At 63.2% G+C, this 57671-nt stretch carries 45 protein-coding genes, 1 tRNA gene and 1 pseudogene (1 of these 47 running past the window's edge); 24 read left to right on the top strand and 23 right to left on the bottom strand.

What is annotated here, in order from left to right; translation table 11 throughout:
• Positions 1-501: 501 nt before the first annotated feature.
• Both Q1M07_RS10820 and Q1M07_RS10815 read right to left on the bottom strand, forming a co-directional pair.
• The gene (locus Q1M07_RS10820; RefSeq protein ID WP_300453822.1) at positions 502-1686 is read right to left on the bottom strand and encodes an SAM-dependent methyltransferase; all 1185 of its coding nucleotides are present in this window, start codon (positions 1684-1686) and stop codon (positions 502-504) included.
• A gap of 34 nt (positions 1687-1720) precedes the next feature.
• The gene (locus tag Q1M07_RS10815) at positions 1721-2575 is read right to left on the bottom strand and encodes a hypothetical protein (protein WP_300453820.1); all 855 of its coding nucleotides are present in this window, start codon (positions 2573-2575) and stop codon (positions 1721-1723) included.
• Between the two features lie 114 nt (positions 2576-2689).
• Here Q1M07_RS10815 and Q1M07_RS10810 point away from each other — a divergent pair, with 114 nt between their 5' ends.
• The 3 genes from Q1M07_RS10810 (at position 2690) to Q1M07_RS10800 (ending at position 5306) form a co-directional block, all read left to right on the top strand.
• The gene (locus Q1M07_RS10810) at positions 2690-3427 is read left to right on the top strand and encodes a pteridine reductase (RefSeq protein WP_300453818.1); all 738 of its coding nucleotides are present in this window, start codon (positions 2690-2692) and stop codon (positions 3425-3427) included.
• 27 nt (positions 3428-3454) lie between these two features.
• Positions 3455-4336, top strand: a complete 882-nt coding sequence (ttcA, locus tag Q1M07_RS10805; RefSeq protein WP_300453816.1) for a tRNA 2-thiocytidine(32) synthetase TtcA — start codon at positions 3455-3457, stop codon at positions 4334-4336.
• Positions 4337-4415: 79 nt separating this feature from the next.
• On the top strand, positions 4416-5306 hold the full coding sequence (locus Q1M07_RS10800) for an adenylate/guanylate cyclase domain-containing protein (RefSeq protein ID WP_300453814.1): 891 nt from the start codon (positions 4416-4418) through the stop codon (positions 5304-5306).
• 64 nt (positions 5307-5370) lie between these two features.
• On the opposite strand, the gene Q1M07_RS10795 is transcribed toward Q1M07_RS10800, so the two are convergent.
• Both Q1M07_RS10795 and Q1M07_RS10790 read right to left on the bottom strand, forming a co-directional pair.
• Positions 5371-5847, bottom strand: a complete 477-nt coding sequence (locus Q1M07_RS10795) for a ComF family protein (protein WP_300453857.1) — start codon at positions 5845-5847, stop codon at positions 5371-5373.
• A 39-nt stretch (positions 5848-5886) separates the two neighbouring features.
• Positions 5887-6078 (bottom strand): annotated as a pseudogene (locus Q1M07_RS10790) (double zinc ribbon domain-containing protein); the annotation flags it as partial.
• A gap of 69 nt (positions 6079-6147) precedes the next feature.
• Between Q1M07_RS10790 and bioB the strand changes: the two are divergent.
• Both bioB and bioC read left to right on the top strand, forming a co-directional pair.
• Positions 6148-7137, top strand: coding sequence for a biotin synthase BioB (gene bioB / locus Q1M07_RS10785; RefSeq protein WP_300453812.1), 990 nt, complete (start codon positions 6148-6150; stop codon positions 7135-7137).
• Between the two features lie 6 nt (positions 7138-7143).
• On the top strand, positions 7144-8031 hold the full coding sequence (gene bioC, locus Q1M07_RS10780; RefSeq protein ID WP_300453811.1) for a malonyl-ACP O-methyltransferase BioC: 888 nt from the start codon (positions 7144-7146) through the stop codon (positions 8029-8031).
• A 20-nt stretch (positions 8032-8051) separates the two neighbouring features.
• On the opposite strand, the gene ilvN is transcribed toward bioC, so the two are convergent.
• Both ilvN and ilvB read right to left on the bottom strand, forming a co-directional pair.
• A complete protein-coding gene (gene ilvN / locus Q1M07_RS10775; RefSeq protein ID WP_300453809.1) occupies positions 8052-8360 on the bottom strand; it encodes an acetolactate synthase small subunit in 309 nt (102 codons plus the stop codon).
• Positions 8361-8363: 3 nt separating this feature from the next.
• A complete protein-coding gene (gene ilvB, locus Q1M07_RS10770) occupies positions 8364-10043 on the bottom strand; it encodes an acetolactate synthase large subunit (protein ID WP_300453807.1) in 1680 nt (559 codons plus the stop codon).
• A gap of 672 nt (positions 10044-10715) precedes the next feature.
• On the opposite strand from ilvB, the gene Q1M07_RS10765 reads away from it, so the two are divergent.
• Complete coding sequence (locus tag Q1M07_RS10765; protein WP_300453805.1) at positions 10716-11927, top strand: MFS transporter; 1212 nt, start codon at positions 10716-10718, stop codon at positions 11925-11927.
• 12 nt (positions 11928-11939) lie between these two features.
• Positions 11940-12677: a GNAT family protein gene (locus Q1M07_RS10760; protein ID WP_300453803.1), complete on the top strand. Its 738-nt coding sequence runs from the start codon at positions 11940-11942 to the stop codon at positions 12675-12677.
• On the opposite strand, the gene Q1M07_RS10755 is transcribed toward Q1M07_RS10760, so the two are convergent.
• Positions 12639-13370, bottom strand: a complete 732-nt coding sequence (locus Q1M07_RS10755; protein WP_300453801.1) for a lipopolysaccharide kinase InaA family protein — start codon at positions 13368-13370, stop codon at positions 12639-12641. The genes Q1M07_RS10760 and Q1M07_RS10755 overlap by 39 nt on opposite strands.
• 35 nt (positions 13371-13405) lie before the next feature.
• Entirely contained in the window at positions 13406-14089 is a 684-nt protein-coding gene (locus Q1M07_RS10750; RefSeq protein WP_300453799.1) for a class I SAM-dependent methyltransferase, read from the bottom strand.
• Between the two features lie 373 nt (positions 14090-14462).
• Between Q1M07_RS10750 and Q1M07_RS10745 the strand changes: the two genes are divergently transcribed.
• Complete coding sequence (locus Q1M07_RS10745) at positions 14463-15200, top strand: flagellar brake protein (RefSeq protein WP_300453797.1); 738 nt, start codon at positions 14463-14465, stop codon at positions 15198-15200.
• Between the two features lie 100 nt (positions 15201-15300).
• Here Q1M07_RS10745 and proB read toward each other — a convergent pair whose 3' ends face one another.
• From proB to rplU, 4 genes are all read right to left on the bottom strand, one after another.
• Positions 15301-16419: a glutamate 5-kinase gene (gene proB, locus Q1M07_RS10740; protein ID WP_300453855.1), complete on the bottom strand. Its 1119-nt coding sequence runs from the start codon at positions 16417-16419 to the stop codon at positions 15301-15303.
• Positions 16420-16424: 5 nt separating this feature from the next.
• A complete protein-coding gene (gene cgtA / locus Q1M07_RS10735) occupies positions 16425-17528 on the bottom strand; it encodes an Obg family GTPase CgtA (RefSeq protein WP_300453794.1) in 1104 nt (367 codons plus the stop codon).
• Positions 17529-17630: 102 nt separating this feature from the next.
• Positions 17631-17894 (bottom strand): 50S ribosomal protein L27, encoded by a 264-nt coding sequence (gene rpmA, locus Q1M07_RS10730; RefSeq protein ID WP_300453792.1) that lies wholly within the window; start codon positions 17892-17894, stop codon positions 17631-17633.
• 19 nt (positions 17895-17913) lie between these two features.
• Positions 17914-18249, bottom strand: coding sequence for a 50S ribosomal protein L21 (rplU, locus tag Q1M07_RS10725; protein ID WP_300453790.1), 336 nt, complete (start codon positions 18247-18249; stop codon positions 17914-17916).
• Positions 18250-18411: 162 nt separating this feature from the next.
• Here rplU and Q1M07_RS10720 point away from each other — a divergent pair, with 162 nt between their 5' ends.
• From Q1M07_RS10720 to ampD, 6 genes are all read left to right on the top strand, one after another.
• Complete coding sequence (locus Q1M07_RS10720) at positions 18412-19380, top strand: polyprenyl synthetase family protein (protein ID WP_300453787.1); 969 nt, start codon at positions 18412-18414, stop codon at positions 19378-19380.
• A gap of 18 nt (positions 19381-19398) precedes the next feature.
• Positions 19399-19475 (top strand) — tRNA-Pro (locus tag Q1M07_RS10715).
• A gap of 134 nt (positions 19476-19609) precedes the next feature.
• Complete coding sequence (locus Q1M07_RS10710) at positions 19610-19846, top strand: PP0621 family protein (RefSeq protein ID WP_300453785.1); 237 nt, start codon at positions 19610-19612, stop codon at positions 19844-19846.
• A 30-nt stretch (positions 19847-19876) separates the two neighbouring features.
• Positions 19877-21448, top strand: coding sequence for an ATP-binding protein (locus Q1M07_RS10705; protein ID WP_300453783.1), 1572 nt, complete (start codon positions 19877-19879; stop codon positions 21446-21448).
• Positions 21439-22809 carry a sigma-54 dependent transcriptional regulator gene (locus Q1M07_RS10700; RefSeq protein WP_300453781.1) on the top strand — a complete coding sequence of 457 codons (1371 nt, stop codon included), beginning with the start codon at positions 21439-21441 and terminating at the stop codon, positions 22807-22809. The genes Q1M07_RS10705 and Q1M07_RS10700 overlap by 10 nt, the downstream gene beginning before the upstream one ends.
• 23 nt (positions 22810-22832) lie before the next feature.
• Positions 22833-23390 (top strand): 1,6-anhydro-N-acetylmuramyl-L-alanine amidase AmpD, encoded by a 558-nt coding sequence (ampD, locus tag Q1M07_RS10695; protein ID WP_300453853.1) that lies wholly within the window; start codon positions 22833-22835, stop codon positions 23388-23390.
• Positions 23391-23472: 82 nt separating this feature from the next.
• On the opposite strand, the gene Q1M07_RS10690 is transcribed toward ampD, so the two are convergent.
• Together Q1M07_RS10690 and Q1M07_RS10685 are read right to left on the bottom strand one after the other, a co-directional pair.
• The gene (locus Q1M07_RS10690) at positions 23473-24633 is read right to left on the bottom strand and encodes a pyridoxal phosphate-dependent aminotransferase (protein WP_300453778.1); all 1161 of its coding nucleotides are present in this window, start codon (positions 24631-24633) and stop codon (positions 23473-23475) included.
• Positions 24634-24741: 108 nt separating this feature from the next.
• On the bottom strand, positions 24742-26580 hold the full coding sequence (locus Q1M07_RS10685; RefSeq protein WP_300453776.1) for a phosphoenolpyruvate carboxykinase (GTP): 1839 nt from the start codon (positions 26578-26580) through the stop codon (positions 24742-24744).
• A gap of 369 nt (positions 26581-26949) precedes the next feature.
• On the opposite strand from Q1M07_RS10685, the gene Q1M07_RS10680 reads away from it, so the two are divergent.
• The 10 genes from Q1M07_RS10680 to Q1M07_RS10635 all read left to right on the top strand — a co-directional run bounded on the left by Q1M07_RS10680 (position 26950) and on the right by Q1M07_RS10635 (position 40676).
• The gene (locus tag Q1M07_RS10680; RefSeq protein ID WP_300453774.1) at positions 26950-29250 is read left to right on the top strand and encodes an NADP-dependent malic enzyme; all 2301 of its coding nucleotides are present in this window, start codon (positions 26950-26952) and stop codon (positions 29248-29250) included.
• A 116-nt stretch (positions 29251-29366) separates the two neighbouring features.
• Positions 29367-30485, top strand: a complete 1119-nt coding sequence (locus Q1M07_RS10675; protein WP_300453772.1) for a patatin-like phospholipase family protein — start codon at positions 29367-29369, stop codon at positions 30483-30485.
• Between the two features lie 120 nt (positions 30486-30605).
• Entirely contained in the window at positions 30606-31841 is a 1236-nt protein-coding gene (gene pbpG, locus Q1M07_RS10670) for a D-alanyl-D-alanine endopeptidase (RefSeq protein ID WP_300453770.1), read from the top strand.
• Positions 31842-32062: 221 nt separating this feature from the next.
• Positions 32063-33067, top strand: coding sequence for a sulfate ABC transporter substrate-binding protein (locus Q1M07_RS10665; RefSeq protein WP_300453768.1), 1005 nt, complete (start codon positions 32063-32065; stop codon positions 33065-33067).
• Between the two features lie 65 nt (positions 33068-33132).
• Complete coding sequence (cysT, locus tag Q1M07_RS10660; RefSeq protein ID WP_300453766.1) at positions 33133-33993, top strand: sulfate ABC transporter permease subunit CysT; 861 nt, start codon at positions 33133-33135, stop codon at positions 33991-33993.
• Positions 33990-34865 (top strand): sulfate ABC transporter permease subunit CysW, encoded by an 876-nt coding sequence (gene cysW / locus Q1M07_RS10655; RefSeq protein WP_300453764.1) that lies wholly within the window; start codon positions 33990-33992, stop codon positions 34863-34865. The genes cysT and cysW overlap by 4 nt, the downstream gene beginning before the upstream one ends.
• Positions 34866-34950: 85 nt before the next feature.
• A complete protein-coding gene (locus Q1M07_RS10650) occupies positions 34951-36021 on the top strand; it encodes a sulfate ABC transporter ATP-binding protein (RefSeq protein ID WP_300453762.1) in 1071 nt (356 codons plus the stop codon).
• 106 nt (positions 36022-36127) lie between these two features.
• A complete protein-coding gene (locus Q1M07_RS10645; RefSeq protein ID WP_300453760.1) occupies positions 36128-36598 on the top strand; it encodes a hypothetical protein in 471 nt (156 codons plus the stop codon).
• A complete protein-coding gene (locus tag Q1M07_RS10640) occupies positions 36573-37784 on the top strand; it encodes a hypothetical protein (protein ID WP_300453758.1) in 1212 nt (403 codons plus the stop codon). The genes Q1M07_RS10645 and Q1M07_RS10640 overlap by 26 nt, the downstream gene beginning before the upstream one ends.
• A gap of 9 nt (positions 37785-37793) precedes the next feature.
• Positions 37794-40676, top strand: a complete 2883-nt coding sequence (locus Q1M07_RS10635; RefSeq protein ID WP_300453756.1) for an EAL domain-containing protein — start codon at positions 37794-37796, stop codon at positions 40674-40676.
• Between the two features lie 142 nt (positions 40677-40818).
• Here Q1M07_RS10635 and Q1M07_RS10630 read toward each other — a convergent pair whose 3' ends face one another.
• The 9 genes from Q1M07_RS10630 to Q1M07_RS10590 form a co-directional block, all read right to left on the bottom strand.
• Positions 40819-42273, bottom strand: a complete 1455-nt coding sequence (locus Q1M07_RS10630) for a potassium transporter TrkG (protein WP_300453754.1) — start codon at positions 42271-42273, stop codon at positions 40819-40821.
• Positions 42274-42282: 9 nt separating this feature from the next.
• Positions 42283-43713 carry a Trk system potassium transporter TrkA gene (trkA, locus tag Q1M07_RS10625; protein WP_300453752.1) on the bottom strand — a complete coding sequence of 477 codons (1431 nt, stop codon included), beginning with the start codon at positions 43711-43713 and terminating at the stop codon, positions 42283-42285.
• Positions 43714-43755: 42 nt separating this feature from the next.
• Entirely contained in the window at positions 43756-45012 is a 1257-nt protein-coding gene (locus tag Q1M07_RS10620) for a response regulator (protein ID WP_300453750.1), read from the bottom strand.
• 2 nt (positions 45013-45014) lie between these two features.
• Complete coding sequence (locus Q1M07_RS10615; RefSeq protein ID WP_300453748.1) at positions 45015-47168, bottom strand: ATP-binding protein; 2154 nt, start codon at positions 47166-47168, stop codon at positions 45015-45017.
• On the bottom strand, positions 47165-47725 hold the full coding sequence (locus Q1M07_RS10610) for a DUF4390 domain-containing protein (RefSeq protein WP_300453746.1): 561 nt from the start codon (positions 47723-47725) through the stop codon (positions 47165-47167). The genes Q1M07_RS10615 and Q1M07_RS10610 overlap by 4 nt, the downstream gene beginning before the upstream one ends.
• A gap of 25 nt (positions 47726-47750) precedes the next feature.
• Entirely contained in the window at positions 47751-48989 is a 1239-nt protein-coding gene (gene rsmB, locus Q1M07_RS10605; protein ID WP_300453744.1) for a 16S rRNA (cytosine(967)-C(5))-methyltransferase RsmB, read from the bottom strand.
• Positions 48990-49375: 386 nt separating this feature from the next.
• On the bottom strand, positions 49376-51673 hold the full coding sequence (gene pbpC / locus Q1M07_RS10600) for a penicillin-binding protein 1C (RefSeq protein ID WP_300453743.1): 2298 nt from the start codon (positions 51671-51673) through the stop codon (positions 49376-49378).
• Positions 51670-56820, bottom strand: a complete 5151-nt coding sequence (locus Q1M07_RS10595; RefSeq protein WP_300453740.1) for an alpha-2-macroglobulin — start codon at positions 56818-56820, stop codon at positions 51670-51672. Before Q1M07_RS10595 ends, pbpC begins: the two co-directional genes overlap by 4 nt.
• Before the next feature lie 101 nt (positions 56821-56921).
• On the bottom strand, positions 56922-57671 hold the 3' portion of the coding sequence (locus Q1M07_RS10590; protein WP_300453851.1) for a symmetrical bis(5'-nucleosyl)-tetraphosphatase. The gene runs 69 nt beyond the window's last position; the window shows 750 of its 819 coding nt (coding positions 70-819); its start codon lies off the right edge, out of view; the stop codon is at positions 56922-56924.

Below are 57671 nucleotides of genomic sequence, written 5' to 3'. Positions count from 1 at the left end.
CCGGGGTAAGAGCCGTTGCTACAATAAGGTTGTCGCCTTCGGGCGATGGACCGAACCCGGCCCGAGAGGCTTGCCTGTCGGGCCTTTTCACGTGGGATGCTGGCGGATCTCTGCCAACATCGCCAAGCGGCCCTTCCCGTTCGCGCGGCCATCCCCTGGAAAGACAGGCTGGCCAGCTCGTCGATCTGGCTCCTCTTGAAGCCGGCGGCGAAGGCGTAATCGAATTCCTCCAGCGTCTTGAATCGTCGGGAATTCCGCCAGACGCGTCAGCAGGTATGGCTTGTGCACTTGGTGCCCTACGACTTCCGCTTTCCGTAGCGCCTCGAGAAAGTCGCTGTAGGCGCTTTTGCGCGGCGCCGACGTGGTTCTGCGCCACCGAACGGCAGGCTCAGGTTGTCGCACAAGGCGAGCATTCGTTCGTACTGGAGGTTCATGGCATCATCTCCACGGCCACCTGCCGTTGCGTCAGCAGTTACGCGTAGCCGGCGCGCGACCGACTGCTCATAGTGTCACGCTGCGGTCGCCGGCCAGGAAACCGAGCGGCGCTTCCTTGATGCCTTTGCCGAAAGCGATGACCTTGAAAATGTCTCCCATTTCCGCCGGGGAGACGAGTTTCTGCGCGGTGTTGGCCAGTGGCAGGTAGCGCCCGGGGTCGCTGATCGGGGTACGTGCCAACACTTCCGTCAACCCACAGTTGAAAAGAAAGTTCGCCTGCGTGGTGTAGCCGAGCAGATCGAGACCCGCCTCACAGCCGGCTTCGGCGATCGCCGTGAAATCCACGTGTACGGTGATGTCCTGCAATCCCGGCAGGAAGAAGGGCTCGCCATGGGCGTGATGGCGGTAATGGCACATCAGCGTTCCGGAATCGCGCTGCGGGTGGTAGTACTCGTGGCGCGGGAAACCGTAGTCGATCAGCAGTAGCGCGCCCTGTTCGAGCACGCTTGCCCACTCGGTCACCCAGGCCGGTGCGACGAGCGAGATTTCACTCAGGTAGCCGGGGGGTATCGCGCATTCGGCGGCGAGTTCGCGCGCACGTTCCAGAAGCCTGCCACCTGCCGGGCGGTCGAGCCACACGAAGCGCCCGCCGTCGAGACCGACCCCGCGCTCGGCAATGCTTCCCTCGTTCCAGCACACCAGATGGGCCGGCATCGCATCGAGGACCTCGTTGGCCAGCAGCAACCCGGCGAAGCGTTCCGGCAAGGCATCGAGCCAGTGCACGCGCGACAGCAGGTGAGGCGCATCGCGGCCGAGGATGGCTTGCTGGCGCGCGCGCAGTTCACCCGACAGTTCGAGGATGCCGTAGGTCTCGGGAAGCACAGCGCGCCGCTCGAGTTCGCGCAGCAGGTCGACCGCGAGTTGGCCGCTTCCGGCTCCCGCCTCGATGATATGGGGCGCGCCCAGAGCGAGAAGCTGCACCACTTGCGCCGCGATAGTCTGACCGAAAAGCGGGCCCAGTTCCGGCGCCGTGACGAAGTCGCCGGGCGCGCCGAATTTTCGCGCGCCGCCGGAGTAATAGCCTAGGCCTGGCGTATAGAGCGCGAGCTGCATGAAGCGATCAAAACCGATCCAGCCGTCAGCGTCGGCGATCCGGGCCGCAATGTGCCCGCTGAGCGCCTGGCTATGTTCGAGCGCATCGGCTGTCGGCGCGGGCAACGACGCGGCCGGGTGCGGGCCGCGGCTCAACATGAGGCCACGGCTCGCCGTCGGCGCCGATCATTCGTCAGTCGTCGCACTTTTCGAAACGGATCTGACCGTACATCTCCGGATGGGTGTTGGCCAGCCAGTGCTCGGCTTCGGATTCCGCCCGTTCCCAGGTGGCGGCGCGCAAGGTCACGCACCGCGTCTGGCCGTCGCCTTCCGGCCATTCGAGCGTATAGCGGTGGAATCCACTGTGGCCTTCCAGGTGGATCTTGCGTGTCGACGCCGGTGGCTCGCGACGCAGTTGGGCCGCGCCATCTTTGGCCAGGTGCAGTCGGTAGGTCGGTCCCTTCCCCTGATGTTGAACGACATATTCCTGATCTTCGGTTGTTTGGCGAATGACGTTCCACTCCGGGCAACCTTCGATGATGGCTCCCAGTGGCGTCTCGCTCTCGTCGCCAATGATTTCTGCGGCGACCGCGTGAGTCTGCTCGCCGCTGTCGAGCAGCGCATGCCAGGGTACGCCGTGGCGGGTTGGCGGCGGGAACGGGAGAACATGCTTGCCGCAGCGAATCCGGGCGAACAAGGAGGATCGCCTGATGTCTTCCAGATCGACGCTGGGGAAGGCAGAGCGCGGTTCCGAGCGAAAGCTGCCGGCGCCCATGTAGCCGACTTCCCACAGCGTGCGCAGCCACTCGGCGGTGTCGAAGGCCACCTGAAGCAGGCGATCGTCGAGGTCGTCGTCCGTTGTCGCCGCCGCGTCCGGTTCCGCCACCCGCGCGGCCTGCCGCAGCAACTCGGCCTCGTGCGAACGTGCGCGCAACACTTCCTGGAACAGACGGCCGACCCACTCGGCGTCGGCCGCCGGGAGCTGCGCGGCGCGTTCGGCCAGCGCCAAAAGCTCGTCGGCGTCGAGTGCTTGATCCGGTTGTCCCATGCGCTTTCTCCCGCGATTGAGTGGTTCGCCAGTTTACCGCGGCGATACCCGATTTTCCGGGAGCGGCGAGCGGAATCCGTTAAAATCCGCGCTGGTGCCGACCTGGAACTCGAGATGGAAGGGAAAGCGATATTGGTGACCGGCGCGGCGCGGCGATTGGGCTCGGCGATTGCGCGCGAGATGCACGCCGCGGGCGCTCGGGTCATGCTGCATTACCGGCGGGCATCGGACGCCGCCGAGGCGCTGGCCGCCGAATTGAATTCGGCGCGACCTTGTTCGGCGGCTTGCGCGCAAGCCGATCTGCTGTCCATCGAAGCTTTGTCCGAGTTGGTGACTGCCACTGTCGCTCGTTTCGGCCGCCTCGACGCGCTGGTCAACAACGCCTCGAGTTTTTTCCCTACCCGCCTCGGCGCGATCGATTCGGCGGCCTGGGACGATCTCGTTGGCACCAACCTCAAAGCACCTTTGTTTCTGACACAGGCTGCCGCCCCCCATCTGCTGGCGGTACACGGATCCGTCGTCAACATCACCGACATTCATGCCGAACGACCGCTTGCCGGTTATCCGCTGTATTGCGCCGCCAAGGCGGGGCTGCTCGGATTGACCCGCGCTTTGGCGATCGATCTGGCGCCACGGGTAAGGGTCAATGCGGTCGCGCCAGGTCCAATTTTCTGGCCGGAAAGCGACGTTTTCGATCAGGCCGCGCGCCAGGCGATCGTCGGCCATACCTTGTTGCAGCGAGCCGGCGAACCCCGCGATGTTGCCCGTGCGGTGCGCTATCTGCTGGTTGATGCGGCTTATGTGACTGGCCAGGTAATCAACGTCGATGGCGGCCGTACCGCTCATCTCTAGACCGTCATGCCTTTGGAGAGGATTCCGGTGCCCTTGTCGAACACCCTGCTTCGCTTGAGAAAACGCCTCGAGTGCCAAGTCGGCAAAGCCATCGCCGATTACCGCATGATCGAGGACGGCGATACGGTTCTTGTCTGTATCTCTGGTGGCAAGGACTCCCATACCCTGCTGTCGCTGCTGCTCGCATTGCGTCAGCGCGCGCCAGTGGATTTCCGCTTGATCGCGATGAATCTCGACCAGAAGCAACCCGGTTTTCCGGCCGAGGTGTTGCCGAGCTATTTGGCGCAGATCGGCGTCGAGTACCATATCGTCGAGCAGAATACCTACTCGGTGGTCAAAGACAAGATACCCGACGGCAAGACGAGTTGTTCGCTTTGTTCGCGCTTGCGCCGGGGCGCCATCTATCGCACTGCCAAGCGGCTCGGCGCCAACAAGATCGCACTCGGGCACCATCGCGACGACATCGTTCACACGCTGTTTCTCAACCTCTTCTTTACTGGCCAGCTCAAGGCGATGCCTCCCAAGCTGGCGACCGACGACGGCAGCCATGTCGTGATCCGGCCGCTGGCCTATTGCAGCGAGAGCGATATCGCCCGCTTCGCGCGTGGCATGGCGTTTCCGATCATTCCGTGTAATCTCTGCGGCTCACAGGACAACCTGCAGCGCCAGAAGGTCCGAGAAATGATGGCCGACTGGGACCGCCGCTACCCGGGCCGCAGCGAAGTCGTTTTCTCCGCGTTGCAGAAGGTCGTGCCCTCGCATCTTGCCGACCAATCCCTGTTCGATTTCCAGGGCCTGCGTGCCGGCGACGAACTGGCGCTGGAAGGCAGGCCGCTGTTCGGCGTCCGAGCGCCCGACCCGAATTGGCAAGTAGCGAGGACGCTGCCGTTTTCCGTGGTGAAGGCATGAACCGCATGAAGCGCATGAAGCGGCAAACTCGCCATGGCTGGCGGAGAGAAAGAGCAATAGGGGTGGGGGAATTAGTGCCATGAGTCGCGATGGGGAAATGCTGTCGGCCCTGTTTGTCAGCGTGTCGGGAAGCTCCCGCCTGTTCGAAAAACTTGGCGGCACGGAGGCGCTGCACGCCATCGAGCGCTGCATGAAGCGCATCCTGCGGGGTGTCGACGGCTTTCGCGGGCGTATCGTGAGAACGACCCGTGATGACCTTGCCGCGCTCTTCGACAACGCAGACGATGCCTGCCAGGCGGCTATCGCCATGCAGCGGCGGGTTGCCGACCTGCCTCCCGTTTCCGGCATCAAGCTCGCCATCCGTGCCGGTTTTCACCATGGACAGGTGGTTGGCGAAGGCGTTGGAAGTTGCGTCAATGCCGCTGAGTGTTTGGCGGGAATGGCCGGGCCGGGACAGATATTGACCACGGCGGAAACACAGGCCTTGTTGTCGCCCCTTTGGCGCTCGTCGACCCGCTGCCTGGAGGGCTTGTCGATCAAGGGCCAGACGACGGACCAGCGGGTTTTCGAAGTCTCGTGGCCGAAATCCGGTAGCCAAGGGGCAAAGGAAGCCGTCGCTTCGCCGCCGCTGCCGCGCAGCGAGCGAGAGGTGCGGCTTTGCGTCCGCTACGCCGGGCATGTCAAGCTGCTCGACCGCCTCCGGCCAAAACTGCTGTTGGGCCGCGACTCCGGCTGCGACCTCACCGTCCGCGATCGCCGTGCTTCCCGCCACCATGCTCAGATCGAACGGCGAGGCGAGACCTTCGTCCTGCGCGACCTGAGCACCAACGGCACTTTCGTGACCGTCACCGGCGGCCCGGAGTTGCTCGTTCGCCGCGAGGAGATCGTCCTTCGCGACAGTGGGATTATTGCTTTCGCCGCCTCGGCCAGCAGCCCGGGCGCCGATCTGGCCGAATTCGAGGTCCTTTGATCGACTGACCGAGCAGGCACAGGCGAGCTCAACACCCAGGTTTTGTCAGTCTGGCCCGGCGCTCTTAGGGCGGCAAGGCGCGAGCGAGGACCAGCAGCGTCACCTGCGCCGCCCCATGCAGCTTCACCGTCCGGGCCAATTCGTCGAGCGACGCGCCGGTGGTCATGACGTCGTCGACCAGGAGCAGCCGCTGGCCGGTGAGGTCCGCCGCGCAGTGAAAAGCGCCGCGAACATTGCTGGCGCGTTCGCGCCAAGGCAGATCGGCCTGCGCCGTCGTGTGACGGATTCGGCTACAGGCGCGCGTCGCGATCGGTATTCCGCTGTATCGACTGAGCGGGCGTGCCAGTTCGAGCGCTTGATTGAAACCACGCTCGCGCAGGCGCAAGGGGTGCAAGGGCATGGGAACGATCAGGCTGGCGTCGATCCGGGCTGAAATCTCCGCAAGCGATGCGCCGAAATGGTGTCCGAGTGCCAAGCGGTGTCCGTACTTGAACGCCTGGATCAGCTTGTCGATCGGAAAGTCGTAGCGGTAGACGGCCAAAGCCGCATCGTAGTGGGGTGGTTTTCCCAGGCATCGGCCGCATACGTCGCCATTCGGTGTCGGTAATGCGCAGCGTGGGCAGCCGGCGGCTGGAAGTCGCGGCAGATCTGCCGTGCAGGCAACACAGAGCAGGCTTGGCCCACTGTTCCCGCCGCATAGCAGACAGTCCTGCACGAACAGTCGCTCATACGATCTGCGGAACAGCCTGGCGCTTTGAGTTAAGATTGACATCCTCGAAACGCTCGCCAAAGAATTCCCTATTGCCGGGCTCCTGACTTTTCCCTACCCATAGGTTGACTCATGAACGCAACACCGCAAGCCGCCACGCTCACTCCCGACCGGCCCGCGACGGCGCGCCTCGCCGGGTGGACAGTCGCTGAGGTCGAAGCACTTTACGAACTGCCACTGATGGATCTGCTCTTCCGCGCGCAGCAGGTGCACCGGGATAACTTCGACGCCAACGAGATTCAACGCTCGACACTGCTTTCCGTCAAGACTGGCGGTTGTTCCGAAGACTGTGGCTACTGCTCGCAAGCCGCACGCTACAGTACCGGCACTGAGCGTGAGGCTCTGCTGCCGCTCGAAGAAGTCCTCGCCGCGGCGCAGGCGGCGAAGGACAAGGGCGCCTCGCGCTTCTGCATGGGTGCCGCCTGGCGGGGGCCGAAGGATAAGGATCTGACGAAAGTCACCGAAATGATCCGCGCTGTCAAAGGCCTCGGTCTGCAGACCTGCGTCACCCTGGGCATGCTCAAGGAGGGGCAGGCCGACGAACTGAAGGAGGCCGGCCTCGACTACTACAATCACAACCTCGATACCGACGCCTCGTTCTATGGGCAGGTGATCACGACCCATAAGCACGCCGACCGCCTCGATACACTCGGCCAGGTGCGCGAAGCCGGTCTCAAGGTGTGCTCCGGCGGAATTATCGGGATGGGCGAAACACGGCGCAATCGGGCCGCGCTGATCGTGCAACTGGCGAACCTGAATCCGCCACCGGAATCGGTACCGATCAACAATCTGGTGCCGATTCCCGGTACGCCGATGGCCGAGGTCGCGCCGATCGACAACTTCGAGTTCGTGCGTACCATCGCGGCGGCACGCATCACCATGCCGGCGAGCTTCGTGCGCCTGTCCGCCGGCCGTCAGGCGATGGCAGAAGAATTGCAGGCCCTGTGTTTTCTGGCCGGGGCCAATTCGATTTTCTACGGTGACAAGCTGCTGACCACCGGCAATCCGGAAGCCGACCGTGACCAAGCCCTCTTCGAGAAGCTCGGGCTGCGGCCGATCTAGCGGCTGATGGAAGTGCCCGTGCGCTTGGTCGATCAACGCCAAGTGCAGCGAAACTTCGCGCGGGCGGCGCCAAGTTACGATGAGGCGGCGATCTTGCCGCGCGAAATCGGCAAACGCATGCTGGAGCGGCTCGATTACGTACGCCTCGAGCCACGGCGAGTGCTCGACCTGGGTTGCGGGACCGGCGCCAGCCTGACGGCCCTGCACGAACGTTACCCTGACGCCCTCCTGGTCGGCGCCGATCTCAGCGAGCGCATGCTGCGTGCAGGCCAACGCCAGCACGCACGTTGGCGTTGGTGGCTGCCGTTTCTGAGAGCCCATCGACCCTTGTTGCTGGCCGCTGAGGCAACGGCCCTGCCTTTGCCGGCGCAGTCATTCGGCCTGTTGTGGTCGAACCTGATGCTGCACTGGCTGGACGACCCGCTATCGGTGTTCCGCGAGGCCAATCGCCTGCTCGAAGTGGGCGGCCTCCTGATGTTCTCGACGTTCGGGCCGGATACGCTGAAGGAGCTGCGCGCGAGTTTTGCCGATGGTTACGTTCATACGCAGCATTTCACCGACCTGCACGACTACGGGGACATGCTGGTCGAATGCGGTTTCGCCGATCCGGTGATGGATGCGGAGACATTGACGATGACCTATGGGGACTTTGGCGACTTGCTCGCCGACTTGCGCCGGAGTGGCTCGGCATGCGCGATGCAGGCGCGTCGCCGGGGCCTCGCCGGGCGCTCGACTTGGGCGGCGGCGCGCGCCGCCTATGCGCAACTGGCGCGCGAAGGCCGCTTGCCGGCGACCTTCGAAGTGGTTTACGGACATGCCTGGCGAGCACGTCCGAAACAGACGACCGACGGGCGATCGATCATCCATTTTGAGCCGCGCCAGCGAGCTCGCTGACGCGGCAGGCGCTTCTTTGGCTAGACGAAAAACTCCTCGAGCCGGACAAAGACCTCATGCTCGGCGCCGTGCCGGCGCACGGCCAGGACGTCCTCGAGCTTCTCGACCTGTTTGACCATCTGCTCGAGGCGCTCGTCTTCATTGACCAGCAGCCAGATGCGGCTCATCGCGCCACTGCCCACCGGCATGACCAGAATGGCTTCGACGTTGTACGCGCGCCGTGAAAAGAGGCCGACGACGTGTGACATGACGCCCGCGTGGTTGTTGACGTCGAGTTCCAGCACCGCGCGCGCCAGTGCCTGGTTTTCCGTTGTTGTAAGCGAGTTCATTGTTCAACCTCCGATCATTTCCTTGTTCGCGGCACCGGGCGGTACCATCGGCAGCACCTGTTCGTGCATGGCGATGCTGGCGTGGATCAGCATCGGGCCGCGCGACGACAAGGCGGCGGACAGCGCTGCCAGGGGGTCGCTCTCCTTGTCCAGATCGATGGCGGGTACCCCGAAACCCTCGGCGACCCGGATGAAGTCTGGCATGCCCTTGAATTTCGACGCATAGATGCGCTCGCCGTAGAACAGGGTCTGTTGCTGAAAAACCAGCCCCAGCGACGAGTTGTTCATCAGTACGATCTTGACGTTGACGTTCTCCTCGGCCGCGGTAACCAGTTCCTGAACATTCATCAGGATGCTTCCGTCGCCGGAGAAGCAGACGACCGTCCGTTGCGGTTCGGCGAGCGCCGCGCCGATTGCTGCCGGCATGCCGAAGCCCATCGTGCCAAGTCCCCCCGAAGTCAGCCACTGTCTTGGCCGCCGTAAAGGATAGGCTTGCGCGACCCACATCTGGTGCTGACCGACATCGGTCGTGATCGTCGCCTCGTCGTCGAGGCAACTCGCGACGGCACGGATCAGGCCATAGGGCGTACGCGGGTCGTCGATACCGGGCATGCGCAGAGGATGTTCCGTCTTCAGGTGGGCCACTCGTTCCAGCCAAGGCTGGCGCTGCGGCGACGCGATGGCGGGCTGCAGCAGTTCCAGAACCGTCCGTACGTCACCGGCGATGCCGACATGGGCGGTTTTGATCTTATCGAGTTCCGACGGATCGATATCGATGTGAATGATCTTCGCCTGTGGGCAAAAGCCAGCCACTTTGCCGGTGGCGCGGTCGTCAAAGCGAGCCCCGACGGCAACCAGCAAATCGCACTCGTCGAGCGCCAGGTTGGTGCAGCGTGCGCCGTGCATGCCGAGCATGCCGAGCGACAGGGCGTGATCGACCGGCATCGCACCGAGCGCCATCAAGGTCATCACGGTCGGCAGACCCGCTTTTTCGGCCAGTGCGACGGCGGCCTCCGCCGCACCCGAATGCACGACACCGCCGCCGAGGTAGAGTATCGGCCTGGAGGCGGAATTGATCATCGCCGCCGCGCTGGCGATCAGGTCGGCATCCGGCGCCGCGATCTGGTCGGCCACGCCCGGCGCCGGCCACTCGCTGACCTCGACCAGTTGATTCTGCACGTCTTTCGGTATGTCGACCAACACCGGCCCGGGACGACCCGAAGCGGCAATGCGGAAGGCGCGTGGGATGACCGCCAGCAATTCGTCCGCCGAACCGACGAGAAAGTTGTGCTTGGTAATCGGGATGCTCAGCCCATAGGTATCAACTTCCTGAAACGCGTCGGTTCCAATCATCGGTTTGGGTACCTGGCCAGTAATCGCTACCAGCGGGATCGAATCGAGCTTGGCATCGGCGATCGCTGTCAACAGATTGGTTGCCCCGGGTCCCGAAGAAGCCATACATACCGCCGGTACACCGGTGGCTCGCGCCATCCCTTGCGCCATGAAGCCGCCGCCCTGTTCGTGTCGGGCCAGGACGTGGTGAATGGTCGATTTCGACAGCGCGTCGTACACTGGCAAAATCGCTCCGCCAGGAATGCCGGCTACCGTCCGAACGCCTTGTCGTTCGAGCAGGCGAACAAGGATTTGCGCACCGGTGATGGTTTCGGGTCTTTGCGTGGACAAGGGACTCTCCTAGGAAAAAACTGCGGATTTCGGTGTCGCCGGGCGTCGGGCAGAAAAAGCAAAACCCCCGACCGGCACTCACCGGCGGGGGTTCTGGAATCTGTTGTGCTTTATTGCGCTTCGACTTAGCTTCCTGCCCTCGACGGTGCGTTCGTCGGTACTCGTACCGACGCGACGCCTACCGAAACGCCAAGCACGCCGCCAACTGCGGTGTCAGTTGCGGCGAGTCGGGCACGGCGAATGTCGTCGGAGCAAAACATCGTTTCCGGATCAAAGTCACCAAAGCGAAGGTTCGATTAGAACCGAGAGTCGCCAGAAATGCAAGCCTCTTGTAGGTATCTGTGGATGGAACAATTGGTCCGTACAGTGCGGCCAGTTCTTCCTCGCCGCCGTGCCTCGACTGGTATCCCTGATCGCCGGTCTCCATCCCCATCGCCTGGCTACGGCGAGGAGAAAGGCGTGTTTGGAACGACAGGCGGCAGCTAGGGTAGACACGGGTCAACTCGTTCGCTACGCTACGCGGCGAGGTGCTGGTGGACTTCGCAATGCAACGTCGTCCTTTGCTGATTGGATGGCGCCAGCAAGTCCACGGCCCGAGGGCTTAGCCACTGGCTCATCGGCACGCGATCCGCGTTGGCACAAACCTGCTCATTCCTTACGAAACCCTCTGCGATGTTCCGAACGCTCGATCGACCCTCCCTGTGGGCAATAACCCTGGCCGCGGCAGGAATACTGATGGTTACCATGGGAGCCCGGCAATCGCTCGGACTTTTCGTTTCGCCGCTCAATACCAGCACGGGTTTGGGTATCGCGTCGATCAGCCTGGCACTGGCTATCGGTCAGTTTACCTGGGGCGCGGTACAGCCGCTGGCGGGCGCGGCGGCCGACCGCTTCGGACCGGGCCGCGTGTTGCTCGGCGGGCTGTTGCTGCTCGCGCTCGGCAGTGCGATCACGCCGTGGATGAACAGTTCCTGGGGCCTGATCGTTTCGCTGGGCTTACTCTCGGCAATTGGTTCGGGAGCCGGCAGCTTCTCGGTCTTGATCGGCGCTTCCAGCCAGCGGCTGCCGCTCGAAGCACGCGGTGCCGCGTCCGGAGTGATCAACGCTGGCGGCTCGTTCGGTCAGTTCGTCTTCGCTCCTCTGCTGCAGGCGCTTATTCAAACGATCGGCTGGATGGGCGCGATGTGGTCGCTAGCACTGATGACGCTGGCGGCCATACCCCTTGTTCCAGTCGTTTCGAAGCCGCTCGATACTCCGCTTCCGCGGACCAGTGGTGAGGCCGGCCTGTGGCCTAGCGTTCAGCACGCGATGGCCGATCGTAGCTACCAGTTTCTGAACCTGGGTTTTTTTACCTGCGGTTTCCATATCGCTTTCCTGGTTACTCACTTGCCTGGCGAAGTCAACCTCTGCGGTTTGCCGTCGGCGGTAGCCAGTTGGGCGCTGGCGATCATCGGAGTGTTCAATATCCTCGGCAGCCTCTATGCCGGTTCCTGCGTCGCCCGTTATCGCAGCAGGAACGTGTTGTTCTGGATGTACGCTTCGCGGGCGGTAATGGTCGCGCTTTACCTGGCGGCACCTAAGACCGAGCTGACCTTTTACATTTTTGCCGCCGGCTTAGGCTTTACCTGGTTGGCCACCGTGCCGCCAACGGCAGCGATCGTCGGAAAACTCTTCGGGGTGCGCTATCTCGGCACCTTGTTCGGCATGAGCCTGCTCGCACACCAGATAGGCGGCTTCTTCGGGGCCTATCTGGGGGGCATCGCACTTACCCGGTTCGGCGATTATGCCTGGATGTGGCAGGCCGACATCGTACTTGCGGCGGGAGCGGCACTGTGCAATCTGCCAATCCGGGAAGCCGCGCCGCGCAACGCCGAAGTGGCCTGAGGACAGACAGGCATGTGCCGATTGAACGCGCTTGGACAACCCGTCGGCGAGTTGTTGACGGGGTGGCGGGAACCGACGCCTCCTTCCGGTCAAGTGCTGGAAGGTCGTTATTCACGGCTCGAGCCCTTGGCTGCCGAGCGGCATGCGGCCAGTCTGTACGCCGAAAACGCCGCCGACGTCGACGGGCGTACGTGGACCTATTTGCCATATGGGCCATTTTCCAGCCCGGACCGCTATCGAGAGTGGGTCGAAACGACCTGCCTCGACGGCGACCGACTGTTCTATGCCGTTATCGAAAGGTCAGCGAATGCGGCGCTGGGCGTTGCCAGCTACCTGCGAATTGTTCCCGCGGGCGGCTCGATCGAAATCGGACACCTCAATTTCGCGCCGCGCCTGCGGCGGACGCCTGCGGCCACCGAGGCGCTTTATCTGCTGATGAAGCAGGCGTTTGAACTGGGTTATCGGCGTTGTGAGTGGAAGTGCGATGCCCTCAACGAAGCGTCACGTAGAGCCGCGCTACGCCTCGGTCTGTCGTTCGAAGGCATCTTCCGACAGGCAACGGTGGTCAAGGGGCGCAATCGGGATACCGCCTGGTATGCCGTGCTCGACCGGGACTGGCCGGAACTCGACAAGGCCTTCGTACGCTGGCTGGACCCGGCCAATTTCGACGCCGCCGGCAAGCAACGCGTCGCTCTGTCGGCGCTTACCCGGTCATCTCTCCAAAACCGCTCGCTGCTGGCGGTAGACTGACCGAAACATCGCGCGTTCGTCGTCCGTCCAGTCCGCGGTATGGCGCATCAACTGGTCCAGATCGTGCGCGCCGACCCGTCCGCGGCTGAGGCCACGGCGCAACTTTTCTAGATCGATGAAGCGGACGTCCGTTTCCTGGTAGGCGCGCAGCGTCGGTGGTGAGCGGCGGACAAAGACATGCTTGCCATACAGGCAGCTATGTTGCAGGCGGTGATGGTGAAGTCGGGCGCAGGCCATGGCAACGGCCCGAATCAGCGCATGGCGCTGCGCCGGCTCGTCGTGGCCAGGCGTGGCGTTCCACTCGTCAAGACTCACGAAGTCTTCCAGCGCGCGCGTGACCAGGATCGCACGCCAGCACCCTGCCGTCAGCCGGTCGCCGTAATACAGAGCTTCGACGGCCCCGATGTGCGCTTGCTGTAGACGCCGGATGTTGAGGTATTCGCGATAGAAAGTCGGAACGCCGCGAAACGGATGGCGTAAGGTCCGGCAAAGGTGGTTTTCCTGGCGTTTCAGGAAAATCGCGCTGTCGTCGGCCAGCTTGTGGCGGCTGACACCGCTCCACCCGCCACGTCTTTCGTTAGGGGCTTCGTGCCAGTCGCCGCTCAGCGACCACAGCGCGTCGAAGGCGTCCAGGCCGCTAGCGGCCATTTGCGCGCGCGCTTTCTGATCGGGAAACATGTCGCGGCCTTTCATCGGCGCGTTCATCTTCGCTTACCGATTGCCCGACGCTAGGGGGACTTCTTGCGCAGAACGTAAGTCCGCCACATGAACACGTGCGGCAGGAAATCGACATGGCCAACGATCACGAAGCCGGCAGCGCGGCATTCCTGTTCGAATTGCGCGCTCGGAACGATGAAGCGGTTATCACTCTTCTCACCGCCCAGTCGGCGCTTTTCTTCGAGCCTGCGGCGGCGCCAGGCCTTGTAGTTGCCATCGACCCAGAGAGACAGGATGACGGTATTGCGTGTCACGCGCCAAAACTCCTTGAGCATGGCGATACGGTTGGCCGGTTCGCCGATGTGATGCATGAGGCGAATCGAAAATATGCAGTCGACACTGTCGTTGGGCAAGGTGATCGCAAAAGCGGAGCACTGCAGCAGGCGAAAACGGCTCACCACCGCGGGATCGCGAACCTTCGCCGCCACGTCGAGCATGGCTTGGCTATAGTCGGCGGCGATCAGTTGACGCTGCGGGTCGGCTGCCAGCATCGACCAGAAGCGGCCCGTGCCGCAAGGTAGGTCGAGTATCGAAGCCGGTTTGCCGGCCAGTGCCAGTGCGCGTTCGGCCATCCGATGTTCCATCCGGTCGGAAAGCTTCTTCCGATGGTGTTTCTCGAAGTACTGCCGCGAATGATCGTCAGTGTACTTTTCGGAAAAAGACAGGTGAATGGCCGGTTTCTGCTGGTCGTTCATGTGGTCGCTCGGCGGCTGGTGCCCGGGGGCAGGGCTGGCATGCGGAAAAACACAGCATACCATGGAGCCGCTCGGCGTGCCGCTGAGAGGCCTCCGGAAATAATGGCATTTGCATTGATTCGCCGGGGTCGCGACAGTGGTCTCGAAGAATCCTCTTGTCGGCCCGTAAAGTCGTTTATTATCGGAGCCTTGGCCTCGGATTCAGTGGGCTCGGCCGGTACAGTTCGGGTGGCGCGGGGGCAACGTGCGCAAGAGTGCCGCCGTGTCGGGCCTTTCACCCGACAGAGGCCGCGAATACGTCGCGTTTCCCGGCAGCGGTGCTTTTCGCCGGCCACGCACTTCGCGGCCGTGACGGACAGGGGGGAGGAGTATCATGGGGACGCTGGGCTCAAAGGTGAGCATGGCAGGCAGTCGTGTTGACAAAGACGCCGGTGAAAACAGCCGGCTCGAACAGTCGGGCGAGCGGGTCGTTCCTTTCGAGCAAACCAAAGTGGCCATCGGCGATGCCTTCCAGATCCAGACCGAGCAGGCGGAAGTCCGTTACTACGTCAAGCTGATCGGCTATCTCAGAGCCAAGAGCGTACTCGTAACGATGCCCGAAGCGGATGGCGCGGTCTGCTACGTACGTGAAGGGCAGGCATTTGTCGTCCGCTTTTTTTCTGGTAAGAATGCGTATGCTTTCACGGCCAACGTCCTGAAGGCATCGAGCGTCCCTTTCCCGCACATGCACCTGAGCTATCCGCCGCAGGTGCGAGGGCTGGTGGTTCGCACGGGAGAGAGGGTCCCCGTGCGCATCATCTGCGCGGTCGCCATGCGTGAGGATACCCGAACTGTGACCGCCGCCGGGGTTTTGACCAACCTCAGCGTCAGCGGAGCGCTTCTTTCTTCGAAGACCCGGCTAGGCAGCAAGGATGATCTGTTGTCGATCAAGTTTCGGATGCATATCAGGGAGATCGAGTTCTTGACGTCAATTGATGCTGCGATCCGCTCTGTCTCGCAGGACGTCGGCGGCGAGTTTTTGCATGGCGTACAGTTCGCCGGCCTGTCCGACGAGGCGGCTATCGCACTGACCGCCTTCGTCTATCAGACGTTGGCCGACGCGTCGCGCTGAGGTATCGGGTAGTCGGTCAATCCGCTTCGCTGCCGTTCGTTTGGCGAGCGCCGTCATCGTTCACGGCCGCCCAGCGCTTTTTGGTTGACTGACAGGCGTTCTAGAGCAGGATCATGTTGTCGCGATGGATGATCTCCGGCTCGTCGATATAGCCGAGGATCTCTTCGATGTCCTGGCTAGCGCGGCGTGCGATGCGCCGTGCGTCGCTGCTGCCGTAGTTGACCAGGCCGCGCGCCACTTCGTGGCCGTTGTCGGCGATGCAAGCCACTGCCGCGCCACGCTCGAATTCGCCCTGTACGGCAACGACCCCGATCGGCAGCAGGCTTTTCCCCTGGCGCAGGGCGCGGATTGCGCCGCCGTCGAGGGTCAGCTTGCCGTTCAACTGCAAATGGTCGGCAAGCCATTGCTTGCGTGCCGTCAGCGCCGGCGTTTCGGATACCAGTAGCGTACCGAGCGGCTCACCCTGCGCCAGCCGGAGCATGACATTTGCCTCGCGTCCGCTGGCGATGACGGTGTGAGCACCGCTGCGCGCCGCACGCTTAGCGGCAATCACCTTGGTAATCATGCCACCCTTGCCAAACTGCGTACCGCTGCCGCCGGCCATGCTCTCGAGCAGCGGGGTGCCAGCGCGCGCTTCGGCGATCAGGGTGGCGTCGGCGTCCTTGCGCGGGTCCGCAGTAAACAGGCCTTCCTGGTCGGTCAGAATGATGAGGCAATCCGCCTCGACCAAGTTGGCCACCAGCGCGCCGAGCGTGTCATTGTCACCGAACTTGATTTCGTCGGTCACGACCGTGTCGTTCTCGTTGATGATGGGTACGACACCGAGTTCGAGCAGCGTGCTCAAGGTCGAGCGCGCATTGAGGTAACGCTTGCGATCGGCCAGATCGTCGTGAGTAAGCAGTATCTGTGCGGTATGCAAGGCGTAGCGGGCAAATGCGCTTTCGTAGGCTTGAGCCAGTCCCATTTGGCCAACGGCGGCGGCGGCCTGCAGTTCGTGTACGGCGCGCGGTCGCTTACGCCACTCGAGGCGCTGCATGCCACAGGCGATGGCACCGGAGGAAACCAAAATGACCTGCCGCTCCATCTGCCGCAGGTTGGCGATCTGCCTGGCCCATTCGTCGATGGCGCCAAGGTCGAGACCTTCGCCGTTGTTGGTGACCAGCGCGGAGCCAACCTTGACGACCAGCCGGCGGGCGGTAGCGATACGGCTAATGGCGATGTTCGTCACGAGTTCGGGTGGTCGGCAAACAGGCCGTCGGAATGAACTTCTCCGGTCGTACCGTCGTTTGGTCTGACGATGGTCGTCGGTGCCGCCGGCATCCGATCGAGCACCTCCTGCAACGTCTGCGTCAGCGCGTGGCAACCGTCACCGCGCATCGCGCTGATCCCGAAAAAGGTGCTGCCGGTTAGACCGACACCTTTGAGAAACGCGTCGATACGTGGCTCACGCTCGGCCTCGGGAAGCAGGTCGAGCTTGTTGAAAACGAACCAGCGTGGCTTTTTCGCCAGATCTGGATCATATTTCTTCAGTTCGCCGAGGACGTTCAGAGAATCGCCGATTGGATCGGCACTCGGATCGGGCGGTGCCAGGTCGACAAGGTGCAGCAGCAAACGCGTTCGGCTGAGGTGCTTGAGAAAACGAATGCCGAGCCCGGCGCCCGCTGCGGCACCCGCGATCAAGCCCGGGATATCGGCCATCACGAAGCTTTTGTCCGGATATGGGCGTACCACTCCCAGGTGCGGGTGCAGAGTGGTGAAGGGATAGTCGGCCACGGTTGGGCGCGCTGCCGAAACGGCACGCAGAAAAGTGCTCTTGCCGGCATTGGGCAGACCGAGCAGACCGACGTCGGCCAACAGGCGCAGTTCCAGCCAAAGTTCTCTTTGCTCGCCGGCTTCACCCCGTGTACATTGGCGAGGTGTACGATTGACACTGGATTTGAAGTGAATGTTGCCCAGCCCTCCGCGACCCCCTTTGGCGAGCAGTAGCGTCTTGCCGTCCCGGTCTAGATCGGCGAGAAGCTCGTTGGTGTTCGCATCGGTGATGACGGTGCCGACGGGAACGCGCAAGGTGAGATCCTTGCCACGTTTTCCGTAGCGGTCGCTCGAGCCGCCATTGCTGCCGCGTTGTGCGCGATACCGGCGGACATAGCGGTATTCGATCAGGGTGTTGACGTTGCGGTCGGCGACGAAATGCACGCTGCCGCCGTGCCCGCCGTCGCCGCCGTCCGGCCCGCCCTCAGGCTCATACTTGTCGCGCCGGAACGAGGCGATACCGTTGCCGCCGTCGCCGGCCGCAACGAAAATCCGCGCCTCATCGATGAACTTCATTCTCTTCTCTTTTCCCGCTATCCGATTGAAAAACAAAAAGCCCTACCGGCAAGGATAGGGCTTTGTGCCGCCTCGGCTGCCAGGCAGCCGGTGCGAGGTCGTTCAGGCCGCCGCCGGAACGATGCTCACCGTGCGGCGACGCAGAGCCCCTTTGACAGCAAACTGGACGTGGCCGTCGACCAGTGCGAACAGCGTGTGATCCTTGCCGATACCCATGTTTTCACCCGGGTGGTACTCGGTGCCGCGCTGACGAATGATGATGTTTCCGGCGCGAACCAGCTGCCCACCGTAGCGCTTGACGCCGAGACGCTTGGCTTCCGAATCGCGGCCGTTGCGTACGCTGCCGCCTGCTTTCTTGTGTGCCATGAGTCAAACTCCTCTCAATTCAGTCCGAAGGAACCAGTGCTGCACCGTCGGCGATGAGGTCAACCCGGATCTCGGTGTAGTTCTGGCGATGCCCCTGGTGCTTCTGGTAGTGTTTGCGACGACGCATCTTGAAGATGCGGACCTTGTCGTGACGGCCCTGCGAAAGCACAGTAGCCTTGACCGTGGCGCCGACGACCGTCGGTGTGCCGACCGTGACGGTCTCGCCTTCGCCAACCATCAGAATCTGGTCAAGAACAACTTCTGCGCCAACTTCTGCCGGTATCTGTTCTATTTTCAGTTTTTCGCCGCTGACAACGCGATACTGCTTGCCCCCGGTTTTTATCACCGCGTACATGTTGGACTCCAAAAAGCTAGACAAAGTGAAGCGAAGAACCCTGCATTATACGTAGTTTCGCGGTTCCGTCAAAGGGTTTGCGTGGCCAGTGAGTCGGCGTCGCTTGACGCCGGACAGGGCGACGCCTAAGATTCCGCAGTTTTTGTCGCAAGGTGCCGTGTCGTGAGAATGGAGCAGTTCTTCAACCTGATCGGGCCCGATATGACGGCTGTTGACGCGGTAATCCGCCAGCGCCTGCATTCCGACGTGGCATTGGTCCGACAGGTCGCCGAGTACATCATACAGAGCGGCGGCAAGCGCTTGCGCCCGGCGCTCGTGTTGCTCTCGGCCGGCGCTCTGGCGTACCGCGGAACACATCACCACGAACTGGCGGCAGTCATCGAGTTCATTCACACGGCCACGCTCCTGCATGATGATGTCGTAGATGGGTCCGACCTGCGACGCGGTCGGGACACAGCCAACGCGATTTTCGGCAACTCGGCCAGCGTATTGGTCGGCGATTTTCTGTACTCGCGTGCTTTCCAGATGATGGTCGCGGTCGACGACATGCGCGTCATGCGGGTTCTGTCCGACGCCACCAACGTCATCGCTGAGGGCGAAGTGCTGCAGTTGATGAACTGCCATGACGCCGACGTCGACGAGGCGGGCTATCTGCAAGTCATTCGTTACAAGACGGCCAAACTGTTCGAGGCGGCCGCGCAACTCGGTGCCATCCTCGGCGGCGGATCGGCGGCTGTCGAACAAGGGATGGCGAGCTACGGCATTCACCTCGGAACGGCGTTTCAGTTGATCGACGACGTGCTCGACTATTCGGGTGCCGAGGTCGAAACCGGCAAGCACCTGGGCGACGATCTGGCTGAGGGCAAACCGACGCTCCCTCTTATTTTTGTACTGCAACACGGCAATGCTGAGCAGGCGGCGAGCGTCCGGCGAGCCATCGAGAGCGGTGGCCGCGACGATTTTCCACATGTTCTAGCCGCAATTCGTGCCACTGGAGCGCTCGATTATGCGAGACGGAAGGCCAGGGCGGAGGCCGAACTCGCTGCCGCGGCGCTGGCTGCGCTGCCAGCTTCTCAATACAAGGATTCCTTGCTAGAATTATCCCTCTTCGCCGTCGCCAGAAACTACTAGCGCGGCGAATGCTTCGGTCGGGGCGTAGCTCAGCCTGGTAGAGTACTGCGTTCGGGACGCAGGAGTCGGAGGTTCGAATCCTCTCGCCCCGACCATCGACACATTCGTGCGCCGGCATCTGGCGCGTCCGTTTTGATCTGCCTCCGGACTTTCGTGTCGATTCGTGGCACCTTGCTCTCTCACCGTCGGCTTCTGCTATGCTGAGCGGCACCGCAGGATACTTCTAGCCATGACGAAATACCTCCTACTGGTGGCTCTGCTCGGTGTTGTCTGGTGGCTCTGGCGCGCTACCCGCCAGTCACGGCCGGGAGCGCGACCGGAACGTGGAGCGCCGCCCGAAGCCGAGAGCATGGTACGGTGCGCACGCTGCGGCGTGAATCAACCGGTCAGCGAGAGCATCCTCGCCGATGGACTGTACTACTGCAGTGCCGCCCACCTTCGTGAGGCTCGGTCCGACGACCACTGAGCGGCCATGTTGAGCTCGGTGGATGTTGGCTTGGAGGCTTTCTCTGAGACTCATTGGAAGTCGCTGCGCTACTTCAACCTCTATCGCTGCGCGGTGGCGTCTCTCCTCCTCTTCGCGCTCCTCCTGTACCCATCCGCTTTTCCCGTTCTCGGTCTGCAGCAGGGACTGCAGCACCCGCGCCTGCTGGCTGCGCTGTATCTTCTGACTGCCGCGGCGGCGGTGCTTGTCGCCTATCGTCATCGTCGACACGCCAGCATGCAACTGACCGCCAGCGTGCTGGTCGACGTGCTGGTCATCACCTTGCTGATTCATTTCGGTGGTGGCTTGGGCAGTGGTCTTGGCTCGATGCTGCTGGTCACGCTGGCCGGTGCTGGCTTGGTCGGTCAGGGTCGCCTGGTGCTGTTCTATGCCGCGCTGGCAACACTCGCCATCCTTTCGGAGCAGTCCTACCGCGCCTTACAGAGCGACTTCGCGGCGGTGGGTTTTTTTAATGCCGGAGTGTTCAGTTCGGCCTTCTTCGCGGTCGCCGTATTGGCGCGCTTGCTGGCGCGGCGGGTGATTGCCAACGAGGCCTTGGCGCGCCAGCGTGGTGTAGATCTGAGAAATCAGACGCTGATCAGCCAGCGCGTGATCGAAGAGATGCAGGACGGCGTTCTCGTGCTCAGCCGTGACGGCAGGGTCAAGCAGAGTAACCCGCGCGCCCAGCAACTGCTGGGACTGAATGGAAGCAACAACTTCCTCCTGGCGCAGTGCTCGTCCGAACTCGCACAGGGTTTTCTCGCCTGGAGCCAGGGTGTAAGCGGCGAGGCCGTCCTGGCGCGTGTGCCAGCGAGTGGCTTCGACTTGCGCGCCAGCTTTGTTCCGACCGAGACCTCCGAACGTGATGTGCTGGCCTTTCTCGAGGACATGGGTCGTTTGCGCGAGCAGGCGCGGCAGCTCAAACTGGCGGCACTCGGTCGTCTCACGGCCAATATTGCCCATGAGATTCGCAATCCGCTGTCGGCCATCAGTCACGCCGGCGAACTGCTGCGTGAAGAGCGGCGGGGCGAGATGCACGAGCGACTGTTGCGCATCGTGCTCGACAACGCCCAGCGTCTTGACCGCATCGTCAGTGACGTCCTGCAGTTGGGGCGTCGAGATCGCGCCTATCGCGAGCTGATCGACCTGCGCGAGGCTCTGCCCCTGTTTATCGAGGAATATCTGGTCAAAGAGGATTTGCCTGCCGATGTTCTCGTTCTTGAGTTTTCGGGGGTGGCCAGATTATGTTTTGACCGCTCACATTTGCATCAGGTGCTGTGGAACCTCCTGGGTAACGCACTGAGCCATTCGCGCCGTGTCGCCGGTAGTGTTCGGTTGGTGGTTCGCGATGGCCGCGGCGACGGTCAGGTGGAACTGCACGTAATCGACGATGGTGAGGGAGTGGACGAGGCATTGCGGGAACAGATCTTCGAGCCGTTTTTTACCACCCGCCATCGCGGTACGGGTTTGGGCCTCTATATCGCGCGCGAACTCTGTGAGGCAAATGGGGCGCAACTCGAACTGCAGGGCCAGCGTCCGGGCGCCGATTTTCGTATCCTCGGGAGAAGTGTCGGATGTCAATAGGCAAAGTAGAGAGACGGCCGCGCGGCGAGTTGGCGAGGGTTCTGGTGGTCGACGACGAAGCGGACATCCGCGAACTTATTGACCTGACCGTGGCCCGGATGGGGCTTTCAGCCGACTGCGCGGCGAGCGTGGCACAGGCTCGGCAGTTGCTGGAGAAACAACGCTACCAGTTGTGCCTGACCGACATGCGTCTGCCGGATGGCGAGGGTTTGGAAATCGTGCGCTTGATCGGGGAACGCTATGGTGAGACGCCGGTGGCGGTGATCACGGCTTTCGGCAGCGCCCAGAACGCTGTCGCCGCCTTGAAGGCAGGGGCGTTCGACTATTTGGCCAAGCCGGTGGCGCTCGAACAGTTGCGCAGCCTGATCAAGTCGGCGCTGAATCTGCCCGCCCGCAGCGGAGTGGTCGACGAGGGGCTGACGGCCGGACCGGCGGCGCAACTGATCGGCCAGTCGGCAGCGATAGAGCATGTTCGCCAGATGATCGACAAGCTGTCGCGCAGCCAGGCGCCCTTGTATATTTCCGGCGAGTCGGGTACCGGCAAGGAACTCGCCGCGCGCCTGATTCACGATCACAGTGCGCGCCGAGGTGCGCCCTTCGTCCCCGTCAATTGCGGGGCGATTCCAGAAAACCTGATGGAAAGCGAGTTCTTCGGCTACCGCAAGGGGGCGTTCACCGGTGCCGAGAGTGACCGGGCCGGCTTCTTCCAGGCGGCGGCGGGCGGCACTCTGTTTCTCGACGAAGTGGCCGATCTGCCACTATTGATGCAGGTCAAGTTGCTGCGCGCCATTCAGGAGAAGAAGGTGCGCAAGGTCGGCAGTACCGTGGAGGAGGCGGTTGATGTGCGCATCATTTCGGCTACTCACCGCATGCTAAAGGAATGCGTCGACGCCGGGACATTTCGCCAGGATCTCTATTATCGGCTGAACGTCATCGAGCTGAGGATGCCGCCGCTGCGTGAGCGGCACGAGGACGTCGAGCCCCTGGTCCAAGCCTTGCTCGTGCGTATCTGCGGACCTCAAGCGCCGAGCGTGGAGCCGCAGGCCATGCAAGCGCTGAAAGTCTACAGTTTTCCCGGCAACGTGCGCGAACTGGAAAACATCCTCGAGCGGGCGACGGCGCTGTGCAGCAACCATGCGGTGGTACTCGAGGATCTGCAACTGGCGCCGGAAACGGCGGTCAGCGACAGTCTCGGGAGGGATGGCGAGACGCTCGACGATTATCTCAACCGTGTCGAGAAGCAAGCGATTGTCGAAGCCCTGACCAAGACGGCGTTCAACCGCACAGCGGCCGCCAGGCTGCTCGGCGTGACCTTCCGCTCGCTGCGTTATCGCATTGAGCGGCTCGGCATCGAAGAGTGAAGCGGCAAGCCGTGACGTTCGGGATGGAAGTCGACGGCTGGTTGAGCGAGGCGTCACGCATCGAATCGCCCAATTGCGACGATCGTCCGCCAGGCGAAACGGTGTCGCTGATCGTTGTGCATGCGATCAGCCTGCCACCAGCGCAGTTCGCTGGCGACGACATCATCCGTTTATTTACCAACCAACTCGATCCCAACGCCCATCCGTACTACTCGCAAATCAGTGGCTTGCAAGTCTCGGCGCATTTCCTGATTCGTCGCGACGGCCGCGTGATTCAGTTCGTTTCCTGTTGGCAGCGGGCTTGGCATGCCGGTCTGTCGGAATGGAATGGGCGACCGCGTTGCAACGACTTTTCGCTCGGAATTGAGTTGGAGGGCTGCGACGAGTTGCCCTTCGAGAATGCCCAGTACGCGGCTTTGCTAGCCTTGATCGGGCGTCTCGCCGCCCACTACCCGATCGATGCCGTGGTCGGTCACAGCGACATTTCGCCTGGCCGCAAGACCGACCCCGGCCCCTGTTTCGACTGGCAGCGTCTGGCGTCGATCGGCGACCTGCCCGGTCGCTTCCGGCGGCTCGGATGACACGGGCGCCGCACTGGACGAATACCGGTGGCACGGTCGGGGTGGACGACGCGCAGACCAAGCAGCGTGCCCGCCAAGCCGCTTAACCGAGAAAGCGGCGGATTCGCTCGACCGCTTCAGCCAGACGTTCAACGTCAGCGGTGTAGGCAATGCGCAGATGCCTTTCCGGCGCGTTGGCGCCGAAGTCCAGGCCAGGCGTGGTGGCTACCCCGGCCGATTCGAGCAGCGCATGGGCGAATCGGTCGCTGTCCCGGGTCAGTGCGCTGCAATCCGCGTAGAGATAGAAGGCACCGTCCGCTCTGGCCGGCAGGCGAAAACCCAGGTCTGTCAGAGCCGGGGCGAGGAAGTCTCGTCGGCGCTTGAACTCCTGGCGCCGGGTTTCGAGGAGGCTGAGCGTCGCTGGCGCGAAAGCCGCGAGTGCCGCATGCTGTGCCGGCGCCGATGGCGAAATGAAGAGGTTCTGGGCGAGCTTTTCGATGTCGCGGCTGAAACGTTCGGGGATGACCAGCCAGCCCAGTCGCCAACCCGTCATGTTGAAGTACTTGGAAAAGCTCTGTACGACAAAGATGTCGTCGCCGAACTGCAGCGCTGTTGCCGCGTCCCGCTCGTAGATCAGGCCGTGGTAGATCTCGTCGACGATCAGTTGTCCTTTCCGCTGCCGTATGAATTCGGCGATCGCGCGCAGGATGTCATCGTCGATGAGGGTTCCGGTGGGATTGGCCGGCGAAGCGAAAAGGGCGCCGATCGTGCGCTCCTTCCATTGCTTTTCCAGATCGTCCAGCGTCGGCTGGAAGTTGTTTGCGGCCTGCACCGGAAGAGCGACAGGAACGCCCTCGAAGCTGCGCACGAAATTGCGGTTGCAGGGATAGCCGGGATCGGTGAGCAGCCATTCGCCACCTGGTTCGGCGAGACAGGCCATGGCCAGCAGCAGCGCCCCCGAGGCGCCGGCTGTGACGACGACGCGAGAAGGTGCGAGGTCGTAGCCGTAACGGGTAGCGTAAAACGCCGCGATGGCGTTGCGCAGTTCAGGAATTCCGAGCGGTGGCGTGTAGAACACGCGGCCGCTGGCAATGTGCGCCTGGGCGGCGGCAATGATCGGTTCCGGCGTCGGAAAGTCCGGTTCGCCCACTTCCATGTGGATGATGTCGCGGCCGGCGGCGACGAGCGCTCTGGCGCGTGCCATCAACTCCATGACGTGAAAGGGGGCAATGTCGGTAAGGCGGCTGGCGGGGAAGGTGGCCATGATGTGGGGGCGATAATCGGGGAGAAGCGCACAGTTTAGCGACAAGGCGTATCGCAGGCGAAAAGAAAAGGCCGCCCGCAGGCGGCCTCTTGCGCCGACACCCTTGGTTCAGGCGGCCTGGAACTGCTTCTCGAACTCGTCGCGGACGTCGGCCAGCTTGGCAGGCAGCTTGTCGCCCATCTTTCCGAACCAGTCCTTGACGCCCTCGAGCTCGTTCAGCCAAGCTTCCTTGTCGAGGCTGGTCACGCCGGCAAACTCGGCGGGCGAGAAATCGGCGCCCGACCAGTCCATGTCGTCGTAGCTGGGCATCCAGCCAAGCGTGGTTTCTCTGGCGGCAGCCGTGCCTTCACAGCGCCCGATGATCCACTTGAGCACACGGGCGTTGTCGCCGAAACCCGGCCAGGCGAACTCGCCTTTCTCGTTCATGCGGAACCAGTTGACCATGAAGATCGGCACCGGCTTGTCGGTGACGCTACCCATCTTCAGCCAGTGGCTGTAGTAGTCGGCCATGTTGTAGCCGCAGAACGGCAGCATGGCGAACGGATCGCGACGCACGACACCCTGTTGGCCGAAAGCGGCCGCAGTAGTTTCGGAACCGAGGGTGGCGGCGGCGTACACACCATGTTCCCAGTCCCGGGTCTGGCAAACCAAAGGCACCGTCGAGGCGCGGCGACCCCCGAACAGGAAGGCCGAAATCGGTACGCCTTCCGGGTTCTGCCACTGCTCGTCGATGCACGGGCACTGGGCCGCCGGCGCCGTGAAGCGCGAGTTCGGGTGCGCCGCCTTGGTGCCTTTTTCCTTGGCGATTTCCGGCGTCCAGTCGTTGCCTTGCCAGTCGATGGCGTGTGCCGGCGCCGGGCCCATTCCTTCCCACCACACGTCGCCGTCGTCGGTCAGCGCGACGTTGGTGAAGATGGTGTTCTCGGCCAGCGAGGCCATGGCGTTGAAGTTGGTTTTGTCGTTCGTACCCGGAGCAACGCCGAAGAACCCGGCTTCCGGATTGATGGCGTAGAGACGGGTCACACCGTCCTTGTCCTGGCGCGGTTTGATCCAGGCGATGTCGTCGCCGATGGTCGTGATCTTCCAGCCACTCATGCTCTTCGGCGGCACCAGCATCGCGAAATTGGTCTTGCCGCAAGCCGACGGGAAAGCGGCGGCAACGTAGTGTTTCTTGCCGGCGGGCGACTCGACGCCGAGGATCAGCATGTGCTCTGCCATCCAACCGTCGTCGCGTGCCATGTTCGAGGCGATGCGCAGAGCCAGGCATTTCTTGCCAAGCAGTGCGTTGCCGCCATATCCCGAGCCATAGGACCAAATTTCACGCGTCTCAGGATAGTGCACGATGTACTTGGTGGTCGGGTTGCAAGGCCAGCGCGGATCCTTCTGGCCAGGCTCTTTAGGTGCACCAATCGAGTGTACGCAGGGCACGAAGGGGCCGTCGGTACCGAGCACCGGGAAAACGTCCTTGCCCATACGGGTCATGATGCGCATGTTGACCACCACATAGGCGCTATCGCTGATTTCGATGCCGATCTGAGCGATGGGTGAACCGATCGGGCCCATCGAGAACGGGATGACGTACATCGTGCGGCCCTTCATGCAGCCTTTGAACAGGCCGGCAAGAATGCCACGCATTTTGGCGGGGTCTTCCCAGTTGTTGGTTGGACCGGCGTCTTCCTTTTTCTCGGAACAGATATAGGTGCGGTCTTCGACCCGGGCGACGTCGGAAGGGTCGGAAAAGGCGAGGAAGGAATTCTTGCGCTTCTTTAGTTTGATGAAGGTTCCGGCCTCGACCAGTTCGGCACAGAGGCGGTCGTATTCTTCTTGCGAGCCGTCAGCCCAGACCACCTGAGCGGGTTCGGTGAGGGCCGCGATTTCCGCAACCCACTGTTTCAGGCGTTCATGTTTGACGTAGTCGGGGGCATTGATGGAAACAGTCTGGTTCATGGTAATCACTCTCGAAGGAAGGTAGAGAAGCTGGATTTACCGTGGCGCGGCGCGCGCAAAGCCTGGCCAACCGGGCTGGGAGGCGGAGTCTTCCGCCAAGGCCCGTCGGATGCGACGCGTCGGTCGCGGCTGGCGAGAAACAAGCCCAGTGCAGGGGGGTGAGATCAGCATGCTAGGCGATGGTGCTACAAGGAACTTAAAGTTTGTGTAATTATGCCATAGCTCCAGGCGGCACTGGCGATTCATCGACGCCGGCCGCGGCGCGTGAAGGCGCGTGCCGGGACGGCATGCCTGGGTGGGTGATCGGTCGCCGCTGGGCGGTCACAGGAAGTCGCTGGGGCAGGATGGATGCCCGTCAAAGGAGTGGAAATGAGCAAAGACAAAGACCAGTTGCGCACCGCTGCGCTCTTCTATCATCGCAACCCCAAGCCGGGAAAGATCGCGATCCAGCCGACGACGCAACTGACCAACCAGTACGACCTGTCGATGGCCTATTCGCCGGGCGTCGCGGCTGCCTGCGAAGAGATCGTCGCGCGGCCCGGCGAAGTCAGCACACTCACTTCGCGCGCCAATCTGGTCGGCGTGATTACTAACGGCACCGCTGTCCTCGGGCTGGGACCGATTGGCCCGTTGGCGGCGAAGCCCGTGATGGAAGGCAAGGCCGTGCTGTTCAAGAAGTTCGCCAATATTGACGTGTTCGACATCGAGATCGACGAGCGCGACCCGGATCGCTTGGTGGACATCATTGCTTCGCTGGAACCGACTTTCGGCGGCATTAACCTCGAGGACATCAAGGCGCCGGAGTGTTTTTACGTCGAGCGCAAGCTGCGCGAGCGAATGAAGATTCCGGTCTTTCACGACGACCAGCATGGAACGGCGATCGTCGTCGGTGCGGCGATCCTCAATGGGCTCTTCCTGCAAGGCAAGGAACTGGACCGCGTGAAGGTCGTCACCTCGGGTGCCGGCGCTGCCGCACTGGCCTGCCTGGATCTTCTGGTGATGCTGGGCATCCCGGTCGACAACATCTGGGTGACTGATATCAAGGGGCTGGTCTATGAGGGACGGCTGGAAGAAATGGACGACATCAAGGGGCGCTACGCCAAGCGGACCGAAGCCCGCAGCCTGGGTGAAGTGATCGACGGCGCCGACGTCTTTCTCGGGCTGTCGGCAGGAGGCGTCCTCAAGCCGGAGATGGTGGCCAGAATGGCGCCCAATCCGCTGGTCATGGCACTGGCCAACCCCCATCCGGAAATCCGACCTGAGGAGGTCAAGGCGGTGCGCAGCGATGCGATCATCGCCACCGGCCGCTCCGACTATCCCAACCAGGTCAACAATGTTCTCTGTTTTCCCTTCATTTTTCGCGGCGCGCTCGACGTCGGAGCGAGCACGATCAGCGAAGCGATGAAGCTGGCGGCGGTGAAGGCGATCGCTGAGCTGGCACGCGTCGAGCAATCGGACGTGGCGCTGAAAGCGTATGGCGAACAGGTCGGCAACTTCGGCCCGGAATACTTGATTCCTAACCCCTTCGACCCGCGCTTGATCGGCAAGATCGCGCCGGCGGTTGCCGCCGCGGCCATGGCATCCGGAGTGGCGACGCGCCCCATCAAGGACATCGACGCTTACCGGGAGAGTCTCGACGAATTCGTCTACCACTTTGGCTTGATCATGAAACCGGTTTTCTCGCAGGCCAAGCAGGCGCCCAGGCGGATCGTCTTCGCTGAAGGCGGCGACGAGCGCGTGCTGCGCGCCGTGCAGGTGATCGTCGATGAAGGGATTGCCAGACCGATCCTGATTGGCCATCCGGGCGACATCGCCGGCAAGCTCGAAGCGCTGAACCTTCGCGTCCGTGCGGGCACGGATTTCGAGATCGTTGCCGCCGACTATGGCGATTTCTTCGCGGCCAACTTCGAGTCCTACTGGCGTGAGTATCGACGGCTGACTGAACGCAAGGGTGTATCGGTTGATTTTGCCAGGCGCGAGGTACGACGGCGCGCCTCGCTGTTCGGTGCCTTGATGGTTCGTATGGGTCACGCCGATGGCTTGATCTGCGGCACTTTCGGGCGTCACGATGTGCATCGCGAATATGTGGAGAATGTAATCGGTCTGGCGCCCGGTGTGCGCAACCTCTACGCCATGAGCCTGCTGCTGCTGCCCGATCGGACGCTCTTCATTGCCGACACCTACATCAACTACGACCCGTCCGCCGAACAACTGGTCGACATGACGCTGTTGGCGGCCGACGAGGTTCGCCGTTTCGGTGTCACGCCGCGGGTCGCCCTGTTGTCACATTCGTCCTTCGGTTCGGCCAACACAGCGACGGCGCTGAAGATGCGCGAGGCGCTGCGGCTACTCAAGGAGCGTGCGCCGCGCCTCGAAGTCGAGGGCGAAATGCACGGTGACGCGGCGCTCGACGACGCCATTCGGCAGCGGGTCTTTCCAGGCGATGCGCGCTTGAAAGGGCAGGCCAATCTGCTGATCATGCCGACGCTCGATGCGGCCAACATCTCGTTCAACCTGCTCAAGATCGCTTCCGGCGACAACGTGACGATCGGACCGATTCTGCTTGGTGCCGCTCAGCCGGTAAACATCCTGACCGCGACGGCGACGGTGCGACGCATCGTCAACATGACGGCGCTGACGGTAGTCGAGAAGCTGATGAACGAGCGTTGAGCCGACGACTTCGAGCGAGTCGGCCTGCCCTGCCGCGATTGTCTGGCAGGTCGTTGGTCAGGCTTGCGTAGGCGACATTTCCAGTTTCGCACGACGCGGCGCCCCGTAATGAACAGATGAGCAACAGAACGGCTCTGGTCCTTGGTGGCGGTGGCGCGCGCGCGGCGTACCAAGCCGGCGTGTTGCTGGCGGTGCGCGAACTGCTGGGCGGGCCGACGCGCAATCCGTTTCCCATCCTTTGTGGAACCTCGGCCGGCGCTGTCAACGCCGCGACCCTGGCCTGTCATGCTCACAACTTCAGTGCCGCCGTCGAAGCGCTGGCCGACGTGTGGCGCAACATGCATGCCGGCCAGATCTATCGTGCCGATCCTCTCGGCATGGGTCTTGCGGGTTTCCGCTGGCTGCTCGGCTGGGCGGTCAAGCGTAGCCCGCGATCCTTGCTTGACAACGAGCCCTTGCGCCAGTTGCTCGAGCAACAGCTGGATTTCAGCAACATCGACCGCTCGCTTGCCAAGGGCTCGCTGTACGCGGTTTCCATTACCGCGTCGGGTTATGCAACCGGTCACAGCGTCAGCTTTTTTCAGGCCCACCCGGAAGTGGAGACGTGGCGCCGGATGCAGCGTACCGGCTGTCGGACGCGCCTGTCGATCGATCATCTGATGGCGTCGAGTGCGATTCCTTTCATCTTCCCAGCAGTCCATCTCAATCGCGAATACTTCGGCGACGGCTCGATGCGCCAATTGGCACCGATCTCGCCGGCCATCCATCTGGGAGCGGAAAAGGTCCTGATCATCGCCGTGGGGCGAGCCTACGATGCGCGCCCGCGGCAAAGCTCACGGCGTTATCCGACGCTGGCGCAGATCGCCGGCCACGCCATGGCGTCGATTTTTGTCGATAGCCTGGCGGTCGACCTGGAGGGCATGGAACGGATCAATCAAACGCTCTCGATCATTCCGGATCAGTCGCGGGCTGGTGCTGACCTCGGCTTGCGCCAAGTGCAGTCGCTGGTCATCTCGCCGTCCGTGGGTCTCGACGACCTTGCCACACGGCATGCCAAGAGTCTGCCTTGGGCCGTGAGAACACTGTTGCGCAGCCTGGGCGCGATGAACCGGCGCGGAGGCGCTTTGACCAGTTATCTGCTCTTCGAGCAGGACTACACTGGCGCGCTGATCGATCTGGGTTACAAGGACGCCATGGCTTGTCGGGACGAAGTCATAGCCTTCCTGGAGCCCTGAAACTACCTGACATCTCACATTACATACATCCGCTATCCCACTAATTTTTCGGAATCTATGTGCTCTTGGCGACGGCCTGTAGTAGAATCGCCACGAACTGAATCACGCAGGAGGCATGCGATGCGGACTAAGCTGAGGGCAGCGTTGCTGCTGGGTGCCCTGGCCGGCACCGGACTGACATCGATTGATGCCGCGCAGGCGGCGGAGAAAGTCAAAGGCAAGACCGAGGTGACGAAAAGCAAGGTCGCTCCGGTTTCCGAGAAGAGTCAAGGCCAGGCGGCCGCCAAGGGTAAGGCGCCGCTGATGGCACGGCAGGGCAGGAGCCAACCGCTTGCCGGGCAAAGGTCAGGCAAGGCGAATGTGGTTGCGGAAAAAGCCAAGGCCGTGCCTGTAACGCGCGCCGCCGCCGTCACGCCGAGAACTTCGGGCAAGACGGTCGTCCGGCACGCCGCCGAGCCGAACTCCGCGCGTCCGGCGCAGGGCAGCCGAATCATCTCGTCGTCGGCCAACAGCGGTTACTCGCGCGGCGCCCAGAAGAAAGCCGGACCCCGCGTCTTGGCCAGCAATGTCGACGTGTGGCAGGAGACCGGGCACTTGGCGCTACAGTCGGGCTCCGCACTGGTCATTCCACAGGATGGCGGCGAGCCGCTGTACGAAAAGAACGCCAATGCCGTCGTGCCCATCGCTTCGATCACCAAGGTCATGACGGCGATGGTCGTTCTGGATAGCCTGCCCAATCTGCAGGCGCCGATCACGATCAGCGAGGAGGACGTGGATTACCTGCGCGGCAGCCGTTCGCGCTTGCACGTGGGTACGGTCATCCCGCGCGAAACGGCCTTGCTGCTGGCGCTCATGTCGTCGGAAAACCGTGCGGCCAACGCCTTGGCACGGCACTATCCAGGCGGGATGCCCGCGTTTGTCGCCGCAATGAACCGGAAAGCGGCGTCGCTTGGCATGGCGCGCACGCATTTCGAGGATCCGACCGGTCTCAACAGCAACAACGTGTCCACGGCCTACGATCTGGCTCGGATGGTTGCCGCGGCGCACCGCTATCCCCTTATCCGTGAATTCTCGACGACCGCCGGCGCCAGAGCTGAAGTCAACGGTCGTGAGCTGGGTTTTCACAACACCAATCAGTTGGTCAGCAGTCCGACCTGGGAGATCGGGCTGTCGAAGACCGGCTACATCCATGAAGCTGGCAAGTGTCTGGTCATGCAGGCGCGCGTTGCGGACAAACCGGTGGTCATCGTGTTGCTCGATTCCACCGGCAAGCAGACCCGTATCGGCGACGCCAACCGAATCAAACGCTGGATGGAAAGCGCTTCGCTGCCGGGTAAGCCGCCGACGCGTGCCTGACCGGTCCTGCCGAGGGGTGGCCACGGGACGCCGTGGCTTTTTTTTTTGCTGCGCTCAGCGGTGATGTTGAATCGTCCCGGTCGCTCTAGCTCCGGTCTCGTCGCCAGAGCCAAGCATGGATATTCGATATTGGCATAACTAAATAGATATTGCTGCTTTGTAGTTCTAATTGTATTGGCTATAGTATTCCCGTTATCTTTCTGGCTTCCATGGAGTAACGTATGTTTCGAGTGATTCGCAAGTTGCCCGCCGTCCTCGTCACCCTGCTCTTTGCGGCGACGGTGCTGGCCGAGAACGTCAGCTTGCTCAACGTCTCCTATGATGTGGCGCGCGACTTTTACAAGGACTACAACCCGCTTTTCCAGAAGCACTGGAAGGCGGTCTCGGGCGAGTCGATCGAATTGAAGCAGTCGCACGCCGGTTCGAGCAAGCAGGTGCGGGCGGTGGCCGACGGGCTGGAGGCCGATGTGGTGACCATGAACCAGGCGTCGGATGTCGATTTCCTCGCCGAGAAGGGTCTTGTTGCGAAGGACTACGCGAAGAAGTTCCCCACCAACGCGTCGCCCTACACGTCGACCATGGTGTTCATCGTCCGCAAGGGCAATCCGAAGGGGCTACGAGATTGGAGCGATGTCGTCAAGCCGGGCATCCAGGTCATCCTGCCACACCCCAAGAATACCGGCAACGGTCGCTACACCTATCTCGCGGCTTGGGGCTATGCGCTCAGGCAAACCGGCGGCAACGACCGCACGGCGCAGGATTTCGTCGCCCGGCTGCTGAAGAATGCGCCCTTGTTCGCCGCTGGTGGGCGTGACGCGACGACCACCTTCATGCAGCGCAAGATCGGCGACGTCCTGATTTCCTTCGAGAGCGAGGCCGAGTTGATCGCTCGCGAGTTCGGCAAGGGCGAGTTCGAAGTGGTTTACCCCTCGCTGTCGATCCTCACGGAATTTCCCGTCGCCATCGTCGACCGGGTGGTCGACAAGAAGGGAACTCGAAGGCAAGCGCAGGCTTACCTCGACTACCTGTGGTCGGCGGCTGGCCAGGAAAACGCGGCGCAGAATTATCTGCGGCCGCGCGATCCGGACTTGCTCAGAAAATACGCGGCTCAGTTTCCGGCCATCAAGACCTTCACGGTAGACGAGGTGTTTGGTGGCTGGGCCAAGGCGTCGTCAGCACACTTCAGGGATGGTGCCAGCTTCGACCAAATCTACCAACAGAAATAGCAGCCCTATAGCCGTCGAATTGCCTGAAAGACATAAGAGTGGCTGTTGTGAAATCGAGTCGCCCGATGCCTCGCCCGGCTTCCGGCCGAAGACTGCTGCCTGGCTTTGGCCTGTCGCTGGGCTGCACTCTGGTGTATCTGTCGCTGCTGATTCTGCTGCCGCTGGCCGGCCTCGCTTTCAAGGCGAGCGAGCTGAGTCTCGCACAGTGGTGGGCCATCGCCACCAGCGAACGGGCGCTCGCCTCGTATCGCGTCACGTTTGGCGCGTCGCTGCTGGCGGCCATGATCAACGCTTTTTTCGGCCTCATCGTCGCCTGGATCCTCGTGCGCTATCCGTTTCCCGGCAAGCGCGTGGTCGATTCGCTGGTTGATCTACCCTTTGCCTTGCCGACAGCGGTGGCCGGGATCACCTTGGCGACGCTTTACGCCGGCAATGGCTGGATTGGCCGGCACCTCGAGCCGCTGGGCGTCAAGGTGGCCTTCACTCCGCTGGGCATCGTCGTCGCCCTCACCTTCATCGGTCTTCCCTTTGTCGTGCGGACGCTACAGCCGGTGATCGAGGACATCGAACCGGAAATCGAAGAGGCGGCCGCCATGCTTGGTGCTTCCCGCTGGCAGACCTTCACTCGCGTCCTTTTGCCAGCGCTGTTTCCGGCGCTGCTGACAGGCTTCACGCTGGCCTTCTCGCGCTCGATCGGTGAGTACGGTTCAGTGATTTTCATTGCTGGAAACCTCCCATTGATTTCGGAGATCACACCGCTGCTCATCATCGCCAAGCTCGAGCAATACGACGTAGTCGGCGCCACGGCGCTCGCGGTGGTCATGCTGATCATCTCGTTTGTCATGCTCTTGGCGGTGAACGCTCTGCAATGGTGGGCCGCCAGTCGTCTCCACAGGCGCTCGGGCAGCGCCGATGAGCGCCGGTGAGCGGGGCCGCCGCCGTGAAGCGCGCCCTTGCCGAGCCGCGCTGGGTGCGGGTCTTGCTGCTCGGCGTCGGGCTGGGATTCCTGTTTTTCTTTCTTGCCTTACCCTTGCTGGCGGTTTTCGGCGAGGCGTTCGCCACCGGCTGGACCGCCTATGCCAAGGCGCTGGACGATCCGGAAGCGCTCTCGGCAATTGGGCTGACGCTGTCCGTCGCGCTTTTCGTCTTGCCTGGCAATCTGGTCTTCGGTCTTGCCGCCGCGTGGGCCATCGCCAAGTTCGATTTCCGCGGCAAGAGCCTTCTGATCACGCTGATCGACCTCCCGTTTGCCGTGTCGCCGGTGGTAGTCGGTCTGGTCTTTCTGTTGATTTTCGGTGCGCAAGGCCTCTTCGGGCCGTGGCTGGCAGCGCACGAGATCAAGGTGGTCTTTGCGCTGCCCGGCATGATCATTGTCACGATGTTCATCACCTGTCCGTTTGTCGCCCGCGAGTTGATTCCGCTGATGCAGGCGCAGGGCAAGGAGGAAGAAGAGGCCGCCCTGTCGCTCGGCGCCACGGGCTGGCAGATGTTTCGCCGCGTCACGCTGCCAAACATCAAATGGGGGCTGATGTACGGCGTGATTCTCGCGAACGCCCGCGCGATGGGCGAGTTCGGCGCCGTCTCGGTCGTGTCAGGGCATATCCGCGGCCAGACCAACACCTTGCCGCTGCATGTCGAGATTCTCTACAACGAATACAACGCTGTCGGCGCGTTTGCTTCTGCGTCGGTACTGGCTCTGCTGGCGCTGGTGACCTTGCTGGCCAAGACGATCGTCGAATGGCGCATGCGCCGGGAAACACTCATGTTGAAGGCCGAGCTGCCGCCAGAAAAGAATTGAGGAGCGGCTACCGCCTCGGGGTCAAGCCCCAGTCCGAGCCGCGCCGCCCGCACGCCTTGCGTGCCATTCATGGTAAGCCACTTTTATGAGCATCGAAATACGCGCAATCGGCAAACGCTTTGGCAGCTTCGTGGCGCTCGAAGACATCAATCTGCACATCCCGAGCGGAGAACTCGTCGCTCTCCTCGGTCCGTCCGGCTGTGGCAAAACGACGTTGCTGCGGATCATCGCCGGGATGGAGAGCGCGGACCACGGGCAGGTGCTGTTCGGCGGAGAGGAGGCGACTCATCTGCCGGCCCGTGATCGTAAGGTCGGCTTCGTCTTCCAGCATTACGCCCTGTTTCGCCACATGTCGGTATTCGAGAACGTCGCCTTCGGCCTGCGCGTCAAGCCGCGCCGGGTTCGCCCGACGGAGGCAGAGATCCGCCGCCGGGTGATGGAACTTCTCGATCTCGTCCAACTCGACTGGCTTGCCGACCGCTACCCATCACAGCTCTCGGGCGGCCAACGGCAACGCATCGCGCTGGCGCGCGCGCTGGCTGTCGAGCCGCGTGTGCTGTTGCTCGACGAACCCTTCGGTGCGCTCGATACCCGGGTCCGCAAGGAACTGCGCCGCTGGCTGCGGCGCCTGCATGACGAGATGCACATTTCCAGCGTGTTTGTGACGCACGATCAGGAAGAAGCGCTCGAAGTCGCCGACCGGGTGGTGGTCATGAACCGCGGCAGAATCGAGCAGATCGGTTCGCCGGACGAGGTCTACTCGGCTCCAGCGTCGCCTTTCGTTTACCAGTTCCTGGGCAACGTCAACGTCTTTCACAGTCGTGTTCATGGCGCGTGGGCCGAGATAGGCCGTGAATCCCCTGCCGCCTACGCGTCTGCTGAGGCAATGGCCTTTGTTCGACCGCACGACATCGACATCGAACGTCAGCCGGTTGTCGGCAGCCTCGAGGCGCGGGTGCAGGACGTGCACCTCATCGGCCCCCTGGTGCGGGTCGAGCTGGCGCACGCGACCGAGTTGATCGAAGTCGAGCTCACTCGCGAACGGGCGGCCCTGTTGTCCCTCGTCAGGGGTCAGCAAGTGTGGCTCAAACCGCGCCAGGTGCGTGTCTTTGCCCTGCCCGAGACGACCTTGGAAGATGAGGGATCAGGCATCTAGCTGATGCTCCGGGAGCGCCCCGCGCCACGAATGGCCAGCGATGAACCGTGCCAGTCTCCTCGGACGACGGATCGCTAGCCCGCTTTGTCTGGTAGGATGCGCCTGGATGGAAAAGCTTCTTGCCATTAAATTCAGGGCTTCGCTGGCGTGGGTGTTGTTGCTCAAACTGCTGGCCTCGTCCTTCTTTTTCGCCGTGGCTCATGCGGAAACAGCCGAGCCGGTGATGGTTGCCATCGCCCATCCGGCGACGAGTCAAGAATCCATCCCGCGCGCCTCTCTGCGCGCCATATTCGGCATGCTCCTGCAAAAATGGCCAGGCGATACGCCGACCAGGGTCTTCGTTCTGCGCGATGACGCCCCCGAGCATGCCACTTTCAGCAAGAGTCTGCTTCAGGTGTTTCCTCACCAGTTGCGGATGGCTTGGGACCGGCAGGTGTTTTCCGGGCAAGGGCAGTACCCCGAAGTCGTTGCTTCCACACAGGAGATGCTGGCCCGCGTCGCATCGACACCCGGAGCGATCGGTTACGTGAAGGCGAGCGAGGTGAATCCCAATGTACGCGTACTCAAGATTCGCTAGGAACGCGTCGCGCATTGTCCTGGCCGGCGGACTCTGGCTGGGGGCGACGCTGGCGTTCGCCCTGGATCTGCTGGACGGCAGTGTCCAAGTGCACGGCTTCGCCTCGTTGTCGCTCGTCAATACCAGCGACAACAACTTCTTCGGACCGAGCGACGATGGGGTCAGCAACAATTTTTCGGAGATCGGGGTGAACGCCTCTTGGCGGCTGACGCCGGAGCTACAGGTGTCGGCCGAGTTGCTCTCGCACCGGGCCGGTGGCACGGACAATGGCGATGTCCGGCTGGATTACGGTCTGCTCGACTGGACAGCGCTGTCGGGCGAGAACGGGCGGGGCGGAATCCGCCTCGGACGAATCAAGACGGCCTATGGCTTGTACAACACGACGCGCGACGTTCCTTTCACCCGACCTGGCATCATCCTGCCGCAATCCATCTATTTCGAGCGTACGCGCAACCTGACGGTGTCGGCCGATGGCGCCGAGATCTACGGTGAACGCTACGCCGAAGACGGCAGTCTGGCGGCGAGCTTCGCGATGGGGCAACCGCAGACCGATACCGATGCCGCCCTGGTCGCCCTGGTGGGATTGAACCGACCCGGCCGCCTGGACGCGCAGCTGGCTTCGGATTTCCAGGTCATGTATGAGGGTGCCGGCGGGACATATCGCTTGGGATTCACGGCGACGCGCCTTGATCTGCGTTACCGGCCGGGTTTCGGAGATCGCCTGCAGGCTGGGCGTTTCAAGCTGACGCCGCTGATCTTTTCGGCACAGTACAACGCGGAGAATTGGAGTCTGACCAGCGAGTACGCTTTTCGTCGCACGTCGGTCAGCGATTTCGGCCCATTTTTCTACAACGGCACGGCCGATGGCAGAAGCTATTACGTGCAGGGCACCTACCGCTTCGCTCCGCAATGGGAGGCGCACCTGCGTTACGACGCGTACTACGCGGACAACGATGACCGCCATGGCAAAATCTTTGCCGCAGCCACTCGCCAGCCGGCCTTCACGCGCTTCGCCAGAGATTGGTCGGTGGGCTTGCGCTATGATGTGACGCAACAGTTCATGCTGCGGGTCGAGGCCCACTGGGTCGACGGCACGGGATTCCTGGCCGTGCAGGATAACCCCGACATGCAGGCGCTACGCCGGTACTGGAACAACGTCATGGCGCAAGCTTCGTTCCGCTTCTAGCACTGCGTGATGGCCGACACCCTCTCTCTGCCGAAAACGCGTCGCCACGCTTCCCGATTTCTCAGCCTGAAATGGAAAGTGCTGCTGACGCTTGGCGTCGTCATGTTGTCGGTCAACGGGGCGCTGTCATGGCTGCATTTCCACGATCTGACGAGTCGTTTCGAACGGCAACGCGCGGCGACCCGCGAACTCCTGGTCACCGAGGCCTTCGCCTTGCGTAGCGAGTTTGGCTTGCGCATGCAAGGGCTGGCCGGCATGCTGGCTGCCCATGACTCGGTCGGCGCGAGCCTGTTGCAGAGCGTGGCGGGCAACGCTCTGCTGCGGCAGCACTTCGATGGCTACTGGCCGGTGCTGCAGCTCGATCTCGGTATCGACTCCCTGCAGGTCTACCCGAAGGCTGGTCCTCCACAGGTGAGCTGGAGCATCAGTGATCTGGCCGAGCAGGATCAGGACGCGCACGTGCGCGAGGTCATCGAGTTGGAACGAGCGATGCATTGGACGCGTTGCCGTCGAGAGCTGTGCACCCAGTTTGCCGCGGCGCCCGTCCTCTTTGCCGGTCAGGTTGCCGGGGCGGTCGTGCTGGGCAGTTCGCTGGCTGACGTGGTGGTCTCCTTCAACCGCTTGTCGGGAGCCGATCTCGGCGTTCTGATCCCGAAAGAGAATGCCCCGGCGGCGTCCACTGACCGGAATCATCTGCCGAAGATCGGTTACCAGGTTCTTGGGCTGAGTAGCGCCGAACGCAACCTGCCTCTGCTACAGCAACTGACGACGGTGCCGGCGCTACCTGGCGGCCGGGCGTGGGGCGTTCTGACGTACGGCGAGCAGCAGTTTGAGTTATCTTTCCTGGTGCTCGACTCCCTCGATGGCGCGGCCTCACCTCCCCTGCTGGTGGTCATCGATGATCTTACGCAGCCCCTGGCCGACATACGCAAGTCGGTGTGGAGCCGCCTGCAGGGCGAGTTGCTCGCTTCGCTGTTGTCGCTCCTGTTGCTAGCACTGCTCGTCCATGCGCCACTGCAGCGCATGACCAAGGCGGTTGGTGCCATCCCGTTGCTGGGGCGCAGCGCTTTTGCCGAGGCCCGCACGCGCATCGCCTTGCGTGCCCGGCGGCTGGTCGATGACGAGATCGATGCCCTGGACGAGGCGGCAATCGCCCTGTCGTTTCGGCTTGAGACACTGGAGAGGGACGTCGCCGCGCATTCGGCGGAAATGCAGGGCATGCTGCAGCGCATATCGATCGAGCGCGACTTCAACCGGAACCTGCTCGATACAGCACAGGTCATCATCCTGACACAGTATGTCGATGGGCGGATTCTGACCCTGAATCGCTATGGGCACCTGCTGTCGGGCTGGGAAACGGAGGACCTGTTGGGTAAGCGCTTCCTTGATCTGCTTCTTCCCGATGAAGCGTCGGCTACCGATAGCCGGCAGGTTCTGCAGCAAATTGCCAGCGGCAGCCTCGAGCACGCCCAACTCGAATCGATCTTGCTGGGAGTCAACGGAGAGTCTTTCGAAATAACCTGGAACCATTCCCGGCTTTCCGGTCGCACCGACGACGAGGTGATCATCCTGTCGGTCGGCATTGACCACACCGAGCGCAAGCGTGCCGAGTCGCACGTCAGTTACCTCGCCGAACACGATCCGCTGACCGGTCTGATCAATCGACAACATTTTCAGTACGAGCTCGATCAGGCGCTGCTCAGCGCACGCCGTCTGGCCCACGACGGCGCACTGCTTTACCTGGACCTGGACGGCTTCAAGTACGTCAACGATCTGAGCGGGCATCAGGCTGGCGATGCGCTGCTGCGTGTTGTGGCCGACGAGGTCGGCAACGTGGCGCGTGCCAGCGACCTGCTGGGCAGGCTGGGAGGCGACGAACTCGGCGTGCTCTTGCACGAATGCGATCGTGATGGCGCCATCCAGGTGGCGGAGAAGATCAATCGCCGGCTCGCGGAAATCAAGTTTCCCGGACTGGGAGCAAGCCATCGCGTTTCCGCGAGTATCGGGATCGTCGTCTTCTCGGAGGCGAGAATGGATGTCAAGCAGCTCCTGGCCAACGCCGATATCGCGATGTATCAGGCCAAGTCGAAGGGCGGGGCGGGCTGGCATGTCTATTCCGAGGGCGAGGGAGTGCAGGAGAAGATGCAGAGCCGTCTGCACTGGGAGGAAATGATCAACCGGTCGTTGATCGACGACAGCTTGGTCGTCCATTACCAGCCGATACTGGATATCGGCACGCACCGAGTGAGCCACTACGAAGCGCTGGTTCGCATCCGGAAGACGGATGGTTCGACGATTCCGCCGGGTCTGTTCATGGAGGTGGCGGAGAACAGCGGCCTGATACGTGACATCGATCGCAACGTGATCCGGCAGGTCTTCCGAAAGATGTTGGCCTTGTTCCGGCGCGGCAAGCGGTACAAATTCTCGATCAATCTGTCCGGCGTCAGCATCAATGATGCGACGCTTTTGTCGTTCATTCGCGATGAATTGTCGCGTCATCCGTTATTGAGGGCGAGCGACGTGGTCTTCGAAATCACCGAGACGGCCGCCGTATCGGACTTCTCCGCTGCCCGAACCTTCATGAACGCCGTGCGCGAACTCGGCTGTACGTTTTCACTCGACGACTTCGGCGTCGGATTTTCGTCGTTCAACTACGTCAAGCAACTGCCCGTGGATTACGTGAAGATCGACGGTTCTTTCGTGCGCACACTCGTTGACAGTCCAGACGACCAGGTTTTTGTGAAAGCTCTGGCTCAGGTAGCGAAGGGTTTCGGCAAGAGGACGGTCGCCGAGTTCGTCGAAGACGAGCGCGCTCTGAACATGCTGCGGGGCTTCGGGGTGGACTACGCGCAGGGCTACTTCATCGGCAAACCGACGCCGGATATCTGCTGAGCAACGACCCTCCCCGATTCCTCTGCTGCAGCCATGCAGGCCGGCCAACCCATTATGAACTCGTTGTCCTGCCTGCGTTCCGCCTTAAGCCAACACTTTTCGACGCCTCGCTCGTTGCTTGCGGTAGCGCATCGGCCACCCCCTACTTGCGCCAGAACGCCGGGGTCATCACGACGAGCAAAGTGAAGATCTCGAGCCGACCGATAAGCATCGCAAAAGTGCACACCCAGGTCTGAAAGTCGGACAACACCGCGAAATTGCTCGCCGGTCCGACCTGTCCGAGGCCTGGCCCGGTGTTGTTGATGCTGGCGACGACTGCCGAGAATGCGGTAATGATCTCGAGCCCCGAAAACGAGAGTGCCAGGGTCATCGAAACGATACACACCATGTACATGAAGCCGAAAGCCAGCACGGCAAACAGAATCTTGGAAGAGAGCACCTCGCCGCCGACTTTGACCGGATGAACGACGTTGGGGTGCATGGCACGCGCCAGTTCGCGGTAGACCTGTTTGTAGAGAACGATGGCGCGGATCATCTTGATGCCCCCGCCCGTCGAACCGGCGCTGGTCGCGAAGCTGGAAAGAAAAAGCATCCACAGCGGCGCGAAAAACGGCCACAACGCGTAGTCCGTATTGGCGAAGCCGGTAGTCGTGGCAATCGACACGACGTTGAACGCCGAGAAGCGCAGCGCTTCCGAAAGAGTCGGATAAACGTCGTGTGCGACAAGAAAGACGGCAATTCCGACGACGCTGCCCAGGGTTACCAGCAGGAACATCCCGGCTTCCGGATCGGCCTTGTAGGGGCGCAGAGAACGACCGGACAGGGCGACGTAATGGGTGGCGAAGTTGCAACCGGCGATCAACATGAAGAAGACGCTGACCGCTTCGATGAGCGGCGAATCGAAGTAGCCGAAGCTCGCGTCGTGGCTGGAAAAACCGCCCAGTCCCATGGTGGCGAACATGTGCATGATCGCGTCGAGCCAGCTCATACCCGCCCATTGGTAGCCGAGGACGCAAGCGATCGAAATCAGCGTGTAGACCACCCACAGGCCTTTTGCCGTCTCGGCGATGCGCGGAGTCATTTTGGAGTCTTTCATGGGTCCCGGCGTTTCGGCCTTGAACATCTGACGGCCGCCGATGCCGAGTAGCGGCAGGATGGCGATCGCCAGAACGATCAGGCCCATGCCACCGAGCCAGACGAGTTGGGTACGCCAGAAGTTGATCGACACCGGCAGATGATCCAGCCCTTCGAAAACCGTCGCGCAGGTGGTCGTCAGTCCCGAAACGGCTTCGAAGTAGGCGTCGGTGAAGCTCGCATTGAGCTGCAGAACCAGCGGCAAGGAAGCGTAAACCGGCAGCACCGTCCATGTCAGCGCGACCATCAGAAATCCGTCGCGGATCGTCAGATCGCGCTTCTCCTTGCGCGTTGCGTACCACAGGCCGGCGCCGCTGCCTACCGTAAGCAGCAGGGCCTCGTCGAAGGCGCTCTCGGCGCCGTCGTGCATTGCCCACGACAAGCCCCAGGGAACGGTCATCGTCAAGCCAAACAGCAAGATGACCATGGACAGAACCCGCACGACCGGGTAATAGCGTTGCATGACGTTCCCTCAGAAGAAGTGGAAGCCGACCGCGAACAGCCTCTCGACCTCCTTGACGACCTTCTTGTCGAGACAGAAGACGATCACGTGGTCGCCCGTCTGGATCACCACATCCTTGTGCGCGATGAGCACCCGACCGGCCTGTTTCTTCCGGGTCAGGCCGAGGAAAGCGGTATCCTGGCCGCGTTCGAGGTCGCGCACGACGGCGGCAATGAACGAGCCCTGGATAATCGGTAGCTCGCCGATCCGCCGACCGACGACTTTCGAGGTTTTCGAGTCGCCGTGGGCGACGATCTCGAGAGCTTCGGCCGCACCGCGTCGCAGGCTATGTACCTGCGCCACATCGCCGTGGCGCACGTAGGTCAGCAGCGTGCCGATCGACACCTGGGCCGGCGAAATGGCGATGTCGATCGGTCCACCCTGCACCAGATCGGCGTAGGCGCGCCGGTTGATCAATGCCACCACCCGCTTGCTGCCCATCTTCTTGGCCAGTGACGCGGCCATGATATTGTCTTCGTCGTCGTTGGTCAGCGCGAGGAAGAGATCCATCTCGTCGATCGCCTCCTGCTGCAGCAACTCCTCGTCCGTTGCATCGCCGTGCAGGACGAGCACCGATTTCAGCGACATGGCAACGAACTCGGCGCGCTGCCGGTCGACCTCGATCAGCTTGACTTCGCACTTGCCCTCCAGCGCCTGTGCGACACGCTGGCCGATGTTGCCGCCACCGGCGATCATCACTCGCCGCACGGGGGCGACCGAACGCCGCAACTCGCGCATCACGGCGCGGATGTGCTCGTCGGCGGCGAGCAGGAACACTTCGTCGCCATCCTCGATGATCGTCTCACCGGTAGGAGTGATCGCACCGTCGCGGCGATAGATCGCGGCGATGCGCCCATCGATTTCGGGCGGCAGGTGATCACGCATTGCCTTGATCGGACTACCGACCAGCAAGCCGCCGGCGTAGGCACGAAGACCGACGACGACCACGCGCCCGTCACCGAAGTTCAGCACCTGCAGCGCTTCGGGAAAGTCGACGAGGCGCGCGATATACTCGGTGATCACCTGTTCCGGACACAGCGCATAGTCGACGGCGAAGTTTTCCGCGGACAATAGCCTTTCGCTGTCCAGGAAATCGCGGGCGCGCAAGCGGGCGATACGTGCCGGGACGTTGAAGACGCTGTGCGCCACCTTGCACGCGACAAGATTGGTCTGGTCGCTCTGTGTCACCGCGATCAGCAGATCGGCATCCTCCAGACCGGCGCTCGCCAGCACGGACGGATAGGCGGCGTTGCCGCTCACCGTTCGCAGGTCCAGACGGTCCTGCAGGTACGACAGGCGGGACTGGTCGCTATCGACGATCGTGATGTCGTTGTTCTCGGAAACGAGACTTTCGGCAACGCTGGCTCCGACCTGGCCAGCGCCCAGGATGACGATACGCATTCTTATTGATCCCCCCGACAGCCGGGCGGCGCGCTGCCTCTGTCATTCGCGCTCTTCGTTGCGCCGCCCGATATTCAGACCGAGTTGCCGCAGCTTGCGGTAGAGGTGGGTCCGTTCGAGCCCCGACTTCTCGGCCAAGCGGGTCATGTTACCTCTTTCGCCACTCAAATGGTATTCGAAATACAAGCGTTCGAAGCCTTCGCGGGCTTCCCGCAGGGGCAGATCGAAAAACATCGAGGCCAGTGGCGTCACCGTTCCGCTGGCCTCGGTCTGCAAGGTGCGGGCCACGTCGTCGGCGCTGATCTCATCTTCCAGCGCCGAGAGTGCGAGGTTCTTGACAGTCGACAGAAGTTCTGCCCATTCGCCCTGCCAGCGATGCAGGCGCAATGCATTCTGCGCGCCACTCGAAAAATGGCGCAAGGGCACTTCGCCGCGTTCGGCGAGATCGGCCAGCAGGAGCGCGGCGATCTCCGGGACGTCGTCAGCATGCCCGGAGAGTTGCGGCAGGGCCACCCAGACCTCACCGAGACGATTGACCAACAGCGGATCCCAACCAATTTCGACGAGCGCCGTCAGCGAACGGCTCGACGCGGCAACCAGTTGCAGATTCTGGCGCTCCAGCCGATCGATGGCAAAAACGAGATTCATCTGTTGCAGCTTGCCGAACTGCGCCAAGTCGGCGATGAACACGATGCCGCCACTGGCGTTCTGCAACATTTCCTGCGTCAGTGGCGTGCTCAGTGTCGACAGATCGAGCCAGGGCGTGCGATGCGTCTGCAGGGTGCGGGCGCAGATCTCCGCGATGCTCCCGGACGCGCTCTTGAGAAGGAGAACCGAGGTCTTCGCCGCCGCCTGCTCCAGGCGCCGCTTGAGATCCTTGAGCAAGGGCGAGCGCGTGAAGGCGTCGAGCGTCAGCGGCCTTTTCTGAGGAACGGTTTCATGCTTGAGGGCTTTCTTGACGGTGGCCAGCAATTTTTGCAGGGCAATCGGCTTTTCCAGGAAATCGGTCGCTCCGATGCGCGTCGCCTCGACCGCCGAATCGATCGTTCCATGGCCGGACATCATCACCACCGGCATCGTCAGCAAGCCGCCGGCCGACCACTCCTTGAGCAAGGAAATTCCGTCGGTATCGGGCATCCAGATGTCGAGCAGCACGAGATCCGGCCGCTTCTCGGCGCGCAGCCTGCGCGCCGCTGCGGCGTTCTCCGCCAGCCAGACCGAGTGTCCTTCGTCGGCGAGAATCTCGGAAAGGAGTTCTCGAATGCCCATTTCGTCATCGACAATCAATACTTGTGCCATGCTCAGGCCTCGGAAGATAGTTTGCTGGAACGACTGCCGGCCGCCGCCGGCACGGCCAGAGGCAGCAGGATGCTGACCTCGGCGCCGACCGGCCGGCGATTGTTGATCCGGATGCGGCCGTGATGCTCATCGACGATCTTCTTGACGATCGCCAGTCCCAAGCCGGTGCCGCGTGCCTTGGTGGTGACGTACGGTTCGAAGACCCGGGCCATGATCTCCGGTGGAAAGCCCGGCCCCTGGTCGCTGACGACCATTTCGGCCATGTTTTCGACGCGCCGCGTGGTGATTCCGATGCAGGGGGCCTCGACTGTTTCCTGTGCGTCTTCGGCGTTGCGCAGCAGGTTGTGGATGATCTGGCGCAACTGCGTCGCATCGCCCCAAACCAACGGCAGCTTGGCCGCGAGCTTGGGCTTGATCGCCGCGTGCGAGGTTTCGTACAGGCCGAGCACCTCTGCAACCAGCGCATTGAGGTCGACCGCGGTCAGCTCGGGTGCCGGCAGACGGGCATAATCGCTGAAGTCATTGACCATCCGTTTCATCGCCTGGACCTGCATGATGATGGTCTGGGTCGAGCGCGCCAGAATCTGCGAATCGGCGCCGCTGAGCCGGTCGGCAAGTTTCAGTTGCAGCCGTTCTGCGGAGAGCTGGATCGGCGTCAAGGGATTCTTGATCTCGTGCGCCAGGCGCCGCGCCACTTCGCCCCAGGCGGCGCTGCGCTGAGCGGCGATGAGCCGTGTGACGTCGTCGAAAACGACGACATAGCCGCCGTACGATTCAGCCGGCAGTTGCGTACCGCGCAAGAGCAGGATCTGCGGCAGGCCGCCAGGGTGGTCCAGTTCGATCTGCTCCTGCCATTCACCGCCTTCTTTTTTGGCAAACGCCGCGCATATCGCCTGGCCAAGCGCTTCCTGGCGCGGCCAGCCAGCCACCGGATGGCCGAGCAAGCCGGCGAAGTCGTCGCTCAGGATGGCCAGCGCGCCTTCATTGACGGTTCGCAGGACGAAGCGGCGGTCGAAGACGAGAACACCGGCGGAAAGATTGGCCAGAATCGATTCGAGATAGGCGCGCGCGGCTTCCAGCTCGGCGCGGTGACGCTCGTTATCGCGCCGGGCTTCGTCGAGCTGGCTGGTCATCTGCTTGAACGACCGCGTCAGAACCCCCAGTTCGTCACGGCTGTAGACCGCCTGACGGGGCGTATAGTCGCCGGCAGCGACGGCCTGCGTTCCTTCGGCGAGAATCGACAGCGGCGCCGACAGGCGCCGCGCAAGGACGAAAGCCAGGGCAATGGCGGTGAACAGAGCCAGCAGAACGGTGAGGGTCAGGGTCATCGCGTAGATTCGCGTCAGTCCCTCGCGGCCAAGAGACAGTTCCTGATAGTCGCCATAGACGGTCTGCACGGCGTCCGCGTTCTGAGCCAAGGCAGCCGGCACCGGGTCGGTGAGCTGCAGAATCCGCGTCTCGACGCCGAGGCCCGGCGGTGTCACGGCGACTAGGACACGCAGCGTCAGATCCTTTTCGCCGTTGCTCTCGATGACCGCGTAGCGCCGCTCGGCCAGCGCACGGCGTAGCTGCTCGCCCGTCGGCTGCGACGGCAGGAGAGTCGCCAACTCGCCGGTGGCGGTCGCCAGCAGGGCTCCGGTGGTGGAGAACAGGGCAGCCGATTGAACGCCGGTTTGCTGGCGCAGTCGGTTGATTTCCAGGCGTCGCTGCGCTTCCGAACGTTCGCCGAGTTCGAGCGCCATTGCCTGACCCTTGGCCGCCAGATCCTCGAGCAGAGAATCGAGCGCGCTGCGGCCAAGATTGAGGCCGGCTTCGAGTGCCTTTTCGACCCGCACATCGAACCAGGTTTCAATACTCTTGGTGACGAACTGGACCGATACGGCATAGATCAGGACACCCGGCATGACGGCCATCAGACCAAACATCAGCATGAGCCGCAGCTTGAGCCGAGAGCCGAAGACTTGCGCCCGGTGTTCGCCCCACAACACTCGTAGCTGCCAGGCGATCAAGGCCAGCAGCGACAGCGCGACGATGGCGTTCAGTCCGAGCAACCACGGGTAGTGGCGGGCGAATAACGCGGTATTGGCGCTCGCCGATGCCAGCAGAAAGAGCAAAATGCCGCCAAACGAGGCGGCGGCGACGATCAGGCTCTTCATTTGCCGTCACCGGCCGTCGGTGGCGATCCGGCTGGCGAAGCCAGATCGCCGGGCCCAAAGTTCCAGCGGGCCCATTCGGAAGTCAGATTCCAGTCCCGGTTGGCCAGCGCATTGACCTGGAAGGTCTTGGGCATCTGCGTCAGGTCGAGGCGCATGCGCACCGCGGCGAGATAGGTCTGACCGCTGGCCAGCGAAGCCTTGTCGAGAACCTGCCAGTTGCGCAGACGAGAAAGAATGCGCAAGGCTTCGTCGAGAGTGGCGAAGCCCTGGTGCAGAGCGCCGCTCGACAAGCGATACTGGCGAGTCAACGCATGGTAGGACAACTGGAGGGTCTGGCTCCGGCTGATGACTTGCTCGTCCAGCCAGTACCAGCGCGCCCGGGTCAGCTCGAAATCGACCACGAAGTAAAGTGTCACTCCCTTGGCAACGACCTCTTCGAGACGGGCGTTGAGATTGATGTTGAAGTCCGCCGACAACACGTAGCCGTCTTCGCCGGCGGCAATCTGCGGATTGCGGATGGTGATGTCCGCTGCCTGCGCGACGGCCGACGCGAACAACAGGAAAACGCTGACGAGGAGCGAGCTAAGCGGTCTTCCGCAGCAACGCATAATAGAATCCGTCGTGTTCATCGCACGGCAAAAGCCGTTCCTCCGCCAAGCGCCGGGCGGCCGGCTGGCGGACCAGGAAAGCATCGATCTGGGCACCGTTTTCTTCCGGGAAAACCGAACAGGTGGCGTAGAGAAGGCGGCCTCCCGGCTTGAGCAACGGCCATAGCCGGTCGAGCAGTTCGCTCTGCAGAAGCGCAAAACGCCTGATATCGCTCGCTCGGCGCAGATACTTGATGTCGGGGTGACGGCCGACGACACCACTCGCCGAGCACGGAACGTCGGCAAGAATGGCATCGAAAGGCCGGCCATCCCACCACTGGTCGGCTTGCCGGCAGTCGGCCGCCTTGACGGTTGCGGTCAAACCCAAACGTCTCAGATTGTCCTCGATGCGGCGGCTTCGCGTGGCGTCGATGTCCAGCGCCAGCAGGTCGACATCCGCTGCTTCCAGCAGATGGGCGGTCTTCCCCCCCGGTGCAGCGCAGGCGTCGAGGATGCGCTCGCCCGCGAGCGGAGCGAGAAGTTGCGCGGCGCGTTGCGCGCCGGCATCCTGGACCGAGACCCATCCGTCACCAAATCCCGGCAGGTCGGCGGCGGCGACGGGTGGCAACAGCAGCCCGTTTTCGCCCACCGGTCGGCTTGCCAAACCGGCTGCCCGCAGACGCGTCGCGTAGTCGGCGACGGTGGAACGTCGGCAGTTGACGCGCAAAGCCATCGGCGGTGGACGATTGCCGGCCGCGACGATAGCCGGCCAGCCGTCCGGATAGGCGCGGCGCAAACGAGTCAGCCACCAGCCTGGGTGCTGCTGCGCTGCCTCGTCGTCGTTGGCCAGCGCCGCGTCGAGGGCGGCGCGCTGACGCAGGTAGTTGCGCAGTACCCCATTGACCAGACCCTTGAAGACCCCTCCGGCCAGCTCGCCGGCCGCCCTCACCGCCTGGTCGACAACCATGTACGCCGCATCGGGACGACTGTGCAGCCGGAAGAACGCCGCCAGCAGCAGGGCTTCCGTCTCGGCGTGCGACAGCGGCCTGGCAAGGAGGCGTGCGGCCAGAAATTCGCCGCAACCGTAGCGCCGTAGCGTTCCGTAGATTACATCCTGCGCCGCGGCACGGGTGACCGCTGCCTCACCGCTCAACGCGGTCAGGGCGCGCGTCAGGCTCTGACCCCCACGCACCGCGGCGATGCTGCGGGCGGCCAGGAGCAGACTGAGCCCCAAGGAGTCTGCCGGCAGCGGCGTTGGTGCTGGGGCCGCCACAGGCTGGGCGCCATTGACGGTGGCGGCAGACTTCCGGACACGCCACAGGCGGGCCGGCGGCGTAGGGGTGGCGGGTGCTGAAGGCAAAGTCAGAGTTCGCAGCAAACGTGGTAATCGTGTGTGCGACGAGTGTAGCACGATGCTCGGATTGAGGCTCGGCAGCGCTTGCGACCGAAAGCGGCAGTCCTCGAGTGGGGGCGCGCAATTGCCGCGGGCGATCGATCTTTCCGGTCAGGATTGGCGACCTCTGGGCGAGCACCGCCACGAGCCATCTCCGCGGCCGGCGACCAGCCGCGACATGGTGGACGAGCAACACGTGGTGCGAAAACCGGCGGCGCCATCGGCGATCAGCGTACGCTGATCTCGATCCGGTCGTAGTGTCCGGCATCGTCCATCACCGTGATCTGGTAGCGACCGGCGTCGGCGAAGCGTTGCGCCAGGGCGTGGCCGGCCGCCACCCGGCCGACCTGGCGCCCATTGAGCAGCCAGATCAGTTCGTCTTGTCCGCCGCGCGCTTCGAGGCGCAACTCGGGGGCTGGGCCGTTGGCCGCTCGCCGAATGGTTTCGCCGTCACTGAGCCCGACGATTTTCAAGCCACCCTCGCCAGCGTGAGCGCCGGCGCAGGTCGGCGCCCATGCCGGCGGCAGTGCCCGCTGGCGCGTTGCGGCGTCCAGCCACGCTTCGAGTGCTACCGGCCAGCGTGCCATTTGGACGGAGTGCATTTCGCCGCTGGCGCAGCCGGCGCGAACGCGTAGCCCGCTCGTCGTGTCGCGATAATCGGTATGGCGTGCGGCGCCGACGCGCAGACGATCCGGGAAAGTGGGTGGCACTGTTTGGTTGAGGATCCAGGCGGTCCTTTCCTGATGGCACAGTTCGGGCGGCAGGCTGTCGCTACGAGTGCCGAGCGGCCAGCAAATCCTGGCTGTCGTCACGCCAGCCGGCGGCGAGCGAGGCGACGGCGGCGAGTCGTCGATGACCGTGAAGATATCAATCAGCAGGGGTGCCGCGATGTTGGCGCCGAAGAAACCGGGGTTCGGCGTACCATCGGGCCTTCCGACCCAGACGCCGACCGTGTAACGGTCGCTGACGCCGACCGCCCAGGCGTCGCGAAAACCGAAGCTCGTTCCGGTTTTCCACGCGATGCCGCGGCGCGCGCCTACACCGCCATCGACCTGACGGGCAACCGGGCCGCCCGATTCGAGGACATCGCGCACGATGAAGGCGGCACCGGCGCTCAGCATGCGGGTTTCCTCGACGGCTGCCTGGGGAAGGTAGCGCGGCCGGCCGCTGACGCCGCCGCGGGCCAGCGCGGTGTAGGCGCCGACCAGTCCTTCCAGCGTCAGCGCGGCGCCGCCGAGGATGACGCTGAGGTTGGGCGTGCCGCCGGGCGGCATCTCGAGCTTCAGGCCACCGCGGCGCAGCGCGGCGACGAAGCGTTGTGGTCCGAGCCGGTCGAGGAGTTCGACCGCCGGAACGTTGAGTGATCGTTGCAGGGCTTCGCTGGCGCTGACCGGGCCGCTGAAACTGGCTTGAAAGTTGCCCGGCTGGTAACCCGAAAACGATTGCGGAACGTCGGCCAGCAAGGATTCGGAGTGGATCAGCCCTTCGTCGAGCGCCAGTCCGTAGAGAAAGGGTTTCAGTGCCGAGCCCGGCGATCGTGCGGCCTGTACCATGTCCACATGCGCGAAGCGCGTCTCGTCGGTGAAGTCGGCCGAACCCGCATAGGCGCGGACTTCGAGGCTGGCGTTATCCACCACCAGCGCGGCCAGTGAAACACGTGCCGGCAGAATCGTCAGGCGGGCCGACAGGAGTTGTTCGATGCTTTGCTGGAAGCCGGCGTCGAGCGTGCTTTCGATACGCGCCGCACGCGGCTGCAGGCGGCGCAGACGTTCGGCCAGCAGCGGTGCCAGCAACGGCTCGCGCACCGAGAGCGCGATCACCGGCTCCTGGCGCGCCTCGGCGACCGTCGCCGCACCCCAGCGCGACGTCATTCGTGCGAGCACCTTGTCGCGCGCCAGTCGCGCACGCTCGGGGTAACGGTCCGGCCGCAGCAGCGACGGCGCCTGCGGGAGCACGGTGAGCAAGGCCGCTTCCGATTCGCTCAAACGTTGCGCCGGTTTGCCGAGATAGGCGCGGCTGGCCGCCTCGACGCCCTCGAGGACGCCGCCCATCGGTGCGAAGGTCAGGTAGATCTCGAGGATCTCGCGCTTCGAGCAACGCAGTTCGAGCTGCACGGCACGCGCCATCTGGCGCAGCTTGCCGGCCAGCGTGCGTGGCGTGGGTTCGAGCAGGCGGGCGACCTGCATGGTCAGCGTCGAACCGCCGGAGACGATCCGTCCATGACTCAGCCACTGCCCGGCAGCGCGCAGCAGCGCCCAGGGGTTGACTCCGGGGTGCCACCAGAAAGCCCGGTCCTCATAGTCGACCAGCGCTTCGATGTAGCGCGGCGAGACGTCCGCGAGACGCACCGGGTGGCGCCAGATGTGCGCCCGGTCCGGGAAGGCGCGTAGCGGCGTGCCGTCGCGCGCCACGACGACTTGCGCCTGCGGCGCCGAACGCCCTGGCAGCGGCGGCGGGAAGATTTGGTCGGCGAGCAGCAGCAGGGCGAGTGCGGCGGCCAGCGTCAGCCGCAGCGATCGCGTCATTTCTTCTCGCCGGGGCTTTCCTGGAGGCTGCCGTCACCGATCAGCAGCACTTCGTCGCCACCGGCCAGACCGTAGATCTGCGGCTGGTACATGTCTTCGGCGTAGGTCGGCGGGACGACGAAACGGCCCGGCGTGACGACACGAACACGGTAGAAGAACTGCATCTGCTGAGACAGCCGGGCGGCGACGACGAAGCGGTCGTCGCGGAATTCCACGTGCCGAATGTTGCTGTTCTGCATGACCTGCCGCGGATCGATGCCAGCGACGGTAACGACCGACTGCTCGCCTTGGACGATATTGAGATTCTCGATCTCGAGACCGGCCGGGATGAGGTCGACCAGGAGGCCGTTGGCGTATTGCCCCGCGGTCTTGACCTGCAGACGGACGATCGCCGATTCGCCGACGCGCAGGGCGCGATTGCCGAGCGGCTGGCCGTCGGCGGTGAACCAGTCGCGCTTCAGATCAAAAGCGTCGCGGCGTGCGGCAGGCATCTTCATCGGGTTGCCGCTCAAGGCCAGCTCGACGAACAAGCGCTCTTTGTGCGTATTGCGGAACTTGACGCCGTTCGCCACTTCGTCGGCGGACAGCGATCGGAACTGCATGCCGCGGCCACCGATCGCCTGCCCTTTGTCGGCCAGCACGATCTCGGCACCCCATTCGCCGCCCGCATCGGTGACGAAACTTCGCCCGAGCAGGAAGAGAGCGAGCTTTTCCTGCGTGCTGTAGTAGCGGTTGGCCGCCATTTCGCCGGCCACCTGACTGACCAGGTTCTCGCGCCCCGCCGGCTTGAGCTGGTGCTTGTCGAGCAGGACGTAGATCATCGCCCAGTCGCGCAGATTGCTGCCATAGTCGCCCCACCAGGCGTGGCCGGGGCCACCGCGCGGCTTGACGATGCCGGCCTCGATGGCGCTCTTGGCGCGTCCCTCGTCGCCCATCAGCTTAAGCGCCAGCCCAAGCTGCACGAGCCCCAGCCCCGAATGTGCCGCCGCCTGCGACTCGTGCAACTGGCGCAGCGTGGCGAGTGGCGCCTTGCCCTGCCGCGCCAGGACATAGGCGCCATAGGCGAGCACCGCGAAACGGCCGGAGCCGGCATAGCGGTTGTCGTTCCATACCGAATTCGGATTGTAGGCGACGACCCCTGTCGGCAGGCCGGCGACGCCTTCCTGCAAGCCTTTGAGGAGAAAGTCGAGGGCCCGCTTGTCGACTTCCGGCGGTACGCTGAAGCCCTGTTCGCGGGCATCGAGCAGGAAGTTGGCGACATACGCCGAGAGCCAGTACTGGTACTCCGAGAGATTGCCCCACAGGCTGAAGCCGCCATTCGGCGCCTGCATGCCGGCGAGCCGCGCGATCGCCTTGTCGATCATCTCGGCGCGCTGGGCCTTGGTGTAGGGCTTGAGACCGAACTGTTTGGCCGCGGCCTCGTCCACGAAGAGGTGCGGATAGGCGCTGCTGGTCGTTTGCTCGGCGCAGCCGTAGGGATAGGCGAGCAATCCCTGGACGGCGCTACGTACATCGATCGGCGCCCTGTCCGAGGCAACCAGCGTCGCGGCGACGGTGTCACGCAGGAAGCCGCCAAGCTCGGCATCGCGCAAGTCGACCGTTTCGCCGGGCCCCACGACCAGCCGCTTGACGACCGATTGGCGGGGCGTCGGCGCTTGCACCTGCACGGCGAAGCGGCGCTTGATGTTCATCAGCGGGCTGTCGACACGGATCTCGACTTCGTGCAGGCCGACCGCGCTACCCGCCTCGATGGGCAGGCGCAAGATGCGCTTCTGCTGGTCCTTGAGCGAGAACGGCGCTTCGCTGCCCTTGATGCGCAAGCCGCCGCTAGCGCCGACCGAGACCTTGACCTCCTGTTCCTTGCCGGCCAGGTTATGGATGTCGAGCGCCAGCACGGCGCTGTCGCCGACCGACAGGAAGCGCGGCGTCGCCAGTTCGACGACCAGCGGTGCGGCGACCGTCACTTCGGCCTCCTGCCTGCCGAAGCGATCCGCGCCGGCAACCACCGCCATCAGGCGCAGGCGGCCGTTGAAATCCGGTACCGCCAGCGAGATTTCCGCTTCGCCCTGCTCGTCGAGCGCCACCGGACCACTGAACAGATCGACCAGGCGAACCTTTTTGGGAACATTGCGCGTCGGTTTGGGCGCGGCGTCGCCGCCAAACTTCAGCTTGCCTTTCTGGCCGTCCATCTTTTCGATCAGGCGGCCATACACGTCGTAGGCGTCGGCCCCGTAACGCAGCTTGGCGAAGAAGAAGCCGAAGGGATCAGGGCTGGAAAAACGCGTGATGTTGAGGATCCCGACATCGACCGCCGAAAGCGTTACCATTGCTTTCTGTCCCTTGGCCTCGGGCACCTTGATCCTGACCTTCAGTGGTTGTTCGGGCTCCATTTTCTGCGGCGCATCGAGGGTGACGTCGATTCGGCGCTTGGCGCGATCGAGTGGCACGTGGATCAAGCCCAGCGCGCGCGCCGGCGTCACTTTTTCGCCGCTGTCACCGGGTCGCAAGACCATTGCCGAGACGTAGAGGTCGTGGCGTTGCCAGCTCTTGTCGAGCGGGATGTCGATCGTCGTACCGTCGGCGCCGATCGTCAGCCGGCGTACCCACAACGCACGGTCGCCTTCGACGGTGACCAGAGCCTCGCCGGCATGCGGTGGAGTAATCGTCAGGCGCGCCGTGTCACCGTCGGCGTAAGCCGGCTTGTCGAGCTTGAGCGCCACGCGGTCGGGGCGCACGCCCTGCGTTTCATCGTCCTTCGCCGACCAGCCGGCATAGAAGCGGAAGCGCATCGTCTGCCGCGTCTCTGGGTCGAGGATTTCGATGCGGTAGCGGCCGTATTTGACCGGCACCGTCAGTTTGCCGCGCCCGCCCGCCGGAATCGATACCTGCGTCGTGCTCACCAGCTCGTCGGTCTCGGTGAACCCCGAGTTCCAGCCGCGCTGATCGTCGAAGCGCCAATAGTAGTTGCGATTCTCACGGAACAGGCGCACCGGCAGTGCCGTGCCGGCCTTGAGCGTCGCTCCGGCGTCGGCACGCACCACTTCGAAGTCGGCCGGCGCGCCTTCGCGTGCATAGGCGCCGACGAACAGCGGCCGGACTCCGACCAGCACCGGCGCCGGCCACCAGACCCGCTCGATGTTGCGCACCACCGGCCGGCCGCCGCTCTCGAGCAGGCTCAAGGTCGTGCGCACAGTGAATGGCGAGCGGCGCTTGACGACCGCCTCCAGGTTGACGTCCAGCCGCGTCTTGCCTTGGTCGTCGAGTTGCATTTCCGGCAGTTCGCTGCGTGATTTGACGGTTTCTTCGTCGGCATCGCCGAAAACGAAGCCTGGCAGCTTGTCGGGCAGCGGATTGCGGTTGCGCTCGCTGGTCAGGACGCCCAGCAGGCGATTGCCGGCCGCCGGTGCGCCATACAGATAGGTGCCACTGACGTCGATCCGCCAGGCGGCGGCGCCCGCCAGGCGCTCGCCGGCACTGGCCAGGTCGAGCTTCATCCTTTCCGGTAGAAACTCCTCGACTGCGAAGGACAGGCTGGTGCCGGCGATCTTGGCGGCCGGGTCGGTGCGCAGTTCGAGACTCCACGATCCGGTCGCCGCGTCGACCGGCAGTTCGACGACGCGTCGGTAGTAACCAGCGAAGCCTTCGTCGGCCGGCCAAGTGGCGGTCCACTGCGCCTTGCCGTCGGGGCGCCGAAGTATCGCCTGGATAGGCTGCGGCGGTACCGGCCGGCCATCGGCGTCACGCGCCAGCACCGAGACTTCGAAGCGCTCGCCCGGCCGGTAGAGGTTGCGGCCACTATAGGCAAAGAGCCGCACAGGCACGTAGGGCAGACCCGTGACGTCGAATTCGGCCAGATCGAGCGCCGGTTCCTTGAGGGCGATCAGGGACATCTGTTCGCCCTTCCTGGCCACCACGACGCGCGCGCCGTTCGGCCTCTCGGCCAAGGCGACGCGACCATCGCCGTCGCTTTCGCCACGCGCCAGCGTCTTACCCTGACCATCGATCCAGCTCACCTCGACGCCGGAGCGGGCTTTGCCATCGGTCAGTGAACTGACGTAGGCATCGGCACCACGGCTGGCATACTGACGCAGATGCAGGCCGAGGTCGCTGACGTAATAGTAGGTCGTCTGATAGTCGTCGCGGAAACGGTTGGGCTGTGACATCACGGCCACGTAAACGCCGGGCTCGCGCAGCGCCGGTATGGTCTCGACCGGGATGAAGGTGACACTGCGACGATTGGCTTTCTGTTCGGTGAGGAAACGGCCGACGAAAGCGCTGGTCGTCATCTTGTGCAACTGGTCGAGTTCCCAGCTACCGACGGCGCCCTTCAGGCGGGTGCCGTAAGCGTATTCGTCGCTCTCGTCGGTGTCGTCGCCCATTTCGCTGGCGGCGGGCGCACGCGGTGGTCCGGCGACCACCTTTTCGAGAAACTTCGCCAGTTGGTCCGGCTTGACCCTGAGGAACTGAATGTCCACTTCCGGCACATTGACCGTCGTCACCGGCAGGCCGCCGTTCTGTGCCGCCGGCAGCACCATGCCGCGGCTGGCGAAGTAGAACGCCGGCGCGACGGCGGCCGTGCGGATCGAGAAACGCGCTTCTTCATCGAGCTTGCTGCCGTTTCTTGCCGTCAAGCCGGCCTGGACACGTACCACGTAGCGTGTCTGCGGCTTGATGTGCGGGAAGAACAACAGGCGCGGGTTGTCGCCGACGACCCAGGCGCCGGCTACCGGTTGGCCGCCATCGAGCGCGGTGTCGGCGGCGGCGCGGCTGCTGCTGCCGGCCGCGTTGGCCGCCGCGGCGGCGTCGTCCGCTTCCGCGGCATCGTCCGCCTGGTCGTCCTCGGCACCGGCCTGCGCCGGTGCGGTCCGCGCCGTGGCCGGCATTTCGAGCACCTGAACGGCCTGGTCGTAGTTCGCCTTGGCATCGAGCGGCAAGCTGAACGACAGAGCAAGGGCCGGCGAGCCGTCGAAATCGCGATGCGCGCCATCGATGACCTCGAAACGGACGCCTTCGGTCGCCGGCTCGTCCTGGCCGCGCTCCGGGAATCGCCCGATGGCCAGAAAGCCGGCCACCGCCAGTAGCACTGCGACGGCGATGGCGACTATAGACGTCATCCCGCGTTGCCCGATCTGCCTTTCGCTGCGCATGCGATCCTCCGGGAGAAAATGCTGCAAGGATTCTAGCAGGCAGGCGGCCGACAGGCGGTTTTTTTCCGTTGGCGGTCCCCCCTCCCGCCGCCAGCGGAGGCTCAGCCGGCGGTTTCTCCGGCCGAACAATCGACCTGAAAGACCTTCCGGTCTTCCAGCCGGACGGCGGTCAGGTGGCGGCCCCAGAGGCAGCCCGAGTCGAGGGCCAGCAGATTGTCCTCGATGCGCAGGCCGAGTGCCGACCAGTGCCCGGTGACCAAGACGTCCCCGGCGCTAAGCCGGCCCGGCAGCGCAAACCACGGCGCGTGTTCGGCCGGTGCGGCGCTCGGCTCGCCCTTGGTCTTGAATTCCATGACCCCGTCCAAAGAGCAGAAGCGCATGCGGGTCATGGCGTTGACGATCACTCGCAGGCGCGGCCAGCCGATCAGATCGTCACTCCACGCGGCCGGTTCGCTACCCCACAGGTGGGCCATGAAGTCCAAGTGGTCAGGGCCGGCCAGAACGGCTTCGACCTCAGCCGCCAGCGCCCTTGCCTTGGCCGTGGTCCACTGCGGCAGCAGCCCGGCATGGACCAGGCAGTAGCGGCCCTCGCGGTGGCACAACGGGCGATGGCGCAGCCAGTCGAGCAGTTCGTCCCGGTCGCGGGCGCCGAGAATCTCGTCTAGCGTATCGCCTCTGCTGCGCCGGCCGAACCCGGCCGCGGCCATCAATAGATAGAGATCGTGGTTGCCGAGCACGGTGATCGCCGAAGGGCCCAGATCGCGCACGAAGCGCAGGGTCTCCAGTGAGCGCGGCCCGCGGTTGACCAGGTCGCCAACTAGCCACAGACGGTCGGTCGAAGCGTCGAAGCG

The sequence above is a fragment of the Accumulibacter sp. genome, assembly GCF_029255285.1.
GTDB lineage: Bacteria > Pseudomonadota > Gammaproteobacteria > Burkholderiales > Rhodocyclaceae > Accumulibacter.
This window is presented reverse-complemented; position numbering and strand designations above follow the sequence as displayed.

What these genes read in the sequence shown, in the direction of transcription:
- Q1M07_RS10820 (WP_300453822.1), bottom strand. Translation starts at nt 1,686, where the DNA reads ATGTTGAGCCGCGGCCCGCACCCGGCCGCGTCGTTGCCCGCGCCGACA.
- Q1M07_RS10815 (WP_300453820.1), bottom strand. Translation starts at nt 2,575, where the DNA reads ATGGGACAACCGGATCAAGCACTCGACGCCGACGAGCTTTTGGCGCTG.
- Q1M07_RS10810 (WP_300453818.1), top strand. Translation starts at nt 2,690, where the DNA reads ATGGAAGGGAAAGCGATATTGGTGACCGGCGCGGCGCGGCGATTGGGC.
- Q1M07_RS10800 (WP_300453814.1), top strand. Translation starts at nt 4,416, where the DNA reads ATGAGTCGCGATGGGGAAATGCTGTCGGCCCTGTTTGTCAGCGTGTCG.
- bioB (WP_300453812.1), top strand. Translation starts at nt 6,148, where the DNA reads ATGAACGCAACACCGCAAGCCGCCACGCTCACTCCCGACCGGCCCGCG.
- bioC (WP_300453811.1), top strand. Translation starts at nt 7,144, where the DNA reads ATGGAAGTGCCCGTGCGCTTGGTCGATCAACGCCAAGTGCAGCGAAAC.
- ilvN (WP_300453809.1), bottom strand. Translation starts at nt 8,360, where the DNA reads ATGAACTCGCTTACAACAACGGAAAACCAGGCACTGGCGCGCGCGGTG.
- Q1M07_RS10765 (WP_300453805.1), top strand. Translation starts at nt 10,716, where the DNA reads ATGTTCCGAACGCTCGATCGACCCTCCCTGTGGGCAATAACCCTGGCC.
- Q1M07_RS10760 (WP_300453803.1), top strand. Translation starts at nt 11,940, where the DNA reads ATGTGCCGATTGAACGCGCTTGGACAACCCGTCGGCGAGTTGTTGACG.
- Q1M07_RS10755 (WP_300453801.1), bottom strand. Translation starts at nt 13,370, where the DNA reads ATGAAAGGCCGCGACATGTTTCCCGATCAGAAAGCGCGCGCGCAAATG.
- Q1M07_RS10750 (WP_300453799.1), bottom strand. Translation starts at nt 14,089, where the DNA reads ATGAACGACCAGCAGAAACCGGCCATTCACCTGTCTTTTTCCGAAAAG.
- Q1M07_RS10745 (WP_300453797.1), top strand. Translation starts at nt 14,463, where the DNA reads ATGGGGACGCTGGGCTCAAAGGTGAGCATGGCAGGCAGTCGTGTTGAC.
- cgtA (WP_300453794.1), bottom strand. Translation starts at nt 17,528, where the DNA reads ATGAAGTTCATCGATGAGGCGCGGATTTTCGTTGCGGCCGGCGACGGC.
- rpmA (WP_300453792.1), bottom strand. Translation starts at nt 17,894, where the DNA reads ATGGCACACAAGAAAGCAGGCGGCAGCGTACGCAACGGCCGCGATTCG.
- rplU (WP_300453790.1), bottom strand. Translation starts at nt 18,249, where the DNA reads ATGTACGCGGTGATAAAAACCGGGGGCAAGCAGTATCGCGTTGTCAGC.
- Q1M07_RS10710 (WP_300453785.1), top strand. Translation starts at nt 19,610, where the DNA reads ATGACGAAATACCTCCTACTGGTGGCTCTGCTCGGTGTTGTCTGGTGG.
- Q1M07_RS10700 (WP_300453781.1), top strand. Translation starts at nt 21,439, where the DNA reads ATGTCAATAGGCAAAGTAGAGAGACGGCCGCGCGGCGAGTTGGCGAGG.
- ampD (WP_300453853.1), top strand. Translation starts at nt 22,833, where the DNA reads ATGGAAGTCGACGGCTGGTTGAGCGAGGCGTCACGCATCGAATCGCCC.
- Q1M07_RS10690 (WP_300453778.1), bottom strand. Translation starts at nt 24,633, where the DNA reads ATGGCCACCTTCCCCGCCAGCCGCCTTACCGACATTGCCCCCTTTCAC.
- Q1M07_RS10685 (WP_300453776.1), bottom strand. Translation starts at nt 26,580, where the DNA reads ATGAACCAGACTGTTTCCATCAATGCCCCCGACTACGTCAAACATGAA.
- Q1M07_RS10680 (WP_300453774.1), top strand. Translation starts at nt 26,950, where the DNA reads ATGAGCAAAGACAAAGACCAGTTGCGCACCGCTGCGCTCTTCTATCAT.
- Q1M07_RS10675 (WP_300453772.1), top strand. Translation starts at nt 29,367, where the DNA reads ATGAGCAACAGAACGGCTCTGGTCCTTGGTGGCGGTGGCGCGCGCGCG.
- pbpG (WP_300453770.1), top strand. Translation starts at nt 30,606, where the DNA reads ATGCGGACTAAGCTGAGGGCAGCGTTGCTGCTGGGTGCCCTGGCCGGC.
- Q1M07_RS10665 (WP_300453768.1), top strand. Translation starts at nt 32,063, where the DNA reads ATGTTTCGAGTGATTCGCAAGTTGCCCGCCGTCCTCGTCACCCTGCTC.
- cysT (WP_300453766.1), top strand. Translation starts at nt 33,133, where the DNA reads ATGCCTCGCCCGGCTTCCGGCCGAAGACTGCTGCCTGGCTTTGGCCTG.
- Q1M07_RS10650 (WP_300453762.1), top strand. Translation starts at nt 34,951, where the DNA reads ATGAGCATCGAAATACGCGCAATCGGCAAACGCTTTGGCAGCTTCGTG.
- Q1M07_RS10645 (WP_300453760.1), top strand. Translation starts at nt 36,128, where the DNA reads ATGGAAAAGCTTCTTGCCATTAAATTCAGGGCTTCGCTGGCGTGGGTG.
- Q1M07_RS10640 (WP_300453758.1), top strand. Translation starts at nt 36,573, where the DNA reads ATGTACGCGTACTCAAGATTCGCTAGGAACGCGTCGCGCATTGTCCTG.
- Q1M07_RS10635 (WP_300453756.1), top strand. Translation starts at nt 37,794, where the DNA reads ATGGCCGACACCCTCTCTCTGCCGAAAACGCGTCGCCACGCTTCCCGA.
- Q1M07_RS10630 (WP_300453754.1), bottom strand. Translation starts at nt 42,273, where the DNA reads ATGCAACGCTATTACCCGGTCGTGCGGGTTCTGTCCATGGTCATCTTG.
- trkA (WP_300453752.1), bottom strand. Translation starts at nt 43,713, where the DNA reads ATGCGTATCGTCATCCTGGGCGCTGGCCAGGTCGGAGCCAGCGTTGCC.
- Q1M07_RS10620 (WP_300453750.1), bottom strand. Translation starts at nt 45,012, where the DNA reads ATGGCACAAGTATTGATTGTCGATGACGAAATGGGCATTCGAGAACTC.
- Q1M07_RS10615 (WP_300453748.1), bottom strand. Translation starts at nt 47,168, where the DNA reads ATGAAGAGCCTGATCGTCGCCGCCGCCTCGTTTGGCGGCATTTTGCTC.
- pbpC (WP_300453743.1), bottom strand. Translation starts at nt 51,673, where the DNA reads ATGACGCGATCGCTGCGGCTGACGCTGGCCGCCGCACTCGCCCTGCTG.
- Q1M07_RS10595 (WP_300453740.1), bottom strand. Translation starts at nt 56,820, where the DNA reads ATGCGCAGCGAAAGGCAGATCGGGCAACGCGGGATGACGTCTATAGTC.